Origin of the sequence: Micromonospora sp. DT227 (assembly GCF_049841835.1) — a bacterium.
In the GTDB taxonomy this organism is placed as follows: Bacteria; Actinomycetota; Actinomycetes; order Mycobacteriales; family Micromonosporaceae; genus Micromonospora.
Window position 1 is genome coordinate 1,485,431 of the sequence record NZ_JBNCLA010000001.1, and the last position, 56,300, is coordinate 1,541,730.

The 56,300-nt window shown below is 73.6% G+C and carries 51 protein-coding genes and 1 tRNA gene (2 of these 52 running past the window's edge); 35 read left to right on the top strand and 17 right to left on the bottom strand.

What is annotated here, in order from left to right:
• The 5 genes from mfd to ACLQ2W_RS07695 form a co-directional block, all read left to right on the top strand.
• A protein-coding gene (gene mfd / locus ACLQ2W_RS07675; RefSeq protein WP_425785791.1) for a transcription-repair coupling factor crosses the window boundary here: on the top strand, positions 1–1,404 show its 3' portion. The gene continues 2,232 nt to the left of window position 1, outside the view; the window shows 1,404 of its 3,636 coding nt (coding positions 2,233–3,636); its start codon lies off the left edge, out of view; the stop codon is at positions 1,402–1,404.
• Positions 1,405–1,451: 47 nt separating this feature from the next.
• The gene (locus tag ACLQ2W_RS07680; protein WP_425785792.1) at positions 1,452–2,207 is read left to right on the top strand and encodes a hypothetical protein; all 756 of its coding nucleotides are present in this window, start codon (positions 1,452–1,454) and stop codon (positions 2,205–2,207) included.
• Positions 2,204–3,175 carry a nucleoside triphosphate pyrophosphohydrolase gene (locus ACLQ2W_RS07685; protein WP_425785793.1) on the top strand — a complete coding sequence of 324 codons (972 nt, stop codon included), beginning with the start codon at positions 2,204–2,206 and terminating at the stop codon, positions 3,173–3,175. Before ACLQ2W_RS07680 ends, ACLQ2W_RS07685 begins: the two co-directional genes overlap by 4 nt.
• 117 nt (positions 3,176–3,292) lie before the next feature.
• Positions 3,293–4,912: a DUF885 domain-containing protein gene (locus ACLQ2W_RS07690; RefSeq protein WP_425785794.1), complete on the top strand. Its 1,620-nt coding sequence runs from the start codon at positions 3,293–3,295 to the stop codon at positions 4,910–4,912.
• Positions 4,913–5,078: 166 nt separating this feature from the next.
• Positions 5,079–6,620 (top strand): RICIN domain-containing protein, encoded by a 1,542-nt coding sequence (locus ACLQ2W_RS07695; RefSeq protein ID WP_425785795.1) that lies wholly within the window; start codon positions 5,079–5,081, stop codon positions 6,618–6,620.
• A gap of 55 nt (positions 6,621–6,675) precedes the next feature.
• Here the strand turns inward: ACLQ2W_RS07695 and ACLQ2W_RS07700 are convergent, their stop codons facing one another.
• On the bottom strand, positions 6,676–7,368 hold the full coding sequence (locus ACLQ2W_RS07700; protein ID WP_107162352.1) for a hypothetical protein: 693 nt from the start codon (positions 7,366–7,368) through the stop codon (positions 6,676–6,678).
• A 212-nt stretch (positions 7,369–7,580) separates the two neighbouring features.
• Between ACLQ2W_RS07700 and eno the strand changes: the two genes are divergently transcribed.
• The 15 genes from eno to ACLQ2W_RS07775 all read left to right on the top strand — a co-directional run bounded on the left by eno (position 7,581) and on the right by ACLQ2W_RS07775 (position 20,550).
• Positions 7,581–8,864 (top strand): phosphopyruvate hydratase, encoded by a 1,284-nt coding sequence (gene eno, locus ACLQ2W_RS07705; protein WP_107162353.1) that lies wholly within the window; start codon positions 7,581–7,583, stop codon positions 8,862–8,864.
• Between the two features lie 29 nt (positions 8,865–8,893).
• Positions 8,894–9,526 (top strand): FtsB family cell division protein, encoded by a 633-nt coding sequence (locus ACLQ2W_RS07710; RefSeq protein WP_425785796.1) that lies wholly within the window; start codon positions 8,894–8,896, stop codon positions 9,524–9,526.
• Positions 9,527–9,548: 22 nt separating this feature from the next.
• Complete coding sequence (locus ACLQ2W_RS07715) at positions 9,549–10,106, top strand: DUF501 domain-containing protein (protein WP_425785797.1); 558 nt, start codon at positions 9,549–9,551, stop codon at positions 10,104–10,106.
• A 1-nt stretch (position 10,107) separates the two neighbouring features.
• Positions 10,108–10,620 carry an amino-acid N-acetyltransferase gene (locus ACLQ2W_RS07720; RefSeq protein WP_405092441.1) on the top strand — a complete coding sequence of 171 codons (513 nt, stop codon included), beginning with the start codon at positions 10,108–10,110 and terminating at the stop codon, positions 10,618–10,620.
• Positions 10,621–10,662: 42 nt separating this feature from the next.
• A complete protein-coding gene (locus ACLQ2W_RS07725; RefSeq protein ID WP_425786029.1) occupies positions 10,663–11,592 on the top strand; it encodes an exopolyphosphatase in 930 nt (309 codons plus the stop codon).
• Positions 11,593–11,918: 326 nt separating this feature from the next.
• Positions 11,919–12,251 carry a PadR family transcriptional regulator gene (locus ACLQ2W_RS07730; protein WP_396861218.1) on the top strand — a complete coding sequence of 111 codons (333 nt, stop codon included), beginning with the start codon at positions 11,919–11,921 and terminating at the stop codon, positions 12,249–12,251.
• Complete coding sequence (locus ACLQ2W_RS07735; protein ID WP_425785798.1) at positions 12,248–13,279, top strand: HAAS signaling domain-containing protein; 1,032 nt, start codon at positions 12,248–12,250, stop codon at positions 13,277–13,279. Before ACLQ2W_RS07730 ends, ACLQ2W_RS07735 begins: the two co-directional genes overlap by 4 nt.
• A gap of 148 nt (positions 13,280–13,427) precedes the next feature.
• Entirely contained in the window at positions 13,428–14,114 is a 687-nt protein-coding gene (locus ACLQ2W_RS07740; RefSeq protein ID WP_425785799.1) for a dienelactone hydrolase family protein, read from the top strand.
• Positions 14,115–14,133: 19 nt separating this feature from the next.
• Entirely contained in the window at positions 14,134–14,847 is a 714-nt protein-coding gene (locus ACLQ2W_RS07745; RefSeq protein ID WP_425786030.1) for a uracil-DNA glycosylase, read from the top strand.
• Between the two features lie 22 nt (positions 14,848–14,869).
• Positions 14,870–15,604, top strand: a complete 735-nt coding sequence (locus ACLQ2W_RS07750; RefSeq protein ID WP_425785800.1) for a DUF4129 domain-containing protein — start codon at positions 14,870–14,872, stop codon at positions 15,602–15,604.
• Entirely contained in the window at positions 15,601–16,185 is a 585-nt protein-coding gene (locus tag ACLQ2W_RS07755) for a hypothetical protein (RefSeq protein ID WP_425785801.1), read from the top strand. Before ACLQ2W_RS07750 ends, ACLQ2W_RS07755 begins: the two co-directional genes overlap by 4 nt.
• A complete protein-coding gene (locus ACLQ2W_RS07760) occupies positions 16,185–17,180 on the top strand; it encodes an AAA family ATPase (protein WP_405092448.1) in 996 nt (331 codons plus the stop codon). Before ACLQ2W_RS07755 ends, ACLQ2W_RS07760 begins: the two co-directional genes overlap by 1 nt.
• On the top strand, positions 17,180–18,544 hold the full coding sequence (locus ACLQ2W_RS07765; protein WP_425785802.1) for a DUF58 domain-containing protein: 1,365 nt from the start codon (positions 17,180–17,182) through the stop codon (positions 18,542–18,544). The genes ACLQ2W_RS07760 and ACLQ2W_RS07765 overlap by 1 nt, the downstream gene beginning before the upstream one ends.
• Positions 18,545–18,549: 5 nt before the next feature.
• Complete coding sequence (locus ACLQ2W_RS07770; RefSeq protein WP_425786031.1) at positions 18,550–19,113, top strand: hypothetical protein; 564 nt, start codon at positions 18,550–18,552, stop codon at positions 19,111–19,113.
• Positions 19,114–19,215: 102 nt separating this feature from the next.
• The gene (locus ACLQ2W_RS07775) at positions 19,216–20,550 is read left to right on the top strand and encodes an NAD(P)/FAD-dependent oxidoreductase (protein ID WP_425785803.1); all 1,335 of its coding nucleotides are present in this window, start codon (positions 19,216–19,218) and stop codon (positions 20,548–20,550) included.
• A 72-nt stretch (positions 20,551–20,622) separates the two neighbouring features.
• Here ACLQ2W_RS07775 and ACLQ2W_RS07780 read toward each other — a convergent pair whose 3' ends face one another.
• Positions 20,623–22,452, bottom strand: a complete 1,830-nt coding sequence (locus ACLQ2W_RS07780; protein ID WP_425785804.1) for a hypothetical protein — start codon at positions 22,450–22,452, stop codon at positions 20,623–20,625.
• Between the two features lie 101 nt (positions 22,453–22,553).
• On the opposite strand from ACLQ2W_RS07780, the gene ACLQ2W_RS07785 reads away from it, so the two are divergent.
• From ACLQ2W_RS07785 to ACLQ2W_RS07795, 3 genes are all read left to right on the top strand, one after another.
• Positions 22,554–22,634 (top strand) — tRNA-Leu (locus tag ACLQ2W_RS07785).
• A gap of 110 nt (positions 22,635–22,744) precedes the next feature.
• Positions 22,745–23,578, top strand: a complete 834-nt coding sequence (locus tag ACLQ2W_RS07790; RefSeq protein ID WP_425785805.1) for a Bax inhibitor-1/YccA family protein — start codon at positions 22,745–22,747, stop codon at positions 23,576–23,578.
• A 73-nt stretch (positions 23,579–23,651) separates the two neighbouring features.
• Complete coding sequence (locus tag ACLQ2W_RS07795) at positions 23,652–23,972, top strand: hypothetical protein (RefSeq protein ID WP_425785806.1); 321 nt, start codon at positions 23,652–23,654, stop codon at positions 23,970–23,972.
• A gap of 327 nt (positions 23,973–24,299) precedes the next feature.
• Here the strand turns inward: ACLQ2W_RS07795 and ACLQ2W_RS07800 are convergent, their stop codons facing one another.
• The 4 genes from ACLQ2W_RS07800 to ACLQ2W_RS07815 form a co-directional block, all read right to left on the bottom strand.
• Positions 24,300–25,784 (bottom strand): CHAD domain-containing protein, encoded by a 1,485-nt coding sequence (locus tag ACLQ2W_RS07800; RefSeq protein ID WP_425785807.1) that lies wholly within the window; start codon positions 25,782–25,784, stop codon positions 24,300–24,302.
• Between the two features lie 40 nt (positions 25,785–25,824).
• Entirely contained in the window at positions 25,825–27,087 is a 1,263-nt protein-coding gene (locus tag ACLQ2W_RS07805) for an acetyl-CoA C-acetyltransferase (RefSeq protein WP_425785808.1), read from the bottom strand.
• 58 nt (positions 27,088–27,145) lie between these two features.
• Positions 27,146–27,961 (bottom strand): SGNH/GDSL hydrolase family protein, encoded by an 816-nt coding sequence (locus ACLQ2W_RS07810; protein WP_425785809.1) that lies wholly within the window; start codon positions 27,959–27,961, stop codon positions 27,146–27,148.
• Positions 27,962–28,063: 102 nt separating this feature from the next.
• Positions 28,064–29,110 carry an SGNH/GDSL hydrolase family protein gene (locus tag ACLQ2W_RS07815; RefSeq protein WP_425785810.1) on the bottom strand — a complete coding sequence of 349 codons (1,047 nt, stop codon included), beginning with the start codon at positions 29,108–29,110 and terminating at the stop codon, positions 28,064–28,066.
• 132 nt (positions 29,111–29,242) lie between these two features.
• On the opposite strand from ACLQ2W_RS07815, the gene ACLQ2W_RS07820 reads away from it, so the two are divergent.
• Both ACLQ2W_RS07820 and ACLQ2W_RS07825 read left to right on the top strand, forming a co-directional pair.
• Positions 29,243–29,599, top strand: coding sequence for a YkvA family protein (locus ACLQ2W_RS07820; protein ID WP_281944153.1), 357 nt, complete (start codon positions 29,243–29,245; stop codon positions 29,597–29,599).
• 73 nt (positions 29,600–29,672) lie between these two features.
• Complete coding sequence (locus ACLQ2W_RS07825) at positions 29,673–31,043, top strand: cystathionine beta-synthase (RefSeq protein WP_107162303.1); 1,371 nt, start codon at positions 29,673–29,675, stop codon at positions 31,041–31,043.
• A gap of 31 nt (positions 31,044–31,074) precedes the next feature.
• On the opposite strand, the gene ACLQ2W_RS07830 is transcribed toward ACLQ2W_RS07825, so the two are convergent.
• The 5 genes from ACLQ2W_RS07830 to ACLQ2W_RS07850 form a co-directional block, all read right to left on the bottom strand.
• A complete protein-coding gene (locus ACLQ2W_RS07830; RefSeq protein ID WP_425785811.1) occupies positions 31,075–31,584 on the bottom strand; it encodes a GNAT family N-acetyltransferase in 510 nt (169 codons plus the stop codon).
• Positions 31,581–32,510 (bottom strand): ribonuclease Z, encoded by a 930-nt coding sequence (locus tag ACLQ2W_RS07835; RefSeq protein WP_281944147.1) that lies wholly within the window; start codon positions 32,508–32,510, stop codon positions 31,581–31,583. Before ACLQ2W_RS07835 ends, ACLQ2W_RS07830 begins: the two co-directional genes overlap by 4 nt.
• A 305-nt stretch (positions 32,511–32,815) precedes the next feature.
• Positions 32,816–34,000: an osmoprotectant NAGGN system M42 family peptidase gene (locus ACLQ2W_RS07840; RefSeq protein WP_425785812.1), complete on the bottom strand. Its 1,185-nt coding sequence runs from the start codon at positions 33,998–34,000 to the stop codon at positions 32,816–32,818.
• A complete protein-coding gene (ngg, locus tag ACLQ2W_RS07845; RefSeq protein WP_425785813.1) occupies positions 33,997–35,838 on the bottom strand; it encodes an N-acetylglutaminylglutamine synthetase in 1,842 nt (613 codons plus the stop codon). Before ngg ends, ACLQ2W_RS07840 begins: the two co-directional genes overlap by 4 nt.
• Before the next feature lie 2 nt (positions 35,839–35,840).
• Complete coding sequence (locus tag ACLQ2W_RS07850) at positions 35,841–37,631, bottom strand: N-acetylglutaminylglutamine amidotransferase (protein ID WP_425785814.1); 1,791 nt, start codon at positions 37,629–37,631, stop codon at positions 35,841–35,843.
• A gap of 372 nt (positions 37,632–38,003) precedes the next feature.
• On the opposite strand from ACLQ2W_RS07850, the gene ACLQ2W_RS07855 reads away from it, so the two are divergent.
• Entirely contained in the window at positions 38,004–40,133 is a 2,130-nt protein-coding gene (locus ACLQ2W_RS07855; protein WP_425785815.1) for a HelD family protein, read from the top strand.
• 75 nt (positions 40,134–40,208) lie between these two features.
• Here the strand turns inward: ACLQ2W_RS07855 and msrA are convergent, their stop codons facing one another.
• From msrA to ACLQ2W_RS07870, 3 genes are all read right to left on the bottom strand, one after another.
• The gene (gene msrA / locus ACLQ2W_RS07860; protein ID WP_425785816.1) at positions 40,209–40,871 is read right to left on the bottom strand and encodes a peptide-methionine (S)-S-oxide reductase MsrA; all 663 of its coding nucleotides are present in this window, start codon (positions 40,869–40,871) and stop codon (positions 40,209–40,211) included.
• A 74-nt stretch (positions 40,872–40,945) separates the two neighbouring features.
• Positions 40,946–41,722 (bottom strand): Fic family protein, encoded by a 777-nt coding sequence (locus ACLQ2W_RS07865; protein ID WP_425785817.1) that lies wholly within the window; start codon positions 41,720–41,722, stop codon positions 40,946–40,948.
• Positions 41,723–41,871: 149 nt separating this feature from the next.
• Complete coding sequence (locus ACLQ2W_RS07870; protein ID WP_396777211.1) at positions 41,872–42,288, bottom strand: HIT family protein; 417 nt, start codon at positions 42,286–42,288, stop codon at positions 41,872–41,874.
• 169 nt (positions 42,289–42,457) lie between these two features.
• Here ACLQ2W_RS07870 and ACLQ2W_RS07875 point away from each other — a divergent pair, with 169 nt between their 5' ends.
• From ACLQ2W_RS07875 to ilvA, 4 genes are read left to right on the top strand one after another with little or no spacing between them, the layout of a single operon-like run.
• Positions 42,458–43,600: a cystathionine gamma-synthase gene (locus ACLQ2W_RS07875; protein ID WP_405092467.1), complete on the top strand. Its 1,143-nt coding sequence runs from the start codon at positions 42,458–42,460 to the stop codon at positions 43,598–43,600.
• A gap of 15 nt (positions 43,601–43,615) precedes the next feature.
• Entirely contained in the window at positions 43,616–45,028 is a 1,413-nt protein-coding gene (locus ACLQ2W_RS07880) for an amidase (RefSeq protein ID WP_425785818.1), read from the top strand.
• 52 nt (positions 45,029–45,080) lie between these two features.
• Positions 45,081–46,040: a DUF4328 domain-containing protein gene (locus ACLQ2W_RS07885; RefSeq protein ID WP_425785819.1), complete on the top strand. Its 960-nt coding sequence runs from the start codon at positions 45,081–45,083 to the stop codon at positions 46,038–46,040.
• The gene (gene ilvA / locus ACLQ2W_RS07890; protein WP_405092470.1) at positions 46,037–47,257 is read left to right on the top strand and encodes a threonine ammonia-lyase; all 1,221 of its coding nucleotides are present in this window, start codon (positions 46,037–46,039) and stop codon (positions 47,255–47,257) included. The genes ACLQ2W_RS07885 and ilvA overlap by 4 nt, the downstream gene beginning before the upstream one ends.
• 125 nt (positions 47,258–47,382) lie before the next feature.
• On the opposite strand, the gene greA is transcribed toward ilvA, so the two are convergent.
• The gene (gene greA, locus ACLQ2W_RS07895) at positions 47,383–47,883 is read right to left on the bottom strand and encodes a transcription elongation factor GreA (protein WP_405092471.1); all 501 of its coding nucleotides are present in this window, start codon (positions 47,881–47,883) and stop codon (positions 47,383–47,385) included.
• 148 nt (positions 47,884–48,031) lie between these two features.
• A complete protein-coding gene (locus ACLQ2W_RS07900) occupies positions 48,032–48,463 on the bottom strand; it encodes a DUF4307 domain-containing protein (protein WP_405092472.1) in 432 nt (143 codons plus the stop codon).
• 244 nt (positions 48,464–48,707) lie between these two features.
• Here ACLQ2W_RS07900 and mca point away from each other — a divergent pair, with 244 nt between their 5' ends.
• The 3 genes from mca (at position 48,708) to ACLQ2W_RS07915 (ending at position 52,634) form a co-directional block, all read left to right on the top strand.
• Positions 48,708–49,589 carry a mycothiol conjugate amidase Mca gene (gene mca, locus ACLQ2W_RS07905; RefSeq protein ID WP_425785820.1) on the top strand — a complete coding sequence of 294 codons (882 nt, stop codon included), beginning with the start codon at positions 48,708–48,710 and terminating at the stop codon, positions 49,587–49,589.
• Between the two features lie 48 nt (positions 49,590–49,637).
• A complete protein-coding gene (locus ACLQ2W_RS07910; RefSeq protein ID WP_405092474.1) occupies positions 49,638–49,922 on the top strand; it encodes a hypothetical protein in 285 nt (94 codons plus the stop codon).
• Between the two features lie 222 nt (positions 49,923–50,144).
• On the top strand, positions 50,145–52,634 hold the full coding sequence (locus ACLQ2W_RS07915) for a putative bifunctional diguanylate cyclase/phosphodiesterase (protein WP_425786032.1): 2,490 nt from the start codon (positions 50,145–50,147) through the stop codon (positions 52,632–52,634).
• Between the two features lie 107 nt (positions 52,635–52,741).
• Here the strand turns inward: ACLQ2W_RS07915 and ACLQ2W_RS07920 are convergent, their stop codons facing one another.
• Entirely contained in the window at positions 52,742–53,776 is a 1,035-nt protein-coding gene (locus tag ACLQ2W_RS07920) for a phosphatidylinositol-specific phospholipase C domain-containing protein (RefSeq protein WP_425785821.1), read from the bottom strand.
• A gap of 217 nt (positions 53,777–53,993) precedes the next feature.
• Here ACLQ2W_RS07920 and ACLQ2W_RS07925 point away from each other — a divergent pair, with 217 nt between their 5' ends.
• Positions 53,994–54,884 (top strand): hypothetical protein, encoded by an 891-nt coding sequence (locus ACLQ2W_RS07925; RefSeq protein ID WP_425785822.1) that lies wholly within the window; start codon positions 53,994–53,996, stop codon positions 54,882–54,884.
• Between the two features lie 100 nt (positions 54,885–54,984).
• On the top strand, positions 54,985–56,300 hold the 5' portion of the coding sequence (locus tag ACLQ2W_RS07930) for a thioredoxin domain-containing protein (RefSeq protein WP_425785823.1). The gene runs 721 nt beyond the window's last position; only the first 1,316 of its 2,037 coding nucleotides appear in the window; the start codon lies at positions 54,985–54,987; its stop codon lies off the right edge, out of view.

Sequence of the window (56,300 nt, forward strand, 5' to 3'; positions counted from 1 at the left end):
GAGTCCGAGCGGACGTTGGAGATGGTCGCCGAGGGCACCGTCGACATCGTCATCGGCACCCACCGGCTGCTCCAGGCCGCCACCCGGTTCAAGCAACTCGGGCTGGTCATCATCGACGAGGAGCAGCGCTTCGGCGTCGAGCACAAGGAGCACCTGAAGACGCTGCGCGCCTCGGTCGACGTGCTCGCCATGTCGGCCACCCCGATCCCGCGGACGCTGGAGATGGCGATCACCGGCATCCGGGAGATGTCCACCATCGCCACCCCGCCGGAGGAGCGGCACCCGGTGCTCACGTTCGTCGGGGCGTACGACGACCGGCAGGTGGCCGCGTCGGTCCACCGCGAGCTGCTCCGCGACGGGCAGGTGTTCTACCTGCACAACCGCGTCGAGTCGATCGACAAGGCGGCCCGCCGGATCCGTGAGCTGGTGCCCGAGGCCCGGGTCGCGGTGGCGCACGGGCAGATGGGCGAGGAGGCGCTGGAGAAGGTGATGGTCGGCTTCTGGGAGAAGGAGTTCGACGTCCTGGTCTGCACCACGATCGTGGAGTCCGGCATCGACATCCCGAACGCCAACACGCTGATCGTCGAGCGCGCCGACCTGCTCGGCCTGGCCCAGCTCCACCAGATCCGCGGTCGGGTCGGCCGGGGCCGGGAGCGCGCGTACGCGTATTTCCTCTACCCGCCGGAGAAGCCGCTCACCGAGAACGCGCACGAGCGGCTGGCCACCATCGCGCAGCACACCGAGCTGGGCGCCGGCATGTACGTGGCGATGAAGGACCTGGAGATCCGTGGCGCCGGCAACCTGCTCGGCGGCGAGCAGTCCGGCCACATCGAGGGCGTCGGCTTCGACCTGTACGTACGGATGGTCGGCGAGGCGGTGTCCGCGTTCAAGGGCGAGCACGCCGAGGAGGAGGTGGACGTCAAGATCGACCTGCCGATCGACGCGCACCTGCCGCACGACTACGTCGGCGTGGAACGGCTGCGGCTGGAGATGTACCGCAAGCTCGCCGAGGCCCGCGACGCCGAGCGGCTGCGCGAGGTGGTGGCCGAGATGACCGACCGGTACGGCGAGCCGCCCGCCCCGGTGCAGAACCTGGTCGCGGTGGCGAACTTCCGGCTGCTGGCCCGCCGCTACGGCCTGACCGACGTGTCGATGCAGGGCAAGCACATCCGGTTCGGCCCGCTGCCGCTGCCCGACTCGAAGCAGATGCGGCTCAAGCGCTACCACCCCGACTCGGTCTACAAGCAGGCGCTCGACCAGGTCAGCGTGCCCCGGCCGAGCACCCGACGGATCGGTGGCGAGCCGCTGCGCGACCAGGCGCTGTTGGAGTGGTGCGCGCAGCTTCTCAAGGACGTGTTGGGGGAACCGGCGGCGGCGCAGCCGGCCGGGGCGGGGGCGCGGTGAGGTGGGCGGCGTCACAGCCGGATACGGGGCGTGAGAGAGTGACCGTCATGCGTGCTCGCCGTCTTGTCGCCGTCGCCAGCGTGGCGGTCGGCCTCGTCGCCCTCTCCGGTTGCCGTACCGAGCCCGGGGTCGCCGCCTACGTCGGCGACACCCGCGTCACCGAGGATCGGGTCACCTCGATCCTCGACGAGGTCCGGGACGGCCTGTCCAGCCAGCCGGCCACCGCCGGTCAGGCCGACGCGTTGCTGCCGGCCCGGGACCAGGTGGTCGCCACCCTCGTGCTGTCGGACGTGTGCCGGGAACTCTCCGCCGACAAGGGCTACCAGCCGCAGGGCCAGGTGACGCCGGAGCAGGTCGCACAGCAGACCGGGCTGCCCGCCGGCGCGACGTACGCGAAGAAGGTGGCCGAGTTCTACACCTGCATGTCCGGCCTGCCGGCCGGCGAGCCGGCCGCCCCCACGGCCGAGGACCTGGCCACCGTGATCGCGGCCGGCCGGGCCGCCGGCGCCATCCCGCCGGACGTGAAGGACGCCGACGCGGCCAGCCAGCTCGACGGGCAGCAGCTCCGGTCCGCGCTGGCCACCCGCAAGGTCCTCGCCGACGCCATCGGCGGGTACGACGTCTCGGTCAACCCGCGCTACCGCCCGCTGGCGTTCCCGCTGCTCAGCTTCAAGGGCGACGTGCCGGCGGTGGCCGTGCCGCTGGGCGAGCCGGGCTCGTCGGTCACCGACGTCTCCACCCCGGAGCCGGAGACCGGTGAGTCGGTGCCGGTGATCGACCCGTCGGCGGCGCCCGGCGCATGACCGCGCGCATCATCCTGCTGGTCACCTCGCCCCGGCTGCCGGCCGGTCTGCTGACGTCGGCCGCCTGGGACGCCGTACGCTCCGCGCCGGTCCTCACCGGCGCGGAGAGCGAGCTGACCCGGGCGGTCCGGACGGCCGGCGCCGAGGTGCGCGTGGTGACCGAGGGCGCGACGCAGGCGCTGCTGGACGCCGCCGCGACCCAGGGCGGGGCGGTCTGGCTGGCCGGCCCGGCCGGCGACGAGGCGCTCGCCCGCGAGCTGGGGCTGCGGCTGGCCCGGCAGCCCGGCCTGGCCGAGTTGGAGCTGATGTACGGCTCGTGGGATCCACCGGGTGCCCGGCTGCTGGACGCGGTCGAGGTGATGGACCGGCTGGCCTCCCCGGGCGGTGACCCGTGGAAGCGGGCGCAGACGCACCGCAGCCTGGCCCCGTTCCTGCTGGAGGAGTGCTACGAGGCGTACGACGCGATCGGCGCCGACGACACCGACGCGCTGCGCGAGGAACTGGGTGACGTGCTGCTCCAGGTGCTGCTGCACGCCCGGCTCGCGGAGGACCTGCCGGAGGGGGAGAGCTGGACCGTCGACGACGTGGCCGGCGGCCTGGTCGACAAGATGGTGCGGCGCAACCCGCACGTGTTCGCCGGCGAGCAGGCCGGCTCGATCGAGGAGATCGAGGCGAACTGGGAGCGGATCAAACGGGCCGAGAAGACCCGTGACTCGGTGCTGGACGGCATCGCGCTGAGCCAGCCCGCGCTGGCCCTGGCCGCGAAGATCCTGGACCGCGCCGGCCGGGTGGGGCTGGCGGTGCCGCCGCCGCTGGCCGAGTCCCAGGTGGACGCGGAGGCGCGGCTCGGCGCGAGCCTGCTGGCCACCGTCGCGGCCGCCCGGCAGGCCGGCATCGACCCGGAGGCCGCGCTCCGCCGCGCCACCCTGGCGTACGCCGACGCGGTCCGCGCCGCCGAACGCCGGTGACCCCGCCGCCGATCTTGCACTTTCCGCCCCGACAAATCGGCTGAATCCGGCATCGGAGGGGCCGCAACTGCAAGATCGCGGGGGATGGGCGTCGGGGGTGATCGGTAGGGTGCGGGGATGGAAGCGTTTGGGGTGCTTGCGGAGCGGATCGTGGAGGCCGTGCTGGAGAGTCGGCCCGGGTTGGCGACCTCGGTCGGGGACCACCGCTACGACGACCGCCTGCCCGACCTCTCCGCCGACGCGCTCGCCGCCGACCGGGCAATGCTCCGGGACGCGGCCGACGCGCTCTCCGAGATCGACCCCGATGTGCTCGACACCGACGAGAGCGTCGACCACGCGCTGCTCAGCGCACTGGTCGACCGCGGGCTGTTCGAGGACTCCGAGATCCGCAGCCACGAGTGGGACCCACTGCGGCACAACCCGGGCCCGCTGCTGCACGCGTTGCTGGCCCGGCCGTACGCCCCGGTCGAGGAGCGGCTGACCCACCTGGCCGGGCGCCTCTCCGCCGTACCGGATGCGCTGGCCACCGCGCGCGCGACGCTGCGGGACATGCCGCGGGTCCACGCCGAGACGGCGGTCGGGCAGTTCACCGGCGCGGCGGCGCTGGTCCGCGACGAGGTGCCGGCACTGCTCGCCCAGGCGCCGGCGCTGCGCGACCGGGTGGGGCCGGCCGCCACCGCGGCGATCGCCGCGCTCGACGAGTTCGTGGCGTGGCTTCGGGCCGGGCTGGCGGCCGACGCCGGGCCGGGGCGCGACCCCCGGCTGGGCCGGCGGCGCTGGGAGGCGCGGCTGTGGCACACGCTCGACACCGAGCTGGGCGCCGCCGAGGTGCAGCGCCGCGCGTGGGCCAACCTCGACCGGGTCACCGACGAGATCCGCGCGGCGGCCGTCGAGCTGGTCGGCGGTCCGGCCGACGACGAGACGGTACGCCGCGCGCTGGACCTGCTGGCCGCCGAGCACCCGGACGACGCCACCATCGTCGGCCTCGCCGCCGGCACGCTCGACGACGCCACCGACTTCGTCCGCCACCACGACCTGGTCAGCCTCGTCGACGACCCGTGCGTGATCCAGGAGATGCCGCAGTTCGCGCGCGGCGTCGCGGTGGCCTACTGCGACTCGCCGGGCCCGCTGGAGACGGCCGACGTGCCGACGTTCTACTGCATCGCGCCCACCCCGGCGGACTGGCCGGCGCACCGGGTCGAGTCGTTCTACCGGGAGTACAACGACCACATGATCCGCAACCTGACCGTGCACGAGGCGATGCCCGGTCACTTCCTCCAGCTCGCGCACGCCCGCCGGTACGCCGGCCCGACCCGGGTGCGCGCGCTCACCGAGTCCGGCGTGTTCATCGAGGGCTGGGCGGTCTACACCGAGGAGCTGATGGCCGGGCTCGGCTTCGGCGGGCTGCCGGTGCGGTTGCAGCAGCTCAAGATGCAGCTCCGGATGACCATCAACGCGCTGCTCGACCAGCTTGTGCACTGCGACGACCTGCCCGAGGCCGAGGCGATGGCGTTGATGACCGGGCGCGGCTTCCAGGAGGAGGGCGAGGCGGCCGGCAAGTGGCGGCGGGCGCTGCTGACCTCCACCCAGCTCTCCACCTACTTCGTCGGCTACAGCGAGATGGCGGACATCGCCGCCGCCCGGCCGGCCGGCGTGCCGGCGCGCGACTGGCACGACGCGATGCTGTCGCACGACTGCCCGCCGCCGCGTCACCTGCGCACGCTGCTCGGCATCTGACACCCGCCCGCCGGTCGCGGGGGCCATATTCACCGCCGTCGTCCTCTAGGGTCGGCCGTGGCCGCTGATGGCCGGCAGTCGCGGCGGACAGCCGCGGGAAACGGGGGTTGTGGTGAGGCATGTCAACAGGAGACATCCGACCGGGTCGGGGGCGCGTGCCGGTCGGGTGACGACGCGGGGCCGGTCCTCGCGGCTGGTCGCGCTCGCCGGCCTGCTCGGCGCGGGAGTCCTGCTGCCGATGCCGGCGTCGGCGGTCAGCGGGGGCACCCCGGCGGACGCGTCGTACGGCTTCGTCGCCAAGGTGGACGTCGGGGCGCGGGCCTGCTCCGGCGTGCTGGTCGACCCGCACTGGGTGGCCACGGTGAGTGCGTGCTTCGCCGAGGACGGGCAGCCGGTGGCCGCCGGGCCGCCGCTGCGGGCCACGTCGGTGACGGTCGGCCGGATCGACCTGAGCACGACCGCCGGGCAGAGCCGGGCGGTGACCGAGCTGGTGCCGCATCCGGAGCGCAACCTGGTGCTGGCCCGGCTCGCCGCGGCGGTCACCGACGTCACCCCGGTGAAGCTCGGCGCGACCGTGCCGACCGTCGGTGAGACGCTCCAGGTGGCCGGGTTCGGCCGCACCGCCACCGAGTGGGTGCCGGACAAGCTCCACGCGGCGCCGTTCACGGTGCAGTCGGTGGGCGCGGCGACCACGCAGATCCTGGGGCAGAACCCGCAGCAGACGAGCACCTGCCGGGGCGACTCGGGCGGCCCGGCGCTGCGGCCGACGGCCGGCGGGCCGGAGCTGGTCGGGTTGCACAGCACGTCCTGGCAGAGCGGCTGTCTGGGGGAGACCGAGACCCGGCAGGGCTCGACCGAGACCCGGACCGACGACGTGGTGAGCTGGTTCAGCGCCTCGATCGTCGCCGCGCCGGACTGGCAGGCCGGTCGGGCGTTGCAGATCGCCAACGCGAACAACGGGAAGTGTCTCGCGGTCCCATCCGCCCGGACGGACCATGCCGCGTCGTACTGGAGCTGCGACACCCCGTACGCCGACCAGTTGTGGACGATGATCCCGCTCGACAGTGGCTACTTCCAGCTGAAGAACGCCAACAACGGCGAGTGTCTGGTGGCGCCCACCTGGGGCGGCGGCAACATCGTCTCCTACCCCTGCGGCAACTTCCCGGACCAGCAGTGGCGGATCACCACCGGCGCGTTGCAGAGCCAGCTCCAGAACCGCCGCGCCGGGCAGTGCCTCGTCGCCCCGTCCTGGGCGCCGAACGACGTGGTGCTCTACAACTGCGGCACCCCGGCGGACCAGTTCTGGATCCAGCGCGGCGTCGGTGGCGGCGGCACCGGTCAGGTCAAGGGACTGGCCGGCAAGTGCCTGGACATTCCCGGCGCCGCACCTGTCGACGGCACCCAGATGCAGCTCATGACCTGCGGCACGAGCCGGGGTCAGGTCTGGACCCAGAGCGGCGTCGCGCTGGCCGCCCTGGGCAAGTGCCTGGAGGTGCGGGGCAGCGGCACCGTGGACGGCACCGCCGTGCAGATCGCGCCCTGCACGGGCAAGGCGGCGCAGACCTGGGTCACCGCCGCCAACGGCGCGCTGCGCAACCCGAACGCGGACAAGTGCCTCGCCGTGCCGAACAACAACTCGGGCGACGGAACCAAGGTGATCATCTGGACCTGCCTGGGTAGCGCCGACCAGCGGTGGACGCTGCCCTGACGATCGGCCGGGGTCGTCGCCCGACCGGGGTCACCCCGGGCGGCGACCCCGGTGGTCAGGACGCCTTCGGGCGGCGGTCCACCACACCGGCGCCGGCCGGCACCGCGAACGCGCCGGCCTCGACCGTCTCGGTGTAGCGGCTCATGGTGAGCTCGGCCGGTTTGCCGTCGAGTGTGCCGGTGAAGCTGCCGAGCACCCCCTCGGTGGTGACGCAGGCGGTGAAGCGCTCCCCGGCGTCGGTGACGTCGATGCAGGTGGCGTGGTGCCCGGCCAGCGTGGTGTCGGTCTGTTTGATGACCGCCTGGGGCTCCAGCGCGGCGGCGGTGAGCAGCCGGATCACCGCCGGCGGGGTGACCAGCCCCTGCTTGCGCGCCTCGTCGTAGACGATCACCGACGGCTTGCCGGCGGTCAGCACCGGCGGGGACATGGTGCAGGAGGTGCGGGCGGTGGTGCTCGCGCACCGGGTCACCGCCTCCTGGGTCACCGTGATCTTGCCGCCGGGCCAGGCGTAGGTGGAGCGGAGCGGCTTCGCGGTCTGCGCGATCGAGGCGGTCCCGCCGCCGGTGAGCTGGTATTCCGCGGCCCAGGTCCGCTCCAGCGCCCGGTCCATCCGCGCGGCGAGGTCGTTGACCAGGTCGGCCCGTCCGAGCGCGACGTCCGCGTCGTCCAGGGCCTGACAGCCGGTGACCGAGAGCGACGCGATGACCGAGGCGGCGAGCACGCGGAGGGTCGTCGAAGCGGCAGGCATGATGCCCAGCCTTGTCGATCGACGCAACCTCTCGCAAACTCGTTGCCGGTTGACGACCGGTAAACCGGGAATGTCCGTCTCATTCGCTGCCCCGGGGTGCGCCCCGAGCGCCGTACCGGAGGGCGGGGACCGATACGCTGCGTTCAACACCTGCCTCAGCCGCACCGTCGCGGCCCACACCGGACCGGAACACACAAACGAGGAGCGACTCAGTGGCAACCATCGAGGGAATTGTCGCCCGAGAGATCCTGGACTCGCGGGGCAACCCGACGGTCGAGGTCGAGGTCGGGCTCGACGACGGCACGATCGCCCGCGCCGCGGTGCCGTCCGGCGCCTCCACCGGCGCCTTCGAGGCGGTCGAGCTGCGCGACGGCGACAAGGACCGCTACCTGGGCAAGGGTGTCGAGAAGGCGGTCGCGAACATCGAGGACCGGATCGTCGACCAGCTCATCGGCTACGAGGCCAGCGAGCAGCGGCTGATCGACCAGAAGATGATCGACATCGACGGCTCGGACAACAAGGGCGAGCTGGGCGCCAACGCCATCCTCGGCGTCTCCCTGGCCGTGGCGAAGGCCGCCGCCGGCAGCGCCGAGCTGAGCCTCTTCCGCTACCTGGGCGGCCCCAACGCGCACCTGCTCCCGGTGCCGATGATGAACATCCTCAACGGTGGCGCGCACGCCGACTCGAACGTCGACGTCCAGGAGTTCATGATCGCGCCGATCGGCGCGCCGACGTTCCGGGACGCGGTCCGCTCCGGCGCCGAGGTCTACCACGCGCTGAAGTCGGTGCTGAAGAAGAAGGGCCTGTCGACCGGCCTCGGCGACGAGGGCGGCTTCGCCCCGAACCTGCCCACCAACGCCGCCGCGCTGGACCTGATCGCCGAGGCGGTGGAGAAGGCCGGCTACCGGCTCGGCACCGACATCGTCTTCGCGCTCGACGTGGCCGCCACCGAGTTCTTCGACAACGGCTCCTACACGTTCGAGGGCAGCACCAAGAGCGCCGAGGAGATGAGCAACTACTACACCAAGCTCGCCGGCGACTACCCGATCGTCTCCATCGAGGACCCGCTCGCCGAGGACGACTGGAGCGGCTGGGCCACGCTCACCGCCGCGCTGGGCGACCGGATCCAGATCGTCGGTGACGACCTGTTCGTGACCAACCCGCAGCGCATCGCCCGGGGCATCGCCGAGCGGGCCGCCAACGCGGTGCTGGTCAAGGTCAACCAGATCGGCTCGCTCACCGAGACGCTGGACGCCGTGGACCTGGCCCACCGGGCCGGCTTCCGGTGCATGATGAGCCACCGCTCCGGCGAGACCGAGGACACTACCATCGCCGACCTGGCGGTCGCCACCGGCTGCGGTCAGATCAAGACCGGCGCGCCGGCCCGCTCCGACCGGGTCGCCAAGTACAACCAGCTCCTGCGGATCGAGGAGGAGCTGGCCGACGCGGCGCGGTACGCCGGCGCCGGCGCGTTCCCGCGTTACCGTTCGGCCTGAGGTCGACGCTCCGGGGGAGGGGTGTGACGATGCAGCAGCGCCGCACACCGGGTGGCCAGCGGCCCGCCCGTCGGCCGAGTCAGGCCGGCCGGGCGGGCGGGGGCCGGACCCGGTCCACGGCCCGCGACGGCGTCCGCGCGGAGGCGCGCACCGCCGGCCGGTCGCCCGGCGCGTCCCGCGTCACCGAGGGCGTACGCTCCGCGAACCGTCCGGGCGCGGCCCGGCGTACCGCGGCCGGCGGCACGGTCAAGCGGCTCACCGCACCCCAACCCCGGCGCTTCACCGGGCGCGCCACCGTGCTGTTCGCGGTGCTGATCGCGCTCGCCCTGGCGTACACCTATCCGGTCCGGGTCTACCTGGACCAGCAGACCGACATCGAGCGGATGGAGGGGTCCCAGGCGGCGCAGCGGGCGGAGATCGACCGGCTCACCGCCGAGGCGGCCAAGTGGAAGGACCCGGAGTACGTCAAGACGCAGGCCCGGGAACGGTTCTTCATGGGCAAGCCGGGGGAGACGCTGCTGGTGGTGCTCTCCGACCCGGACGGGGCCGCCAAGGACGCCGGCAAGGGCGCGAAGCCGGGGGCGCCGAGACCGCCCGACCCCTGGTACGACACGCTGTGGTCGAGCGTGCAGGCGGCGAACGCCGAGCGTCCCGACAAGTGAGCTACCTCGAAAGGCGCAACCCGTGAGCGTCGTACCACCGCAGGAGCCGGCGGCGGACTCCGTACCCCCGCCGGAACGCCGACCGGCCACCGAGGCCGACCTGGCCGTGGTGGCCGCGCAGCTCGGACGCCCGCCGCGCGGCACCCGGGCGGTGGCCCACCGGTGCCCGTGCGGCCTGCCCGACGTGGTGGAGACGACGCCCCGGCTGGCCGACGGCACGCCGTTCCCGACGCTGTTCTACCTGACCTGCCCGCGGGCCACCGCGGCGTGCAGCCGGCTGGAGTCGGCCGGGCTGATGAAGGAGATGGCCGACCGGCTCGCCGAGGACCCGGAGCTGGCGGCCCGTTACCGGGCCGCGCACGCCGACTACCTGGCCCGCCGCGACGCGATCGCCGAGGTGCCGGAGATCGCCGGCATCTCGGCCGGCGGGATGCCCGGGCGGGTGAAGTGCCTGCACGTGCACCTCGGCCACGCGTTGGCCGCCGGCCCCGGGGTGAACCCGTTCGGCGACGAGACGCTGGCGCTGGTGGAGAAGTGGTGGGCCGCCGGCCCCTGCGTGGACGTGCCCGCCGGGGAGTGAGATGACCACCGTCGACCAGGTCACGGTCCGCCGGGCCCGCACCGCCGACGTGCGCGGCATCCGCCGGCTGGTGGACACGTACACCGACGACCGGCGGCTGCTCAGCAAGGCCACCGTGACGCTCTACGAGGACGTGCAGGAGTTCCGGGTGGCGGTGACGCCGGACGGCACGGTGGTCGGCTGCGGCGCGCTGCACGTCATGTGGGAGGACCTGGCCGAGATCCGTACGGTCGCGGTCGACCCGTCCTGCCGGGGGCACCGGATCGGCCACCGGATCGTCGGTGAGCTGATCGACGCGGCCCGCGAGCTGGGCATCGCCCGGATCTTCGTGCTCACGTTCGAGACCGGCTTCTTCGGCGGGTTCGGCTTCTACGAGATCGACGGCGCCCCGGTGCCGCAGCCGGTCTACGAGCAGCTCCTGCGCTCCTACGACGAGGGTGTGGCCGAGTTCCTCGACCTGGAACGGGTCAAACCCAACACCCTGGGCAACACCCGCATGCTGCTGCGCCTCTGAGTCGCGTCGGGCTGCCGTAGGGTGGGCGCCGTGAGCGTGCGCGTGGGGGCCATCGACTGCGGGACCAACTCGATCCGACTGCTGATCGCGGACCTGCCCGATCCCTCCGCCGGGGCGGCGGCGCCGCTGACCGACGTCAGCCGGCGGATGGAGATCGTGCGGTTGGGGCAGGGCGTCGACCGGACGGGCACGCTGGCGCCGGAGGCGATCGAGCGGACCCGGGTGGCGCTCGCCGACTACGCGGCGGAGATCGAGAAGACAGGCGTCGAGCGGGTGCGCATGTGCGCCACCTCGGCGTCGCGCGACGCCTCCAACGCCGATGACTTCCGCGCGATGGTCGAGCGGACGCTCGGCGTACCGCCGGAGGTGGTGACCGGCGACGAGGAGGCCCGGCTGTCGTTCACCGGCGCGGTGCGCGGGCTGCCCGCCGACGCCGAACCGCCGTACCTGGTGGTCGACATCGGCGGTGGCTCGACCGAGTTCGTGGTCGGCACCCGCGCCGACGGCGTGCGCGGGGCGATCTCGGTGGACATCGGCTGCGTCCGGATGACCGAGCGGCACCTGCACGGCGATCCGCCCACGCCGGCCGAGATCGCCGCCGCCGAGGCGGACATCGCGGCGGCGGTGGACCGGGCGCTGGCCGCCGTCCCCGGCCGGGAGGCCGCCACGCTGGTCGGGCTCGCCGGTTCGGTCACCACCGTGGTCGCCCTGGCCGAAGGGCTCCGGGGGTACGACCCGAGCCGCATCCACCACGCCCGGGTCCCGTACGCGCGGGTCGCCGAGGTGACCGCCTACCTGCTCGGCGCCACCCGGGAACAGCGGCTGGCCGAGCCGGTGATGCACCCGGGCCGGGCGGACGTGATCGGCGCCGGCGCGCTGGTGCTGCGCGTGATCATGGAGCGGGCCGGCATGCCCTCGGTGGTCGCCTCCGAACACGACATCCTCGACGGCATCGCCTGGAGCCTCGCCTAGCCCCACCCTTCCGGGCCCCACCCTTCCGGGCCCCACCCGGCCTCCCCTCGCCGATCATGAAGCTAGCGGCGACAAATCGGACTCCCGGCCCCGCTAGCTTCATGATCGCCGGCCTGCTCCCACGTGACGGGCAAGCTCTCTCGCATCTCGGGAGCCGGGGAGATCTTGGAAGAAGAAGGCCCCTCCAGGGGTCGGTTCGCTCCAAGATTCGGACCGTGGAGTTGTCTGACCGCTTCGCCGGCTGGACCGCGCGCGGTCAGCGGCGATGACGCGAGCCGGTACGGCGTTGTTGACGGTATTACGTTATGCGCACTAGTGTGCGGAGCGTGGATACGACGCAGCTTCTCAAGGGTGTGCTCGATCTGGCGGTGCTGGCCGTGCTCAAGGACTCCGACGGCTACGGCTACGACATCCTCCGCCGGCTGCGCGAGGCCGGCCTCACCGAGGTCGGCGACGCCTCGGTCTACGGCACGTTGCGCCGGCTCTTCGCGGGCGGCCTGTTGACCACCTACGTGGTGCCCAGCGAATCCGGGCCGCACCGCAAGTACTACGCGCTGAACGCCGCCGGGCGGGACCAGCTCACCCGCTCCGGCAAGACCTGGCGCTCGTTCGCCACCACCATGGACGCACTGCTCGACGATCGGGGGATGGCGGCATGACCGTCACTGGGCAGGAGATCACGGACTACGTCGACCGGGTGCGGGCCGCGCTCGCCGACCTGCCGCCGACGCTCCGCGACGAGTTGACCGAGGACCTTCCGGAGCACCTCGCCGAGGTGGCCGCCGAGGGCGACGGCACGCTCGTCGACCGGCTCGGCGCGCCGGAGGCGTACGCGTTGGAGTTGCGCGCCGCGGCCGGCGCGGAGCCGGGCGGCCGACCGGCCCGCCTGCGTCGGCTGGCGTCCGCGCGGGACCGGGCCGCCACCCAGGTACGCCTGCTCGACCGTCAACTCGGCCCGCTGCTCGGGCACACCCGGGTGGCGGACTTCCTGCGCTCGCTGCGCCCGGCCTGGTGGCTGGTGCGCGGCTATCTGGCCGCGCTGCTCATCGGCGAGATGACGCGCAGCGGTCGGGCCGGCCTGCTACCCCGGCTCGACGACAGCCTGCTGGGCGGCCTGCTGCTGCTCACCGGCGCGGTCCTCGCGTCGCTGTGGCTCGGCCGTCGCTCCGGCGGCTTCACCGGGTGGCCGCGCCGGCTGCACCTGGTGGGCACCGCCGTGCTGGTGGTCTTCTCGTTCGCGGTGCTCGCCGACGTCGATCGCAACGCCGGCGAGGACGGTTACACCTCCTACCAGGAGGTCGCGGTCGACCGGCGGTACGACCGGATCGAGGACGTCTTCGTCTACGACCAGCAGGGGCGGCTCATCCGCGACGCCCAGCTCTTCGACCAGAACGGTGTGCCGATCCGGCTCGGCTGGCCGACCTGCCTCGACGCGTCCGGTGCCGTGCCGGCACCGCGCAACGCCTACCCGTACTGCCCGGAACTGGCCCCGTTCGGCCCGCCGGCCGTGACGCCGGCACCCGCCGCCCCGCCGGCCGTGACGCCGGCACCCGCCGCCCCGCCGGCCGTGACGCCGGCACCCGCCGCCCCGCCCACGGCCACCGACACGGCCTCGCCCTCCGGCCTCCCACCCGCGCCGGCGGCGACCGCCGCACCCGGCACACCAACGCCGACACCGACGCCCTGACTCCGGCCGCGTCCGGATGAACCGACAGGAGGTGAATGCCACTGTTCTTCCGTCTTCCCCGGGCCGGTGACGGCGTGGCACGCTACCGGCACGTAACAGCCAACTGTGCGACCAGCCAACGGTGACTGACCGCTAGGAGGACGGGCCCATGGGCGAGATGGTGAGCTTCACCGGCAACGGGGGGACGAGCGAGGGGTATCTCGCGATACCCTCCGGCGGTGCGGCCAGCCCGGCGGTCATCGTCATCCAGGACTGGTGGGGCCTGGTGCCCCACGTCCGGGCCGTGGTCGACCGCTTCGCCGAGGCCGGCTTCGTCGCCCTCGCGCCCGACTTCCGGCACGGCGGTCCCGCCGTCAAGCCGACCGAGCCCCGGCAGATGCTGAACAGCAGCCAGATGGACGAGGCGGCCAGCGACATCTCGGCCGCCGCCGAATACCTGGCGAGCCGCCCCGAGGTGGCCGGCAAGGTGGGCTGCGCCGGGTTCTGCGCGGGCGCCAGCCTCGCCCTGTGGGCCGGTACGACCTCCGAGCGGATCGTCGCCACCACCGCGTTCTACCCGCGCCTGCCCTGGGAGGGCATGGCCGCCGACTGGTCCGGCTACGCCGGCAAGGCCGCGCTCGTCCACTGTTCCGAGGCGGACGGTCTCTCCGCCGCCGACGGGGTGCAGGGCGTACGCCGGTCCATCGAGGCCGCTGGCGGCACCTGCCAGACGTTCGACTACCCGGGCACCGCGCACGCGTTCTTCAACGAGGACCGGCCGGAGCAGTTCGACCAGCGGGCCGCCGCCACCGCCTGGGCCCGCACCCTGGAACTGTTCCGGGCGAAGCTTGGCTGAGTCGCGTACCCCGGGGGAGGTGGTCGCCCGCGCGGCGCGGGCGACCGACCTGACCGACCTCGACGGCGCGGTCAGTGACTGCTTCGCCTGCCCGCGGCTGGTGGCGTGGCGCGAGGAGGTGGCCCGGGTCAAGCGGGCCGCGTTCCGCGACCAGGACTACTGGGGGCGGCCGGTGCCGGGCCTCGGGCCGCCGGACGCGCGGATCGCGATCCTCGGCCTGGCGCCCGCCGCGCACGGCGGCAACCGCACCGGCCGGATCTTCACCGGGGACCGCTCCGGTGACGTGCTCTTCGCCGCGCTGCACCGGGCCGGGCTGGCCAACCAGCCGACGAGCGTCTCCGCCGACGACGGCCTCACGCTCCGGGAGACCCGCATCTTCTCGGCGGTGCGCTGCGCCCCGCCGGACAACAAGCCCACCCCGGCCGAGCGGGACACCTGCGCGCCGTGGGTGCACCGCGAGGTCGAACTGATCCGCCCCACGCTGCGCGTGGTGGTCGCGCTGGGCGCGTTCGCCTGGGCCGCGTGGTGGCCGGTGCTCCGCCAGGTGTACGGACAGCGCCCGCCCACACCGCGACCCGTGTTCGGCCATGGGGCACACTGGTCCGGCGAGTCCGTGCCGGCGTTGCTCGGCTGCTATCACGTCAGCCAGCAGAACACGTTCACCGGCCGGCTCACGCCGGCGATGTTGGACGACGTGTTCACCCGGGCCAAGCAACTGTCCGGGGTGGACTGAGGAACACACCTGAGGCGGGGGAATGGACTTCGGCGTGCTGCGCAGGTGGTGGCCGGTCACGGCGGTCGCGGTGCTGCTCGCGGTCGCCGCCTTCGCCGCCGGGCACTCCGCGATCGGGACCAGCCGGATCCCGCCCGTGGACAACGTCCCGTACGTCCCGGACTATCCGTCCGAGGCGCCGCCGTCGATCCCGGCCGAGCCCCGGGAGTTGGGCATCCCCTCCGAGGGTGGGGTGCCCGACTGGCTGGGCACCGCCGCGGTGGCACTGCTCTTCACGATCGTGCTCGCCGTCGTCGGCTACCTGCTCTGGAGCGTGCTCCGCGGCGCGCTGCGCCGGACCACCCGCGCGGTGCCGGTGCGGCGCACCCGGCGTACCGCCGAGGGCACCGCCCGCGAGGTGGTGGCCGCCCTGGACGCCGGGCTGGAGGAGTTGGACGACCGCGCCACCGACCCGCGGACCGCGGTGATCGCCTGCTGGGTCCGGCTGGAGGAGGCCGCCGAGGACACCGGGGTGCCCCGGAGGACCGGCGACACGCCCACCGACCTGGTCAGCCGGCTGCTGCGCGGCGACCCCGAGGCCGGCATCCCGGCGATCGCCAGCGCCGACGTGCTGGACGGGTTCGCGCACGTCTACCGCGAGGCCCGCTACGCCACCCACCCGGTCGACGAACGCACCCGCGACCAGGCCCGGGCGGCGCTGCGCCGGCTGCGCGGCGAGCTGACCGGGGTGGCGGCGGGGGAGGTCGGCTCGGCATGAGCACCAGCATCGACGACCTGCTCGGCTCCGGCGAGGAGCCCACCGGCTCCGCCGCCGAACGACCGTCCGGTGGCCGGGCCCGGTGGTTGCTGCGGATCGTGCTGGTCACCGCCGCCGCCGTCGTGGTGATCGTGGTCGGCCTCCGCGCGGTCGGCCTGCGGGTGCCGCTCTGGATCATCGTGGCGGGCGTGCTCGCGGTGCTCGCCGTGCGCCGGGTCACCGCCGCGCTCTCGCCCCCGCCGCCGCCGCGCGCCGGGCTGCGGTCCTCCGGCGGTGAGGAGTCCGGCACCTGGAACTGGTCCGCCCGGGACGCGCTGCGCACCGCCATCAACGGCTGGGAACGACCGCTGGACTGGTGCGTCGACAACCGGGAGCGGTTCACCGAGCGGGTGCTGCCGCGCCTCGGTGAGCTGGCCGACGAGCGGCTGCGCCAGCGGCACGGCGTCACCCGCGAGTCCGACCCGGCGCGCGCCCGCGCCCTGCTGGGCGAGCCGCTGTGGACGTTCCTCGGCACCCCCGCCCGCCGCCCCCCGACGCCGCGCGACCTCGCGGCGATCGTCGCCGAACTGGAGAAGATCTGATGAACGAGGACCGGAGCATGCCTCCCGCCGAGGTGGGCCGGCTCGCCCGGACCGTCCTGGACGCGGTCGGCACCGTCGTGGTCGGCAAGCGCGAGGCGCTGGAGCTGGTGCTGGCCGGCATCCTGGCCGGCGGCCACGTGCTGCTGGAAGACCTGCCCGGCCTGGGCAAGACGCTCACCGCGCGGTGCTTCGCGCAGGCGCTCGGGCTGGACTTCCGCCGGCTCCAGTTCACCCCGGACCTGCTCCCCGCCGACGTCACCGGCTCGTTCCTGTACGACCAGAGCAGCGGCGACTTCTCGTTCCGGGCCGGGCCGCTCTTCACCAACCTGCTGCTCGCCGACGAGATCAACCGGACGCCGCCGAAGACCCAGTCGGCGCTGCTGGAGGCGATGCAGGAGAAGCAGGTCTCGGTGGAGGGCGTGACCTACCGGCTGGACGAGCCGTTCCACGTGCTGGCCACCGCCAACCCGATCGAGTACGAGGGCACCTACCCGCTGCCCGAGGCGCAACTCGACCGGTTCCTGCTGCGCGTCTCGTTCGGCTACCCGAACCACGACGAGGAGTGGGACGTGCTGCGCCGCCGTATCGCCCGCCGCCGCGAGGAGGCCGAGATCACGCCGGTGGTGGACGCCGCCACGCTGCGCGCCATGCAGGCCGCGCTGGAGGACGTGGTGGTCGAGGACTCGATCGGCCGGTACATCGTGGCGCTCACCGCGGCCACCCGCGAGCACCCGTCCGTGCTGGTCGGCGCGTCGCCGCGCGGCTCGCTGGCGTTGCTGCTGCTGTCCCGGGTGCGGGCCGTGCTCGCCAACCGGGACTACGTGGTGCCGGAGGACGTCAAGGCGGTGGCGGCGCCCGCGCTGGCGCACCGCATCACGCTGCGTCCGGAGATGTGGTTGCGCCGGGTCGACCCGGCGTTCGTGGTCGGCGAGGTGCTCGAGTCGACGCCCGCCCCGGCCAGCGGCGCGCTGCCCAGCTACGCCGCCGGGCGCTGATGGACGAGCGGGCCGAGCCGGCGAACGGCTGGGCGCCCACCTGGGCGCTCGGCCGGGCCGTGCTGCTCACCGGCGTGCTGCTCGTCGCGGCCGTGCTGCTCGGCCGGATCGACCTGGTGGTGCTGGCCACGCCGTTCGCGCTGGGCACCGCGTACGGGTTGCGCCGCCGCCCGGCCACCCAGCCCGAGCTGGAGCTGAGCGTCGCGGACACGCACCTGGTCGAAGGGTCGCCGATGGCCACCACGGTGGCGGTGGCCAACCCGGACCTGATCGGCTACGACCTGGCGGTGGTCCGGACCCGGATGTCGCCCTGGCTGCGGGTGGAGAAGGTCGGCTTCGGCGGTGCCGAGATGGACGTGAGCCGCTCCGGCGGCGCGGACCGACCGTTCGTCACGTCGGTGCCCCGGGGCAGCGCCGTCGACCTGGAGCTGAGCGGCACCGCGCTGCGGTGGGGCCGGCACCCGTTCGGCCCGGCCGGCGTCCGGGTCGCCGCCGCCGACGGGCTGCTGGTCTCCCGGGCGGTGATCACCGCCCCGATCCGCGCCCGGGTCTACCCGCGCACCGAGCCGTTCGACGCGGTCGAGGCGATGCCCCGGGCCGCCGGGCTGGTCGGCGCGCACCGGTCACGGCGGCCGGGGGAGGGCGGCGAACTGGCCGGCGTACGCGTCTTCGCGCCCGGGGACCGGCTGCGCCGCATCGACTGGCGGGTGTCGCTGCGGGCCCGCCAACTGCACGTCGCGGCCACCCTCTCCGACCGGGACGCCGAGGTGGTGGTGCTGCTGGACGTGCTCGCCGAGGCGGGCCGCTCCGGCGGCGTACGCGGGCCGGCGTCGGTGCTCGACACCACGGTCCGGGCCGCCGCCGCGATCGCCGAGCACTACCTGCACCGGGGCGACCGGGTGGCGCTGCTGGAGTACGGTCCGGCCGCCCGGCGACTGCGCCCGGCGACCGGGCGTCGGCAGTACCTGACCGTGCTGGAGTGGCTGCTCGACGTGCAGGCCGAGTCGTCCCCGCACGAGCCGTACGACCAAGTGTTCGGCCCGCAGGTGCTCTCCTCGGACGCGCTCGTGGTGGTGCTCACCCCGCTGCTGGACGAGCGGTCGGCGCAGATGTTGGCCCGGCTGGCCCGGGGCGGGCGGTTCGTGGTGGCGGTGGACACGCTGCCGGCGGAGCTGCCGGTGCCGAAGGAACGGGGCTGGGCCGAGGTGGCGTACCGGCTGTGGCGGCTGGACCGGGACACGATGATCGGGCAGCTCCGCGAGCACGGCGTGCCGGTGGTGCGCTGGGCCGGCGCGGGCAGCCTGGACGAGGTGCTGCGCGACGTGTCCCGCCTGGCCATGGCGCCGAGGGTGGGGCTGCGGTGAGTGACCTGGCGGGCGGGCTCGTGGAACGGGTGCGGGCGGTGCGGTACAAGGTGGCCCGGGTCAGCCCGCTGCCGCTGCTGGTGCGCGTCGGCATCTTCCTCGTCGTGTTCGCCGGCTTCCTGCTGGCGTACCCGGTGCAGATGCTGGCCCCGCGGTCGCTGCTGGCCCTGACGGTGGCCGCGGTGCTGCCGGCGGTCGCGCCGCGCCGGCTCTGGCCGACGTTCGCCGCGCTGGTGACGGTCGGCGGCTGGCTGCTGGCCATGCTCGGCTACGACCGGCCGCCGGCGCTGTGGCGGCTGCTCGCCGTGGCCACGCTGCTCTACCTGGCGCACACGCTCTGCGCGCTGGCCGCGCTGCTGCCCTACGACGGGTTGATCGACCCGGACCTGGTGCTGCGGTGGCTGGCCCGGGCCGGTGGCGTGGTGCTGGGCAGCGCCGTGCTCGGCGTCGTGCTGGCCTGGCTCGGTGGGGTCGGCGGGACCGCCGGGACGCAGGTGGCGACCGTGGTGGGACTGCTGGTCGCGGTGGGGCTGAGCGCGTTGCTGGGGTGGCTGCTGCGTCGCAGATGACGGGACGCGGCGGGACGTTGTGCAGGTCACACCGGTTGTGCTCCGTCACAGAAGGGGGTCTCGCGCGGTATTACCGGAGCCCCCCGGGGAAAGATGGATGACGTGAATCCGAAGCGGATCCTTGTCGTGGGTGCCGGGCACGTTGGCCTGTACGCCGCTCTGCGCCTGTCCAAGAAGCTGAGCTCCCGTGAGGCCGAGGTGGTCGTCGTCGACCCCCAGCCGCACATGACGTACCAGCCGTTCCTCCCGGAGGCTTCGGCCGGCAACATCTCCCCGCGACACGCTGTGGTGCCGCTGCGGCGGGAGTTGCGCAAGTGCACGGTGGTGGCCGGCACGGTCACCCGGATCGACCACGGCCGGAAGACCGCCGTGGTGCAGCCGATCAGCGGCCCGACCCGGGAGATCCCGTACGACCACGTGGTGGTCGCCCCCGGCTCGGTCTCCCGCACCCTGCCGATCCCGGGCCTGCACGAGAATGGCATCGGGTTCAAGACCATCGGCGAGGCCATCTTCCTGCGCAACCACGTGCTGGACCGGCTGGACGTGGCGGCCGCCACGACCGACCCGGAGGTCCGTCGCCGGGCGCTGACGTTCACGTTCGTGGGCGGCGGTTACGCCGGCATCGAGGCGCTCGCCGAGATGGAGGACATGGCCCGCGACGCGCTGCGCTACTACCCGGAGCTGAAGCCGGAGGAGATGCGCTGGGTGCTGGTCGAGGCGACCCAGCGGGTGCTGCCCGAGGTCGACCGGGACATGGGCGCCTACACGGTGCAGCAGCTCCTGAAGCGGAACATGGACATCCGGCTGGACACCCGACTGGAGTCCTGCGTCGACGGGGTGGTCAAGCTCTCCGACGGCGACAGCTTCCCGTCCGACACCATCGTGTGGACGGCCGGCGTGAAGCCGTCGCCGATGCTGGACGCCACCGACCTCCCGCGCGACGAGCGTCGCCGGGTGACCTGCCGGCCGACGCTCCAGGTCGTGGACGGCGACCGGGTGGTCGAGGGCGCGTGGAGCGCCGGCGACTGCGCCGCCGTGCCGGACCTGACCAAGGAGCCGGGCAACTTCTGCTCGCCGAGCGCGCAGCACGCGGTGCGGCAGGCCGCCCGGATGGCCGACAACATCGCGAACGTGATCCGCGGGCGCGAACCGGTCGACTACAAGCACAAGCACGTCGGCAGCGTGGCCAGCCTCGGCCTGCACAAGGGCGTGGCGCAGGTCTACGGCGTGAAGATGACCGGCTGGCCGGCGTGGTTCATGCACCGGACGTACCACATGTCGCGGATCCCGTCGTTCAACCGCAAGGTCCGGGTGGTGGTGGACTGGTCGCTGGCGTTCTTCCTCAAGCGTGAGGTGGTCGCGCTGGGCCAGCTGCACGACCCGCGTGAGGAGTTCGCGGAGGCGTCCGCCCCGCCGCCCGCCGCGGCGCGCGTCTGACGCTCGCAGCGTTGGGCCCTTCCCGCACGGGAGGGGCCCTTCGCCGTACCCGGGGTCGGAGCAGGGCCGGGGTCAGAACCGCCAGGTCCAGGCGTCGGCGACCCGGGCACCCGGCCCGAAGAGCGCCTCCAGCGTCCGGCGCAGCAGCTCCGCGTGCGGGGCGTCGTCGGTGAGCGCCACGCAGGACGCGCCCCAGGCGTCGACGTCCCGGGCCGCCTGGCGGCGCTGCCGGTCACCGATCGGCGGGGCGACGCCCCGCCGGGCCACGTCGGCCAGCAGCGCCGAGGTGGGACGCTGCCAGGTGCCCATGGTGGCCGAGCCGCCGGGACCGTACGGGCCGATGAAGAACCCCTCCGGCATGCCGAACCCGACGCCGGCGGCGGTGGCCCACCGCATCGGCCCGGGATGCTGCGGGGTGGCCGTGGGCACCGGCACCAGCACCCCGCCCGGGCGTACGCACTGTCGCCAGTGGCCGCCGGTTACGAACGTGGGCAGCGGCGGCCGGTCGATCGTGGGCAGCGGCGTCGGGAAGACGCTGAGCAGGGCCGCGCCGACCGCCAGCGGCACCAGCCGGCGCGCCGGACCCGGCTCGTGCAGTGCCCGGTGCACGGCGAGCGTGAGCACGGCGCCGACCAGCGGCAGCACCGCCAGCGCGAACCGGCTGGGCAGCGCGCCGTCCACCACCGGCAGGCCGGCCAGCAGCGCGTACGGGCCGGGCACGCCGGTCCGCTCGCCGCCGGCGACCACCTCGGGGCCGAGCGAGAACGCGGCCATGACCAGCGCCGCGGCGACCAGGGCGCGCACCAGCGCGCGCCGGCCCAGCCAGACCGCGCAGCCGGCCGTCACCAGCAGCAGCGGCCAGCCCAGGAACGTGGTGAACTCCGCCGGGCCGGTGGTCAGCCGGACCGCCTCCGGGCTGCCGAGCACGGTCAGCGCGGAGAGCCGGGTCCAGCCGGTCAGGTCGGCGGAGAAGTAGGCGGGCGGGAAGATCCCGTCGGCGACGCCCTGCGGGCCGGCGAACTGGAGCCGGAGCGGGTACGCCAGCACCACCAGCGCGAGCCCGGCGGCGCCGAGCAGCCCGCCGGCGAAGCCGGGCAGTGCCCGACGCGACAGCTCCCGGTCGGCCAGCCCGTACGCGACGGCCAGCACCGCCAGCGTGAGCGCGGTGAGGAAGAGCACCTCCTCGCCGACGAAGACCTGGACGACGGCGGTGCCGGCCAGCCCGACCGCTGAGGAGATCATCCGGCGGCGGTCCGGGCCGTCCCGGTGTCCGGCCGGGTCGGCGGCGCGCAGCAGCCGCACCACCAGCCAGACCAGCACCGGGACCAGCCACTGCGCGGTCATGTGCAGGTGGCCGTTGCTCTGCGAGACCATGCCCGGCCCGAAGCCGCAGAGCGCCGCGCCGAGCCCGGCGGCGAGCCGGTGGGCCCGCAGCGTCCGGGTGAACAGCAGATACCAGGCGACCGCCGTGCCGGCCAGGTTGCCGGCGACGAGCAGGGCGAACGTGACCGGCGCGCCGAACGCCCACGTGACCGGCGCGAGCAGCACCCCGAGCGCGACGACCGAGGTGTTGGCCATCAGGTTGACCCCGTCCGGCGCGTTGAGCCGGTCGGTGACCAGGCTGAAGTCGCCGCCCAGGGCCCGCGCGTCGAGCGCCAGGAACCATTCGTAGAGCGTCTGGTCGGCCGGGTTGAGCGCGAGCATCCGGGTGCCCGGCGTCGGCCACAGGCCGTGGGTGAGGCCGCCGGCGAACGCCACGAACAGCAGCCCGACCAGCAGGTCCGCGCGGTGCCGGCGAGCGGCGGCCCGTACCCGGTCGACCCGCGCCGCGGCGGTCGCCGGTGCGGGTCGGACCGCCTGGTCGCGGTCGGGCCCGGGGGCCGCGCGGGCGGCGCTGGTCACGGCCCCGACCCTATCGGCCGCCCCCCACGGGGTACGCCGCGGCGCGGCGCAGCCGCTACGGTGAGATCTGCACCGCGCGTGTCGGCACGGCGGTGTCACCCGCCCGGGTGGTGGAACGGCAGACACGGCCGCCTTAAAAGCGGCTGCCGAAAGGCGTGCGGGTTCGACCCCCGCCCCGGGCACGGAACTCTCAGCTTTCCCACAGCTTGACGCCGCGCACGGTGTTGTCGCCGCGTCTACGCTGGGAGGTGCACGTCTACGTGCGAACGACCCCCTGAGGGAGGCCTGAGAAGTGAAGACCTCGAACCCGGTGCTCGCCCGGCTCGGCCAGGCGGCCGAGCGTGAGCGGGCGACCGGGTACGCCCAGCCCGGGCCGTACGGTCAGCCCGGATACCCCCAGCAGTACCCGCCGCAGCAGCACTACCCGAGCGGCTACGGCCAGCCGGTGGCCCCGCCCGCGGTGACCCCGATGACCCTCGACGACGTGGTCGTCAAGACGGTCCTCATGCTCGCCATCCTGGGCGCCTCGGCCGCTGCGGCCTGGGTGCTCGTGCCGGACGCCCTGGTCGGCGTCGCCTGGATCGGCGCCGCCGTGGTCGGCCTGGTGCTCGGCCTGATCATCTCGTTCTCCCGGATGGCGAACCCGGCGCTCGTGGTGACGTACTCGATCGTCGAGGGCGTCTTCGTCGGCATGGTCAGCAAGGCGTTCGACTCGCTCTACGACGGCATCGTGCTCCAGGCGGTGGCGGCCAGCTTCGGCGTCTTCTTCCTGATGGCGATGATCTACAAGGCGCGGATCATCCGGGCCACCCCGAAGTTCGCCCGGATCATGGTGGCGATCATCGCCGGCCTGTTCGGGGTGATGCTTGTCAACCTGGTGCTGTCGCTGTTCGGCGTCAACACGCACCTGCGGGACGGCAGCCCGCTCGCCATCGGCTTCAGCCTGGTCTGCATCGTGGTGGCGTCGCTGAGCTTCGTGCTCAACTTCGCCCAGATCGAGGAGGGGGTCCGGATGGGGCTCCCGCAGCGCTACGCCTGGACGGCCGCGTTCGGCATCGTGGTCGGCCTGGTCTGGCTCTACATCGAGATCCTGCGGCTGCTCAGCTACTTCCAGGGCGACGACTGACCGTCCCGCCCGCCCGTCGACGCCCGCCTGCCGCATCCCGCGGCGGCGGGCGTCGTCCGTAGACTCGGCGGTGATGAGCGCAGCGGAACTGGACCGGGCGGTGGCCCTGCTGGTCCGACAGGTCGGGCACTGGCAGCAGCCGCGCTGGTCGGCGCCGGCCGCAGGCGGCAACGTGTCCCGGGCCGACCTGGTGCACAAGCTGGTCCAGGAGCTCGCCAACCTGGCCGCCGACGCCGCCGGTGAGCCGCGTCGCGAGGTGCCCCGGCTGCCCAGCGACCTGGCCCTGCCCGACCAGCTCCGGGTGGTCGCCGCCGACCTGGCCCTGGCCGCCCCACCGACCCCGGTCCTGACCGCCGCCGTCAACGCGATAACCCAAACCCGAGCCACCCTCTAACCCACCCCACCCCACCCCACCCCCACCCCCGCCCCACCCCACCCCACCCCCGTCGATCTTGCACTTGTTGCCCCGGCGAATCGGGTATAACGGGCGGACAGCGGGCCGGAAGTGCAAGATCGCGGGCGAGGTGCAGCACGTTTCCGTTCCGGTGGCGCGACGGGTCGCGCCGTGGTCTCTCGCGATGCGCTGTACCCGACCCGTCTGCGCCATCAAGTTCGTAGGCGTCGGGAAAGCCGGTGCGAGTGGCGACCGGAGCGTCTCCCTACCGGCGGCGGAGTCGGTGGCCGCCGGCCGGTCCGGTCGGGCCGGCGTGAGAGTCGGTGATCAGGGCTTCAGCCAGCGGCGCACCCCGGGTCGGCGGGCCCGGTCGAGTGCGCGCTGCACCGCCGGCAGGTCGTGCCCGGCGGCCTCGGCCTGCCGCGCGTGCAGCAGGCCGTAGGTGAACGTGTTCTCACCCTCGGCGTACGCCCGCAGCGCGTGCCGGCGCAGCGCCTCCCGGGTCACCACCGAGTCCTGGTGTGTCCCGAGCAGGTTCTGGAGCGTCTTGAGCCGCTTCACCAGGCGGGCGGCCGGCTTGCCGGCGTCGGGCACCCGGACCTCCACCGCGTACCGGGCCGCCTTGTACTTATTGCGCGCCTCGTGCAGGGCGGTGTCCCCGGCCGGTCCCCGGTCGGCCAGCGCCCGGTCCAGCCGCTCGTCGGCGCGGCGCACCGCGCGGCGTACCCGGCGGTCCACCCAGCGGCGGTTCACCTCGGCGGTCGGGCCGTCGAGCAGCCGGTCCAGGCGGGTCAGCAGGTCGGGATGACTGTCGTCGTCCAACGCCGCGCGCAGGGCGGTGGTCGACCCGGCCAGGTCGGCGGCGAACCGCTCCCCGACCCGCGCGGCGACCGGGCCGAGCACCAGCTCGTCGGGCAGTTCGTGCACCGCCGCGGCGAGTCGGGCGGTCAGCACCTGGACGTCGCGGACCCCGCCCAGGTCGCCGCCGAGCCGCCGCAGCTCGCCCCGGACCGCCTCGCTCTCCCGCCGGTCCCACAGGCCGCGGAACGTACGCAGCGTGGCCCGCAGCCGGCGGATCGCGACGCGCATGTCGTGCACCGCGTCCGCGTCGCCCTGGTACGCCGCCGCGTGGTTGCCGACGATCGCGTCCCGCTGCTTCCGGGCGTACCCCACGACCGGCCCGGCCGGGCCGGTGGGCGCCCGGTCGTCGAACCGGGCGAGCCGCCCGGCGACCGCGCGGTGGGACTTGCTGACCGACACCTCCCGGGCGCCGGCCCCGGCCAGCCGGGCGGAAACCGCGTCGAGCAGCTCCTCGTCGCCGTCGACCAGCTCGACCTCGATCTCGTGCCAGGTCCGGGCGGTGCCGTCGACCAGGTCCTCGGACCGGACGTCATCCTCGGCCACCTCGGCCAGCACACGACCGTCGGCGTCCAGCAGTCGTCGCTCCCGGCGGTGGTTGACGATCCGGGCCGCCGGGGCCACCGGCCGACCCCGGGACGCGCCCCGGATCAACGCGACCAGCTCGGCCGGTGGGCCGGCGTCGGCCGCCCCGGCCGGAAACTGGTGCTCGACCCGGGCTCCACCGACCGCGCCCACCTTGAGGTGCCAGCCCGCGTCGTGCCCGCCGGTACGCCGCCGCAGCGCGTGGGCGCTCCGCAGCAGCCGTAGGTCGTCGGTGTCCCAGTAGACGGCGTCCAGCTCCGAGGCGGTGGCGTCGGACATCGTCACGACGCCACCGCAGCCGGTCAGGTCGGGCAGCCGGAAACCCTCGTCGCCGGAGAATGTGCGCTCGCGTTCCACGACGGTCGCCATGCGGGTTCCGGTACCCGGCGCGTGCTGTGGTGAACCGAGTTCAGCTCAGTCGTTCGAGCACCATGGCCATGCCCTGGCCGCCGCCGACGCACATGGTCTCCAGGCCGATGGTCTTGTCGTGCCACTCCAGCGCGTTGAGCAGGGTGCCGGTGATCCGGGCGCCGGTCATGCCGAACGGGTGACCGACCGCGATCGCGCCGCCGGCCACGTTCAGCTTCTCCTCCGGGATGCCGAGCTGCCGGTACGACGGGATCACCTGGGCGGCGAACGCCTCGTTGATCTCCACCAGGTCGACGTCGTCGATGGTCATGCCGGCCCGCTTCAGCGCCTGCTTCGACGCCTCGACCGGGCCGAGGCCCATGATCTCCGGGGAGAGCGCGGTGACGCCGGTGGAGACGATCCGGGCCAGTGGGGTGAGCCCCAGCTCGGCCGCCCGCCCGGCACTCATGATCACCACGGCGGCGGCGCCGTCGTTCAGCGGGCAGCAGTTGCCGGCGGTGATCCGGCCGTCCGGGCGGAACACCGGCTTGAGGCCGGCCACGCCCTCCAGGGTCACCCCGGGACGCGGGCCGTCGTCGGCGTTGACCACGGTGCCGTCCGGCGTGGTGACCGGCGTGATCTCGCGGGCCCAGAAGCCGTCCGCGATCGCCTTCTCGGCCAGGTTCTGGCTACGGACGCCGAACGCGTCCATGTCCTCGCGGGTGACGTCGTACACCTGGGCCAGGTTCTCCGCGGTCTGCCCCATGGCGAGGTAGATGTCCGGCAGCCGGCCGGCCTCCCGCGGATCGGTCCACACCTCGGCGCCGGCCTGCGTGCGGGCCTGCGAGCGCTCGCGTGCCTCGGCGAAGCGCGGGTTCTCCCAACCGCCGCCGACCAGCGCCTGCGCCTCCGGCGGCAGGGTGTCCGAGTTGCCCCGGGCGTAACGGGAGACCATCTCCACACCGGCGGAGACGAACACGTCGCCCTCACCGGCCCGGATCGCGTGCATCGCCATCCGGGTGGTCTGGAGCGAGGAGGCGCAGTAGCGGGTCAGCGTGGCGCCGGGCAGCCCGTCCAGGCCCAGCAGCGTGGCGACCACCCGGGCCATGTTGAAGCCCTGCTCACCGCCGGGCAGACCGCACCCGAGGTAGAGGTCGTCGATGGTGGTGGGATCGAGCGCCGGCACCTTGTCGAGGGCGGCCTGGACGATGGTGGCGGCGAGGTCGTCCGGGCGGACCTCGCGCAGGGAACCCTTGAACGCGCGGCCGATGGGGGACCGGGCGGTGGCGACGATGACGGCGTCGCGGGGCGACTCAATCGGCATGAACCAACGTTAACCCGCGGGTAACTTGCGGTGGAAGCCGCGCCCCGGGCGGGAAATGTCACCCTGCCGGCGGCCGACGGTGGTGCCGGAACGCGACCGCGGCGGCGGCCTCGACGGCCGGGAGCAGCGCGTGCGCCCAGACCCGGTAGCCGTCCGCGGAGGGGTGGAAGCCGTCGTGGCAGAGCGTGCCGGCGTCGGCCCGGAACACCGGGCCGGTCTCGGTGCCCAGGTCGACGACGGTGCCGCCGGCATCCAGCACGGCCGCCGTCTGGGCCCGCGCCATCCGCCGCCCGGACCAGCCGAGCACCTGGCGCAGCGGAGCGGCGACGGCGCGTACCGCGCCGAGGTCGGGGCAGGTGCCGACGACGACCTCGATGTGGGCCTCGCGCAGCCGGCGGACCGCCGAGCCGAGGTACGCCGCCGCGTCGGCCGGACGGCCCATGGCGGTGGCGTCGTTCGCCCCGATCAGCACCACCGCCACGTCGGGCCGCTCGCCGAGCAGCGCGCGGGCCACCTGCGTGGCCAGGTCGGTGGCGCGGGACCCGGAGACCCCGACGCTGGACAGGTGCACCCGCCGGCCGGTCGGCCCCTCGGCGAGCAGGTGGGCGAGCTGGCCGCCGATGGTCTCCTCGAACCGGTCGACGCCCACCCCGATCGCCGACGAGTCGCCGAGCAGCACCAGCCGCAGCGGCGGGGCGTCGGCCCGGCCGACCGTGGCGCGCAGCACCAGACCCAGCTCGGGCTGGGCGTACTCCCGGGTGCGGGCGGCGATGGCCTGGCCGGCGAGGACCGCCGCGCCACCCACCGTGCCGGCCAGCAGCGACAGCGCCGCGGCCCGGCCCCACCGGGCCGCCGTCTCGTTCGATCCGCTCATGCCGGCACTCCGCTTCGCTCCGTGCCGCCATGAGGCACCATCGCCCTGAGCCTGCCGATTCGCTCGCTGCGCTCGCTCATGCCGGCACTCCGCTTCGCTCGCTCATGCCATTCCCTCCAGCGTGGCCGAGTCGGTGGCGGTGCCGCTGGGGGGCAGCGCGCCGACGCCGAAGAACGCTCGCCGGCGGAGCTGTGCCCACCGACCGCCCGGCCCGCGGTCGCGGCCCCGGAGCTGGGCGCCGCTGACCTCCGTGCCGGCGTGCCGGGCCGCCTCGTGGGCCGCCTCCGGGAGCGACCGTACGCCTTCCAGCCCGATGCGCGAAGGACGGCGTTCCGGCACCGCGCCCAACGCGGAGAGCACGGTGGGCAGCAGCGCCGCCGCGGCCATCGCGTACCCCTCCGCGGAGGGGTGGAACCGGTCCCAGGCGAACATCCGGCCGGGCTCGGCGGCGAACCGCGGCCCCAGCAGGTCACCGAGGGAGACCGTCCGGCCGCCCGCCTCCACCACGGCCACCGTCTGGGCGGCGGCGAGCTGGCGGCTCCAGCGTCGGGCCAGCCAACGCAGCGGCGGCTGGATCGGCCGGATCGTGCCCAGGTCGGGGCAGGTGCCGACGACCACCTCGCAACCGGCGGCGCGCAGCGTGCGGACCGCGTCGACCAGGTAGCGCACGGCCAACGCCGGCGGGGTGCGGTTGGTGACGTCGTTGCCGCCGACCAGCACCACGGCCACGTCCGGTGCGACCTCCAGGGCGGACTCGACCTGCGGCTTCAGCCCGGCCGACAGCGCGCCCACCACGGCGAACCGGTGCAGCCGGACCGGGCGGTGCAGCCGGCGGGACAGGCCGGTGGCCAGCAGCGAGCCGGGCGTCTCCCGGCGCCGGTGCACGCCGTAGCCGGCCGCGGAGGAGTCGCCGAGGACGACCATGGTGACCGGCTGGCCGGGGAACCTCGCGCCGTAGACGCCGTCGCAGCGTGGTGGTGGCGCCTCGGCCATCGGGATGGTGCGGCGGGCCTGCCGGGCCTGGCCGAGCAGCACGCCACCGGTGGCGGCCGTGGCCGCCACCGTGGCGCCCGTGCCGATCGCCGCGAGGCGGGCGATCTGCCGGGCGCGTCGCCGGCGGAGCGGCGCGACGGAACCGACGTCCCCCATGAACCGACAGTATCGCGCCGGTACGACGACCGCTGTCCTTGATCCTGCGGCTGGGAGCCGGCCGTTCTGGGTACCGGTGGGGTGGGGCTTGCCACGGGGCCGCACCCTGGTCCGGCGAAGAGAGGCGGAATCATGGGGAAGACGTTGAAGCGCAGCGCCGCGTTCGCCGCGTTGGCCCGGGCGTTGGCGGCCGGGGCGCGGGGCGGGCCGTCGCTGGGTGCCCGGCTGGCGGCGCTGCCGCGCATGATCCGGGCCACCGGGCGGGGGGAGTACGACGGCGGGCTGCGCCTGGCGTTGATGGCCGGCGCGGCGGCGTACGTCGTCTCCCCGATCGACCTGCTGCCGGAGATCCCGCTGGCGATCTTCGGGCTGGCCGACGACGCCGTCATGGTCACCTGGCTGGCCGGCAGCGTGCTCGCCGAGACCGAACGGTTCCTGGAGTGGGAGGCACGCCGCAGCTCCGTCATCCCGGGGCAGGTGGCCCCCTGACGGCACGTACGCTGGGCGGCGAACCGGCTGACCGGCCGCCCTCCGACGGCGGCGCTACGAAGGGCACAACGAGGTGCGGTACTACGACAACGTCGTCGAGCTGATCGGCAACACCCCGCTGGTTCGCCTGCGCAACGTCACCGAGGGCATCCAGGCGACCGTGCTGGCGAAGGTGGAATACGTCAACCCGGGCGGTTCGGTCAAGGACCGGATCGCGCTGCGCATGGTGGAGGACGCCGAGAAGGCGGGCATCCTCGGGCCGGGCGGCACGATCGTGGAGCCGACCAGCGGCAACACCGGCGTCGGGCTGGCCCTGGTGGCCCAGCTCCGGGGCTACCGCTGCGTGTTCGTCTGCCCGGACAAGGTCAGCCAGGACAAGCAGGACGTGCTGCGGGCGTACGGCGCCGAGGTGGTGGTCTGCCCGACCGCCGTCGCGCCGGAGGACCCGCGCTCCTACTACAACGTCTCCGACCGGCTGGCCCGGGAGATCCCCGGCGCGTGGAAGCCCAACCAGTACAGCAACCCGGCCAACCCGCGCTCGCACTACGAGACGACCGGCCCGGAGCTGTGGCGGCAGACCGACGGGAAGATCACCCACTTCGTCGCCGGTGTCGGCACCGGCGGCACCATCTCCGGCATCGGTCGCTACCTCAAGGAGGCGTCCGAGGGCCGGGTGAAGGTGATCGGCGCGGACCCGGAGGGCTCGGTCTACTCCGGCGGCACCGGCCGGCCCTACCTGGTCGAGGGCGTCGGCGAGGACTTCTGGCCGGAGACGTACGACCGGTCCGTCGCCGACGAGATCGTCGAGGTGTCCGACAAGCAGTCCTTCGAGATGACCCGCCGGCTGGCCCGTGAGGAGGGGCTGCTGGTCGGCGGCTCCTGCGGCATGGCCGTGGTGGGCGCGCTGGAGGTGGCCCGCAAGGCCGGCCCGGACGACGTGGTGGTGGTGCTGCTGCCGGACGGCGGCCGGGGCTACCTCTCGAAGATCTTCAACGACCGCTGGATGGCCCGGTACGGCTTCCTGGACGACGCCGGCGCCGAGCCGACCGTGGCCGACGCGCTCGGCGGCAAGCCGGGTGGCCTGCCCGAGCTGGTGCACGTGCACCCCACCGAGACGGTCCGCGACGCCATCGACTACATGCGCGAGTACGGCGTCTCCCAGCTTCCGGTGCTCAAGGCCGAGCCGCCGGTGGTGACCGGGGAGGTGGCCGGCTCGATCGCCGAGCGGGACCTGCTGGACGCGCTCTTCACCGGCCAGGCCCACCTGCACGACACGATCGAGCGGCACATGGGCGAGCCGCTGCCGATGATCGGCGGCGGGCAGCCTGTCAGCGAGGCGGTGACGCTGCTGGAGAAGGCCGACGCGGCGCTCGTGCTGGTCGACGGCAAGCCCAAGGGTGTGCTGACCCGGCAGGACCTGCTGGCCCACCTCGGCGCGCGCTGAGCGGGGTGCGGGGCCCCGGCGACGGGGCCCCTCACACCTCCCGCGCGTAGCGGAGCCGGGCGACCCGCCGGGGACCGATCCGGTCGGTGCTCCGGGTGCCGGTGGCGTGCCAGCCGCCGCGCTCGTAGAAGCGGCGCGCGGACGCGTTGTCGGCCAGCACCCACAGCGCCGCCCGGGCCCACCCACGGGCGCGCGCCGCGTCCAGCGCGTCCAGCATCAGCGCCCGGCCGGTGCCCCGGCCCCGCTCGTCCGGGTCGAGATGCAGGGCGTGGAGCAGCCCGGTCGCCGGGTCACCCTCGTCGTCCGGCCCGAGATAGCTGAAGCCCACCAGCCGTCCGTCCCGCTCGGCCACGGTCATCCGGTGGTCCGCGCCCTCCCAGGTCAACCGTTCCACCCAGTAGTGGCCCATCGCCTCGGCGGTGGGCTCGGCCAGCGCCTCGGGGGGCAGGAACGACGAGTACGCCGCCACCCGGGAGCGCTGGTGCAGGGCGCCGACCGCCAGCAGGTCGGTCTCGGTCGCGGGGCGTAGGGAGACGGTCACCCGGGCGACGGTACCCGCCGGGGCGGCACCGGCACCGTCTGGAGGTCCTCGGCGATCACCAGGTCGCCGGCGAAGTGCTCGCGGGCCTCGTCGTGGAAGCGGCGCGGGTCGGCGTACCGCTGGGAGAAGTGGGTGAGCACGAGCGTGCGTACCCCCGACTCGGTGGCCACCCGCGCGGCCTGGCCGGCGGTGAGGTGGCCGACCTCGGCGGCGAGCGCGGCCTCCGACGCCAGGAACGTCGACTCGATGACCAGCAGGTCGGCGTGCTCGGCCAGCGCGTACACGCCGTCGCAGAGCCCGGTGTCCATGACGAACGCGAACCGCTGCCCCGGTCGGGTGACGCTCACCTCGTCGGAGGTGACGCGGCGTCCGTCGACGTCCAGGTGGCCCTCGCGGAGCAGCCTGCCCACCGCCGGACCGACGATGCCGTACGCGGACAGCCGCTCCGGCAGCATCCGGCAGCCGTCCGGCTCGACGAGCCGGTAGCCGTACGTCTCGACGGGGTGGCGCAGCCGGCGGGCCTCCAGCGTGCCGACGCCCAGCGTGATCCGCTGCCCGTCGGCGTCGATCGGCTCGACGGCCAGCTCGGCGGTCTCGTGGAAGCTGGACGCGTGCCGCAGCCGGGCGAAGTAGTCGGCGCCGCCGGCCGGGAAGTGCACGGCCACCGGGTGCGGGACGCGGTCCAGGGAGAGGCGCTGGATCATGCCGGGCAGCCCGAGGCAGTGGTCGCCGTGGAAGTGGGTGACGCAGATCCGGGTCAGGTCGGTGGCGGTCACGCCGGTGTGCAGCATCTGGCGTTGGCTGCCCTCGCCCGGGTCGAAGAGGATCACCTCGTCGTCCCAGCGCAGCAGGTAACCGTTGTGGTTGCGTGCCCGGGTGGGGGCCTGACTGGCCGTGCCGAGCACCACCAGTTCCCGCATCGACACCGAATCCTCCGGCTGACATGGAACGACCCCCGGGGCTTCCGCGCTCGCGCGCGGGCCGGCTGGACTGGGCCGGCACCCCGGGGGTCGGGTGGCTGTCGTGGTTTCGCCGCACCGCTGCCACACGGTCTCGACGATCGTGCTGTGCCCGCCTCGCGGCGGACGATGTTCACTGTCGAGGACAGCGGCTAGCGGACAGCCACCTCACGAGTCCGATTGCTATACAAGTCTGGACCACCTCCTTTCCCGTGTACCGCCACGCTATCCACTTCCCGGCGGCCTCGGCAACGGATTTCGATCACAGACGTTCACTCCACGCCGATCGGGCCCTCGCGCGGGCCGTCCTCGTGCGCCGGCTGCACCGCCAGCGACGGGAAGTCGGCCAGGTCGCCCTCCGGCTCGGCGTCCCACTCCGGGAAGACCAGCGGGCTCTGGAGGTAGAGGCAGAGCAGTTGGGTGAGCTGGTGGAGGCCGTCGAGGTGGGTCCGCTCGTGGCCGTGGGTGGCGTCCACGCCGAAGCCCAGCAACGCCACCCGCGCGTGCGCGCCGGCCTCGACCGCGGACGCCGCGTCCGAGCGGTAGTAGTCGAAGACGTCGCGGACCAGGTCGACGCCGTGCTCCTTGGCGATGGCGGCCAGGTTGCGGGTCAGGTGGTAGTCGAACGGCCCGACCCCGTCGCCCATGGCCAACGTGGCGGCGGTCTCCCGGGACTGCTGGCCGGGCGCGACCACCGCCGCGTCCACCGAGACGATCTCCGCCACGTCCGGGTCGAGCCCGTGGCTGGCGCCGTGGCCGATCTCCTCGGTGACGGTGACCAGCAGGTGCGCGGTGACCGCCGGGGTGACGCCGGCGTCGACCATCGCCTTGAACGCGGTCAGCACCGCCGCCACCCCGGCCTTGTCGTCCAGGTGCCGGGACTTGACGTACCCGGTGGGGGTGATGGTCGGGTTGGGCAGCAGCGCGACGAAGTCCCCGGCGTCGATGCCGAGCGCCCGCAGGCCGGCCTCGTCGTGCACCGGCTCGTCGACCCGGACCTCGACCAGTTCCCAGCCGACGCCCTGGAGGTCGACCGCCTCGTTGTAGCGGTGCCCGCTCGCCTTCAGCGGCAGCACCTGGCCGGTGACCACCCGCTCCAGGTCGTCGGTGAAGATCCGCACGTGGGCGCCCTCGGCGAAGCGGGCGCTGTGCGTGCCGATCGGGTTGATCTCCAGCCGCCCGTTCTCCTTGAGCCGCTTCACCATGCCGCCGATGGTGTCGGTGTGCACCACGACGGCCCGGTCCGCGCCGGTCGGCCGGGGCCCGGGCAGGCAGGCGCTCAGCGCCCCGCGCCGGGTCAGCGTGGAGCTGATCCCGAGCGCGGAGAGCCGCTCGCCGACGTACTGCTGGATGTGGTCGGTGCGCCCGGACGGGCTGGGGATCTCCAGCAGTTCCACCAGCACCTGGCGCAGGTATTCGAGGTCGAGGTCGAGCGGTTGGGGTTTGCGTGCGGTCATGCCCCTGAGCCTGCCGCACCGGCCGGCGACCAGAGTCGCTGCGGTGCCCGCGTGCCCGGGAAGAGGAGGTCGACGAAGCGTTCGGCGGTCGGCTGCGGCTCGTGGTTGGCCAGCCCCGGCCGTTCGTTGGCCTCGATGAACACGTGCTCCGGGGCGTCCGGGGCGGGCGCCAGCAGGTCCAGCCCGGTGACCGGGATGTCCAGCGCCCGGCTGGCCGTCACGCACGCCTCGGCGATCGCCGGGTGCAGCTCGGCGGTCACGTCGTGGATGGTGCCGCCGGTGTGCAGGTTGGCCGTCCGGCGGACCGCCAGCACCTGACCCTCCGGCAGCACGTCGTGCATCTGGTGGCCGGCCTCGGCCACCACCTCGCGGGTCATGTCGTCGATCGGGATCCGGGACTCGCCACCGGTGGCGGCGGCCCGACGGCGGCTCTGCCGCCCGATCAGCTCGGTGACGTCGTGCACGCCGTCGCCGGTGATCTGCGCCGGCCGGCGGACCGCGGCGGCCACCACCTCGTGGTCGATCACCACCACCCGCAGGTCCTCGCCCGCGCGCAGCTCCTCGATCAACACGTCCGGGCAGAACCGCCGGGCCAGCTCGACGGCCGCGGTCAGCGCCTCCGGCGTCCGTACGCCGACGGTGATCCCGTTGCCCTGCTCGCCGCGCGCCGGCTTGACCACCACCGGGCCGACGTCGGCCAGGAACGCCAGGTCGTCGGGCTCGCCGGTGGCGGTGCGCCCACGCGGCACGGACAGGCCCGCCTCGGTGAGGATGCGCCGGGTCACCCGCTTGTCGTCGCAGCGGCTCATCGCCACCGCCGAGGTCAGCTCCGACAGCGACTCACGGGTGTGGATGGTCCGGCCGCCGCTGGTCAGCTTCAGCTCACCCCAGTGCGGGTCGGTCACCTCCACCCGGATGCCGCGCCGCATCGCCTCGTCCGCGACGATCTTCGCGTACGGGTTCAGCTCGTCGTAACCCGCGGGCATGGCCGGCAGGAACAGCCGCTCGTTGATCGGGTTCTTCCGCTTCACGCAGAGCGTGCCGGTGCGGTGGAAGCCGAGCCGCTCGTAGAGCCGGATCGCGCCCGAGTTCTCCGCCAGCACGGACAGGTCCACGTACGCCCGGCCGCGCGCGTCGAGCTGGTCGGCGAGCGCGGTGAGCAGCGCCTGGCCGGTGCCGGGCGGCGCGGTGTTGAAGTCCACCGTCAGGCACCAGAGGCTGGCGCCCTGCTCCGGGTCGGCGAAGACCGCGACATGGTCCACGCCGGTGATGGTGCCGACCACCTCACCGGCCGCGTTCTCGGCGACCAGGTGCAGGAACCGGTCGGTGGCGGCGTTGTCCACCAGCACCTCGACCGGGGCGGTGACCATGCCGTTGCGGGCGTAGATCCGGTTCACCGCGTCCGCGTCGTCGGCGTCGCGCAGCGGCCGGACGGTCAACCCGGGGATGTCCTCGCCCTCGGTGGCGGCCGGCCGGTGCTCGCCCAGCGGTAGCCGGTAGGTCAGCGACGGGTCGATGAACAGCTCGTCCGGCAGCCGGGAGACCAGCACGTGCGGGTCGCGCAGGTAGATGCAGATGTCCCGGGCGCCGTTGGCCTCGGAGCGCAGCACGTCGGCGACGTGCACCTGGTCGGTGAAGGTCTGGCCGAAGACCAGCCGGCCCCAGCCGCAGTCCAGCACCACGCCGGAGGCGTCGGTGGCCACGGCGGTGGACGGCAGCGCCGGCTCCGGCGTACCGGGGGCGACCGGGTCGCCGCCCGGGCCGGTGCGTTCCCGACGCCGGCCCAGCACCCGTTCCCGGTCGGTGCGAGCCGTGCCGGTGGCGAGGGTGTCGGTCATGGTCAGTCGATTCCGTGGCTCTGGAGCCACATTTCCAGGAGTCCCAGTTGCCACAGCTTGTTTCCGTTCAACGGGGTCAGTTCGGCATTCGGGTCGGCGAGCAGCGCGTCGACGTAGTCGGCGCGGAACAGGTCACGGCGGCGCGCCTCGGGGGCGCTGAGCGCGTCGCGTACCCGGTCGAGGAGCTTGCCCTCCAGGTGGGTGAGGCCCGGCACCGGGAAGTAGCCCTTCGGCCGGTCGATGACCTCGTGCGGCAGCACCCGGCGGCCGATCTCCTTGAGCACGCCCTTGCCGCCCTGGGCCAGCTTCAACTCCGGCGGGCAGCTCGCGGCCAGCTCGACGAACTCGTGGTCGAGGAACGGCACCCGGGCCTCCAGCCCGTGCGCCATGGTCATGTTGTCGACCCGCTTCACCGGGTCGTCGGTCAGCATGACCTGCGTGTCGATCCGCAGGCCGGCGTCGACCGCGGTCTGCGCGCCCGGCCGGCCCAGGTGCGCGGCGACGAACTCGCGCGCCGGGTCGCCGTCGGCCAGCCAGTCCGGGTTGAGCACCCGGGCCAGTCCGGCCGCGTCGCGGTCGAAGAACGCCTTCGCGTACGTGTCGAGCGCCGCCTCCCGGTCCACCCCGGCCAGCGGCGGGTACCAGTGGTAGCCGCCCAGGATCTCGTCCGCGCCCTGGCCCGACTGGACCACCTTGACGTGCCGCGCGACCTCCTGGCTGAGCAGCCAGAACGCCACGCAGTCGTGGCTGACCATGGGTTCGCTCATGGCCGCCACGGCGGCCTCCAGCGGCGGCAGCAGGTCGCCGGTGGGGACCCGGATCTGGTGGTGGTCGGTGCCGAACGTCTTCGCCACCAGATCGGAGTAGACGAACTCGTCGCCCTCCCGGCCGCCCACCGCGTCGAAGCCGATGGAGAACGTGGCCAGGCCGGAGCGGGCCTGCCCCTCGCCGGCCAGCAGCGCGACCACCAGGCTGGAGTCGAGGCCGCCGGAGAGCAGCACACCCACCGGCACGTCGGCCACCATCCGGCGGCGTACCGCGGTGGTGAGCGAGTCGAGCAGCGCGTCCTGCCAGTCCCGCTCGGACCAGCCGGCCCGCTCGGTGGCCCGGCCGAACGTCGGGTCCCAGTAGACCCGCTCGCGGGTGGTGCCGTCCGCCTCGTACACCTTGACGGTGGCCGGCGGCAGCTTGGTGACGCCGGCGAGGATGGTCCGCGGCGGCGGCACGATGCTGTGGAAGCTCAGGTAGTGGGCGAGCGCCACGCGGTCGATGGTGGTGTCGACGCCGCCCCCGGCCAGCAGCGCCGGCAGCGTGGAGGCGAAGCGCACCACGCCGGGGCTCTCGGCCAGGTACAACGGCTTGATGCCGAGGCGGTCCCGGGCCAGCACCAGGCGGCCGGTGTCCCGTTCGCTGATCGCCACCGCGAACATGCCGATCAGGTGGTCGACGAAGTCGAGCCCCCACTCGGCGTACGCCTTGACCACGACCTCGCTGTCCCCGGCGGAGAAGAAGCGGTGCCCCTTGGCCTGCAACTCGGCGCGCAGCTCGCGGTAGTTGTAGATGCAGCCGTTGAAGACCCCGGTGAGGCCCGCGGCGGCGTCCACGATGGGTTGGCCGCTGGCCGCGGACAAGTCGATGATCTTCAGGCGCCGGTGTCCCAGCGCGGTCGGGCCCTGCGACCAGATGCCGCTGTCGTCGGGCCCTCGGTCACTCATCGTGGCCGCCATCCGTTCCACGGCCGAGACATCGGCCCGTGAACCGTCACGACGGAACTCTCCCGCAAGTCCGCACATACGAGCCAATGCTGCCAGAGCTTGTTGCAGTTCGCCTGTTGAGACGATGACGAACGTGTGACAGCTTGCTACGATGCGCCGTCACCGACGGTGGTTGCCTGTCACGGTTTCGGTTCCCGCCCGCGCGGGACGGATGCCGGAAATGCGCCGGGCCCACGGTGTGACGAACACCGCAGACCCGGTTCGGGCCGCCGCCGCCGGCCGGTCGCCTGTCGGGAGGCCACAAACGGTCCCTGGACGGCAAGGCATTGAGACTCCTGTCTCCGCGGATTGGTTTCCTGGGCGATGCGGAGAATCCGCCCCTATGCTTGCCGCCGGAATGCGCCGCGGCTCATCGGGGCCGCCGGAAAGCCTCAATACGGGGATTCGCGAATGCGCCAGAATTCTTCTTCGCACAACAGCACCCCCGGTGCCGCCGACGGTGTCGCGCGTCGATCCGCGATCGCTGAGGAACAGGCGTTTCTCGACCTGGCCACGGCCCGGCGGGACACGCTCGCCGACCGTCTGCGGACCGAACTGTCGTCGGACCCCGCGGATGCGGTGGAACGGGCGCGGCAGCGCATGCTCCGCCAGCAGTACGAGGAGCTGGGGCGAGCACGGGAAGGGCTGGTCTTCGGCCGGCTCGACGGTCATGACGGCACCGTCAGACACGTCGGCCGCGTCGGCCTCCGTAACGACGGCGAGGACGGTGAGCCGCTGTTGCTGGATTGGCGGGCTCCCGCGGCTCGACCGTTCTACACCGCGACGGCCGTCGACCCGCAGGGTCAGGCACGGCGTCGGCACATCCGCACGACGGAATCGACAGTTGTCGGCGTGGACGACGAGCCGCTGGACGGGACCACAACGGCGGAACTCGTCGGTGAGGGCGCGTTGCTGGCCGCCCTGGACGAGCGACGTACGGGCCGCATGTCGACGGCGATCGCCACGCTGCAGCGCGAACAGGACGACATCATCCGGGCCGAGCCCACCGGCCCGCTGATCGTTCAGGGCGGTCCCGGCACCGGCAAGACCGTTGTCGCTCTGCACCGCGTCGCCTACCTGCTGTTCGCCCACCCGGCGATGGCCGACCAGGCGGTTCTGGTCCTCGGACCCTCGCCGCGGTTCCTCCGCTACATCGCCCAGGTGCTGCCCGCGCTCGGTGAGACCGCCGTCGTCTCGGCGACCTGCGACACGCTGCTGCCCGGGATCCGGGTGGGCCGCGACGAGAGCCGAACGCTCGCCGAGATCAAGGGGCGCGCCCTGTGGCAACCCGCGCTGGAGAACTACGTCACGTCGCTGCTTCCCCGGCCCCGTGAGCTGAAGCTGCGCTGGGAGGGCGAGTTCCACGTCATCCCCGCCGCGACCGTGGCACAGGCGCTCGCCTCGGCGGTGCCGGGCCGCCCGTACCACCGCGCCCGCGCGGCGTTCGCCGAGCAGCTGCACCACATCCTCGCCGACGCCGTCGTCGCGCAGCGCGAGGCGCTGATGGCCGAGATGGAGGAGGGCTTCGAGGACATCCTTGCCCGCGTCGACAGGAGCATGCGGCACGACGCCGTCGGCAGCAGAGCCACCGGCAGCGACGTGGACGGATTGTTCTCGACGGAAGAGGTGGAGAGTCTTCCCGGTCGGATCGCCGCCAACGCCGCCATCGCCCGGTTCGTCGAGGCGTGGTGGCCCGGCCTCGACGCCGAGACCCTCCTGCGTGATCTCCTGGCCGACCGCGCCCTGCTGGCCCGGTTCGCCCCCCAGCTCACCACGGACGAGATCATCGCCGTCTCGGCCGAGCCGGCGCCGTGGGCGTCGAGCGACATTCCCCTGCTCGACGCCCTCGCCGACCTGCTGGGCGAGGTCGAGACCCCGCAGCCCCAGGGCGAGTTTGTCGCCGACCACGCCCGCCGGCGACGCGACTGGGTGTACGGCCACGTCGTCGTCGACGAGGCGCAGGAGCTGTCCGAGATGCAGTGGCAGATGGTCCTTCGGCGCTGTCCCGGTCGCTCCGTCACCGCGGTCGGCGACATCGACCAGGCGGCGGCCGCGCACCGGCACACCAGCTGGGCCCAGGCGGTGCAGGCCGTCTTCCGGGACCGCTGGACCGCCGCGGAACTGACCATCTGCTACCGGACCCCACGTGAGGTCATGAGCCTCACCGCACCCGTGCTGCGAGAAGCCGGGAGCCACAACGCGCCGCCCCGGGCGGTGCGCTCCTCCGGCCGTACCCCCTGGGTGCGCACGGCCACGCCCGCCGAGCTGGCCGGCGTCGCCGTCGAAGCGGTACGAGAGCTGCGGCAACGGTGGCAAGGCGGGACGGTCGGCGTCATCGCTCCCGCCGGCCGCATCGCCGAACTCCTGGCCGTGCTGACTGATGTGCCGGTGCTCACCGCGACCCAGTCGAAGGGACTGGAATGGGACGCGACGCTTCTCGTCGACCCCGAGGGCATCGCCGCCGAGCCGCGCGGCTGGAACGGCCTCTACGTCGCGCTCACCCGGTGCACCCAGGAACTCGGTCAGGTGGCGCTCACGTAGCGGTCGCCTGTCGGGCACGACGACCGGTGTGGCGTACCCGCCGCGCCGCTCATCGTGCCCGCCGCGCCGCCGGCCTCAGCTCCCGGTGCGGGCCACGCCGACCGGGCAGCTCAGCCCGTTGGGCCCGTGGTTGCAGTAGCCGTTCGGGTTCTTCGTCGGCGCCAAATACTGCTGGTGGTAGTCCTCGGCGAAGAAGTAGTCGCCCAGCGGCGTGATCTCCGTGGTGATCTCACCCTTGCCGGCGCGCGCCACGATCGGCGCGAACGCGTCCCGCGACGCCTTGGCGGCGGCGAGCTGCTCGTCGGTGGTGGTGTAGATCGCGGAGCGGTACTGGGTGCCCACGTCGTTGCCCTGGCGCATGCCCTGGGTCGGGTCGTGGTTCTCCCAGAAGACCTTGAGCAGGTCCTCGTAGCTGATCGTCGACGGGTCGTAGACCACCTGGACCACCTCGGCGTGCCCGGTCATGCCCGAGCAGACCTCCTCGTACGTCGGGTTGGTGGTGTACCCGCCCGCGTAGCCGGCCGACGTGGTGAGCACGCCGGGCAGCGTCCAGAACAGGCGCTCGGCGCCCCAGAAGCAGCCCATGCCGAAGACGGCGACCTGCGCGCCCTCCGGGAACGGGCCCTTCAGCGAGGACGGCAGCACCTCGTGCCGGTCGGCGATCGGCATGGCGATCGGGCGGCCCGGCAGGGCCTGGTCGGGAGTGATCATCTCGGCCTTCATGCGGCGGAGGAACACGGTGGGACTCCTCTCGTGGCTTTCCCAGCGTGTAACAGCGCCGGTCCCCGGTTCCTTACCCGTTCGGGCGACCGTCAGGCGGGACGGCCGCGCCGGTAACGGCTCTTCGTGTAGTCGTTCACCCACTTCTGGCTGCTTCGCCACGTGCCGTCGTCCGCCTTGACGGCTCTCAGTCGACCTCTCATGGCGGCAACGCGAAGGGCGTTCTCGGTCAGGTCGGCCGTGGCCAACGCGGGAAGCGGCAGCAACTTCACCGGACCGGCCACCGCGGGCATGACGAAGCGGTAGAGGTTCGCGGTGACGCTGCGGGCGATCAGCTCTCCCAACAGCCCGGGGTCGCCGACGTCGGCCCGGCGCATGGCGCGTAGATAGGCATCCCGGTCCCGCTTGTAGATGATGGCGGGCGGATAACCCAGCCTGCCGAGAAGGAGGCTCAGCACCAGGCGGCCTGTTCGGCCGTTTCCGTCGAGGAACGGATGAATGGCTTCAAAGTCGTTGTGAAGCACCGCCAGCCGTTCGGCAAGGGGCGTATCCGTCTTCGCTTGCAGTTCCGCGACACGGTCGAGCCAACTCCGGATCCGCGCATCGACCTCCGGCCAGGACGGCGGCTTCATCCCGCCGGGGAAGCGTGCGATCTCGTGCCGTCGGAAGTTGCCGGGCCCTTCGAGGTCGGTGGCGTGCGGGTGCGGGTCCACCGTCTTCTCGACTTCCTGAAGAACGAGGGTGTTCCCCTCGATGGCGGTGCTGTTGTGCGCCTCTTGGTGCCAGATCTCGGCCCAGATGTCCTCTGCCTCGGCGGGTGTCGGTAGCCCGCCCAGCCGGTCTCGCAGTTCGCGGACTGCCTCCTCCATGCGCTGGTACACGGCGGCGCGGGAAGGGCGCCCAGGGCCGGACATGACCTGCTCCAATTTTGTTCGTTTCAGGGAATCAAAACGTACCGAACAAATTTGTCGACTCCGGGGAGACGCGCCGAGCGCCTGCTCCCCGGGCTGGCAGCCTCTCAGCCGCCCAGCGCGGCCGAGATCCGCCCGGCGAAGCCGGTCGCCTCGGCGTCGTCGGCGTAGCGGGTCCGGGGCCAGAAGAAGCCACGCAGCCCGTCGCCCTTGGTCCGGGGCACCACGTGGGTGTGCAGGTGCGGGACGGACTGGGACACCTTGTTGTTCATCGCCACGAACGTCCCACCGGAGCCCAGACCGGTCTCCACCGCCGCCGCGATCCGCTGCACCAGCCGGAAGTAGCCGGGCAGCGCGTCGCCCGGCAGGTCGGTCAGCGCCACCAGGTGGGTTCGCGGCACCACCAGCACGTGGCCCTTGAACACCGGCCGGGTGTCGAGGAACGCCACCCCGTCCGGCTCGTCCGTCACCACGAAGCCCGGCACCTCACCGGCCACGATCCCGCAGAACACGCACCCAGCCATCCGCCCAGGCTAGGCCCACCCCACCGGTCCCGCCGGGCGCGCCCCACCCCCGACCGGCGGTGTCGATCATGAAGTTGGCGGCGACATTTCGGACCGTGGGCACCGTCAACTTCATGATCGACGCGGGTTCCCGGAACCGGGGTGAACCGGCGGGACTAACGTCTCGGGCATGAGTCACGGCTTCGAGACGCTCGCCATCCACGCGGGCCAGGACCCGGAGGCCCGCACCGGCGCGGTGATCCCTCCGATCTACCAGACCAGCACGTACGCCCAGGACGCGGTCGGCGCGCCCCGCGAGGGCTACGAGTACAGCCGCTCCGGCAACCCCACCCGGGACGCGTTGCAGGAGTGCCTGGCCGCGCTGGAGGGCGGCCCGGTGGGGCTCGCCTTCGCCAGCGGCCTGGCCGCCGAGGACACGCTGCTGCGGACCGTCTGCAAGCCGGGCGACCACGTGGTGATCCCGGACGACGCGTACGGCGGCACCTACCGGCTGTTCGCGAAGGTGGCCGAGCGCTGGGGCCTGGACTACACCCCGGCGAAGGTCTCCGACCCGGCCGCGGTCCGGGCCGCGATCCGGCCCGGCGCGACCCGGATCGTCTGGGTGGAGACGCCGACGAACCCGCTGCTCGGCATCGCCGACATCGCCGCCCTGGCCGCCGTGGCGCACGACGCCGACGCGCTGCTGGTGGTCGACAACACGTTCGCCTCGCCGTACCTGCAACAGCCGATCGCGTTCGGCGCGGACGTGGTGGTGCACTCCACCACGAAGTACGTCGGCGGGCACTCCGACGTGGTCGGCGGCGCGCTGGTCGCGGCGGACCGCGGGCTCGGCGAGGAGCTGCGCTACCACCAGAACGCGATGGGCGCGGTCAACGGCCCGTTCGACGCCTGGCTCACGCTGCGCGGCATCAAGACCCTCGGGGTACGGATGGACCGGCACTGCGACAACGCCGAGCGGATCGCCGCCTTCCTGGACGGCAACGCGAAGGTCGCCCAGGTGCTCTACCCGGGCCTGCCGTCGCACCCGGGTCACGAGGTGGCCGCCAAGCAGATGCGCCGGTTCGGTGGCATGATCTCGTTCCGCGCGGCGGGCGGTGAGGAGCACGCCGTGGAGATCTGCAACCGGGCCCGGCTGTTCGTGCTCGCCGAGTCGCTCGGCGGGGTGGAGTCCCTGATCGAGCACCCCGGCCGGATGACACACGCCAGCGCTGCCGGCTCGCCGCTTGAAGTTCCCGGCGATCTCGTGCGACTGTCTGTCGGCATCGAGACGGTCGACGACCTGCTCGCCGATCTGGAGCAGGCACTGGGCTGACCGCTGGACGGGAGGGTGGCAGTGCCGGACATCTTGCCGACGACCTGGGTCGGGGCGACCGCGAAGCAGATCGCCCGCGCGGTACGCCGCGGCGACGTCTCCGCCACCCAGGTGGTGGCCGACCACCTCGACCACGTGTCACGGGTCGACGCCGAACTGGCCGCGTTCCGCACGGTCCGTGGCGGCGAGGCGATCACCGAGGCGGAGAAGGTCGACGAGCAGGAGGAACTGGCCGACCTGCCGCTGGCCGGGGTGCCGGTGGCGGTCAAGGAGAACACGCCGGTGGCCGGCCTGCCCACCTGGAACGGGTCGGCCGCGATGCGTACCCCGGTGGCGGAGGCCGACCACGAGGTGGTCCGGCGGCTGCGCGGCGCGGGCGCGGTGATCCTCGGGGTGACCCGGATGCCGGAACTCGGCCTCTGGGCCCTCACCGACGACGACACCGGCGTGACCCGCAACCCCTGGGACCGGACGCGTACCCCCGGCGGCTCCTCCGGCGGTGCCGCCGCCGCGGTGGCCGCCGGGTTGGTGCCGATGGCCCACGGCAACGACGGCCTCGGCTCGATCCGCATCCCGGCGGCCTGCTGCGGTCTGGTCGGGCTCAAGCCCGGCCGGGGCGTGGTGCCCTGCCAGCTCGGCGCGGACGACTGGTTCGGTCTCACCGAACACGGCATGCTGACCGGGACGGTGGCGGACGCGGTGGTCGGCTTCTCGGTGCTGGCCGGCCGCCGGCCGGACAAGCTGGTCCCGCCGCCGCGGCTGCGGGTGGGCGTCTCGCTGCGCTCCCCGGTCCGGGGCGTCTCGCCGGACGCGCCGAACCGGGACGCGGTGGCCGCCGCCGGCCGGCTGCTGGCCGCCGCCGGGCACGACACCGTCCCGGCCGACCCGGTCTACCCGACCCGGCTGGGCCTCCAGGGCATCGCCACCTGGTTCGCGGCCGCCGCCGCCGACGTGCGGGCCGCCGGGGTGGCGCCGCGCCAGCTCCAGCGGCGCAGCCGCCGGCACGTCGCGCTCGGCGAGTGGGCGCAGCGCCGGGGGTACGTCAAGGAGGCCGACCGGACCGCCTGGCGCGAACGGTCGGTGCACTTCTTCGACGACCAGTCGGTCGACCTGCTGCTCACCCCGGCGCTGGCCGGGCCGCCGCCGGAGGCCGCCGGCTGGTCCGGCCGCTCCTGGCTGGCGAACATGTCGACGAACATCCGGTACGCCCCGTACGCCGCGCCGTGGAACATCGCCGGCCTGCCGTCGATCGTGGTGCCGGTCGGGCGTCGCCCGGACGGGCTGCCGGTCGGGGTGCAGTTCGTCGGCCCGCCCGGCTCCGAGCTGCTGCTGCTCGGGGTGGCCGGCCAGTTCGAGATGCAGGCGCCGTGGCAGCGGCACGCCCCCGGCTATCCCCGCGTCGGAACGGGGTCACCGGCCGTCGCATGATCGTCTAACGTGTGCGCGTCCCTGTCGCGCGCACACCTCCGGACGGTCCCCGATGCACTGCCAGACCTGCGGGGACGCCACCTCGCCCGCCTTCGACGAGTGCCAGCGTTGCGGCACCCGCCACGGCCAGCCCCCGGTGCTCCCCGGCGTGTCCACGTACCCGGTCCGGGGCCTGGGGACGGCCGTCTGCGTCGCGGTCGGCGCGACCGCCGCGCTGTTCACGCTCTCCGCACTCTTCCCGCTGCTCGGCGTCCGCCTGGCCCGCTCGGCCGCCGAGCAGCTCGACCGGGACGTGCTGCTCGGCGCGGTGCTCGCCGAGGTCCTGCTCACCCTGCCGTTCATCCTGGCCGTGCTGGCGGCCGCCACGCTGGTGGTGATCTGGACCTGGCGGGTGCGCAAGAACCTGGACGCGTTCTCCGGCGCCGCGCCGACGCAGAGCCCCGCCTGGGCGATCGCCGGCTGGCTGGTGCCGTTCGCCAACTTCGTCGTGCCGGCCCGGGTGGTGGCCGAGGTGGCGCGGTTCAGCCTGTGGCGCCGCCGCACGCCCGGGCTGGTGCCGCTCTGGTGGGCGGCCTGGCTGGTCTTCTCCATCGGGGAGCGGGTGGTGGCGCAGCTGGAGGAGCAGCGGTACGAGCGGCTGACCGAGTGGCCGCGCAGCGAGGCCGAGTTCGCCACGTACGTCACGTTCTACCGGGAGGCGCTCGCGCCCCGCCTGGTGCCGGTGCTCGCCTGCCTGGTCGCCGCGATCTCTTTCGTCGTGCTGGTTCGCCGGATCTCCGTCGCCCAGCAGGACCGGATCGCGCGGGCCCGACCCGCGTTCCCGGGCTGGCCCGGTCACCCCGGCTGGCCGGGACATTCCGGCTGGTCAGGCCAGCCCGGTCAGGGCGGCGGGCCCGGTTGGCAGGCGGCCGGCGCGGCCCGCCCCGCGCCTGTCGTGGGGCCCCCGCCCGCCGGACCCGTGGCGACGTCGCCGCAGCTTCCGCCCGGTGCGGGTGGCACGATCGGGGCATGACGGAACTGGTCGGTCTCGCCGACGTACAGGCCGCGCGGGAGCTGCTCGCCGGCGTCACCCGGACCACCCCGCTGGAGCCGTTCCGGCCGCTCAGCGCCGCGTTTGGTGGGCCGGTCATGCTCAAGTGCGAGAACATGCAGCGCGCCGGGTCGTACAAGGTGCGCGGCGCGTACGTGCGGATCTCCCGGCTCTCGGCGCAGGACCGGGCCCGGGGCGTGGTGGCGGCCAGCGCCGGCAACCACGCCCAGGGCGTGGCGCTCGCCGCCGGCCTGCTCGGCGCGGAGGCCACCGTCTTCATGCCGGTGAACGCGCCGCTGCCGAAGGTCTCCGCGACCAAGGGGTACGGCGCCCGCATCGAACTGGTCGGCACCACGGTCGACGAGGCGCTGGTCGCGGCGCAGACGTTCGCGGAGCAGACCGGCGCGGTGTTCATCCACCCGTTCGACCATCCGGACGTCATCGCCGGTCAGGGCACGGTGGCGTTGGAGATCCTCGAACAGTGTCCGGACGTGCGCACCATCGTGACCGGGGTGGGTGGCGGCGGCCTCGTCTCCGGGATCGCGGTGGTGGCCAAGGCGCTGCGCCCGGACATCCGGGTGATCGGGGTGCAGGCGGCGAGCGCCGCCGCCTTCCCGCCCTCGCTGCGGGCCGGCGAGCCGGTGCGGCTGCCCGCCTTCTCGACGATCGCCGACGGCATCGCCGTGGGGCGTCCCGGCGAACTGACGTTCACCCACGTCCAGCGGCTGGTCGACGACGTGGTCACGGTCTCCGAGGAGGACATCTCGCGGGCGTTGCTGACGCTGATGGAGCGCGGCAAGCAGGTGGTGGAGCCGGCCGGCGCGGTCGGCGTGGCGGCGCTGCTGGCGGCCGTCGTGGAGGTGGAGTCGCCGGTGGTGGCGGTGCTCTCCGGCGGCAACATCGACCCGTTGCTGATGCTCCGGATGATCGAACACGGGCTGGCGGCGACCGGGCGTTTCCTGCGCATCACGGTGCGCTGCACAGACCGGCCCGGGCAGCTCGCCTCGCTGCTCGGCGAGATCGCCGGGCACCGGGCCAACGTGGTGGACGTGGTGCACCAGCGGGCGAACCCGCACCTGCGGCTCGGCGAGGTGGAGGTGGCGCTCTCGGTGGAGACCCGCGGGGTGACGCACTCGGACAAGCTGATCAGCGCGTTGCGGGCCAGCGGCTACCAGGTGGATCTGGTCGGCGCCGTGTGAGATCGCGAACGCCCCGGCCGGATGATCCGGTCGGGGCGTTCGAGTGGTGTGGCTCGGGTCCGAGGAAGCCTGTCAGCCTCGGTCGGGTCGGACCCGAGCCGGCCGGCGCGGGTCCGCCAGCGGGATCAGCCGGTGTACGGCTCGAAGGACACCACGGTCACCTTGATGTCGGCGCCGCTCGGCGCCGTGTAGGTGCAGGTCTGGCCGGCCTTGCCACCGAGGATCGCCTTGCCGAGCGCGGACTCGGGGCTGTAGACGGTCAGCTCGGTGGTGGAGGCGATCTCGCGGGAGCCGAGCAGGAAGGTCTCGGTGTCGTCGGCGTCGTCGTCGAAGTAGATCGTCACGACCATGCCGGGCGACACCGCGTCGGCATCCGGCGCCCCACCGACCTTGGCGGTGCGGAGCAGCTCCTTGAGGTAGAGGATGCGTCCCTCGGCCTTGCCCTGCTCCTCGCGGGCGGCGTGGTAGCCACCGTTCTCCCGCAGGTCGCCCTCCTCGCGCCGGGCGTTGATCTCGGCGGCGATGACCGGCCGGTTGGCGATCAGCTCGTCGAGCTCGCCCTGCAGGCGGTCGTACGCGTCCTGGGACAGCCAGGTGGCGGGCGCCTCGTTTCCGTTGGTGGACACAGGCGATCTCCTCGGTTGGTGCGGACTGGCTGACAGGTGAACTACCAAGCTACCAGTGCCGTGCCCGTCCGGGTGCGCTCGATCACCCGGGGTGCCGGCGGCGGGACCCACCCGGGTGCGAGGTCCGGCGGCTCGCCGGCGCTCCGGCTCAGGCCGGTCGGCAGCGCAACACCTCACCGATGAACGGCCGGGCGCTGGTCGGCACCTCCTGGCTGGCCCGGACGTGCCGCTGGCCGGGCCCGGCGGTCACCGTGGCCTCGACGTGGCCCACCTCGGCGCCGTCGTGCGAGCGGGCCCGCAGCAGGCAGGTGGCCGAGCCGCCCGGCGGCACGGTGACCCGGAAGTCGACCACCACCCGGGAGTCGGTGATCCCGGTGTAACTGATCATCTCGCCCCGGTACTCCGGGTCGCCGTACTGGGTGTAGAGCTTCGCGGCACCCAGCCCGAGCACGGCCAGCACGACCGCCACGGTCAGCGCGAGCAGAAGCGGCCGGCGGCGACCCGGCTCCCGGCGGCGGCCGTAGCGGCCGGGCGGGAAGACCGGCGTACCCGGTACGACTGTGGCGTGCGTCTCGCTCACCGGCGGGTATCTCCTGGCGTTGTTGTCGGCGGCATCGGCAAGAATGGCAGGGTCCATCTTCCCAGCCCGGCGCTGAGCCAAGGATGGCAGGTCGGCCCCGACCGGCCCGAGTGGTCCCGGCCACTCCGACGGGGTGCCGGCCGGCCAGCACGGGGGCTTTCGCGGGCGCGGGGGGAGATTCCGGCAGGTCAGCCGGTCGGCCCGGGTGGGGTCGGCCGGTGGGCACAGACGAGGAGCGCCCACGGTGGCAGAGCAGCTGCGTCTCATGGCGGTGCACGCCCATCCCGACGACGAGTCGAGCAAGGGTGCCGCCACCATGGCGAAATACGTCGCCGAGGGGGTGGAGGTGCTGGTCGTCACGTGCACCGGCGGCGAGCGGGGCAGCGTGCTGAACCCCAAGATGGACCGGCCGGACGTGTGGGCCAACATCGGCGACATCCGCCGGGCCGAGATGGACGCCGCCCGCGCGGTCCTCGGCGTCGAGCAGGCGTGGCTCGGCTTCGTCGACTCCGGGCTGCCCGAGGGCGACCCGTTGCCGCCGTTGCCGGAGGGCTGCTTCGCCCTCCAGGAGGTGGAGGTCGCCGCCGCGCCACTGGTGCGGCTGATGCGGCAGTTCCGCCCGCACGTGGTCACCACGTACGACGAGGAGGGCGGCTACCCGCACCCGGACCACATCATGACCCACAAGGTCACCGTGGCCGCGTTCGAGGCGGCCGGTGACCCGGAGCGCCACCCGGAGCTGGGCGAGCCGTGGCAGCCGCTCAAGCTCTACTACGACGTGGGCTTCTCCCGGGCCAAGATCATGAGCCTGCACGAGGCGATGCTCGCCGCCGGCCGCGAGTCGCCGTACGGGGAGTGGATGAAGCGCTGGGAGGACCGCCCCGACAAGGGCGACCGGATCACCACCCGGGTCGACTGCGCCGCCTACTTCCCGGTCCGCGACGACGCGCTGCGCGCCCACGCCACCCAGATCGACCCGGACGGGTTCTGGTTCCAGGTGCCGATGGACCTCCAACAGCGCGCCTGGCCCACGGAGGACTTCCAACTCGCCCGTTCACTGGTGGACAGCCCGCTCCCCGAGTCCGACCTCTTCGCCGGCGTGCGCGAGACGTGCCGTGCCCACTGACATCGGCGCGGGCTACCCTGGTCGTCAGCCGCACATCGGAGGAACACCATGCTGACCACCGCCCAGGTGCTCGCGGAGAACAACTTCGGTGACACCCGCACGGGTGGTCTGGCCGGTCCGATGGGCCTCTTCCTCATCGTCGCGCTGGGCACCGTCACCGTCCTGCTGATCCGCAACATGAACGCCCGGCTGCGCCGGCTGCCGGACCGGTTCCCGCACCAGGGCGAGCCGGGGCGGGTCGACGCGGCGGTCGTCGATCCGACAGAGGGGACTGTCGAGCAGGATTCACCGACGAATACTCCCAACGGCTCCCAGCAGCGCCGCAACAGCTGAACACCACGTGAATCACGCCCAAGTCGGTCGTCGACCCCTGTTGCGACCACCGGCTTTGGCTTAGCCTTCCGCCGGGGGGACCGTCAGGCCCCGGACCCTGCGCGGAAGGGGGGCGTCGATGTCGAGGACAGCCACGGGCCCCCACCGTGCCCCGATCCCGGGCCCTCCCGAGGCGGGGCCGTGACCTCCGAACCGGCCGACCGTCCCCCCGACCGGCTCGGCCTGCGCGGCACCCCGTTGAGCGTCGTGCTGCTGACCGTCGCGGTCGCGGTCACCGCGCTGCTGGCCGCGGTGCTCGGTCTCGCCGTACCGGCGCACCTGCCGGTCGACGACTCGCTGCCCGGGCCGGCGCGGTTCGGCCTCGCCGCGGTCACGTTCGCCGTCGCCCAGCTCGCCCGCCTGCGCTTCCGCACCGCGGCCGGCATGGTCAGCATCACCTGGGGCGAGGCCGCGCTCGTGGTCTGCCTCTGGCTGGTGCCCGCCGGCTGGCTCCCGGGCGCGGCGCTGCTCGGCGCCGGCGCCGCCTGGACCACCATGTCGCTGGTCGCCGACCGCCGTCCGGTGCTGGAACTGGTCCGCATCGCCGGCTCGCTCACCGCCGCCACGGCGTTGGCCGGGGCCGTCGCGAGCGCACTCGGCCGGCCGCTGCTCGCCGCGCCGACCCCCGAGCTGGCCCTGGCGCTGGGCGCCGGCGCGGTCACCTACCTGCTCACCACCGCCTGGCTGGGCGCCGCCACGATCGCCCTGCGGCACGGCATCCCGATCGGGCCGCCGCTGCTGGCCGCGCTCCGCGGCAAGCTGCCCATGTTCGTCGGCAACGTCGCGGTCGGCCTGGTGGTGGTCGCGCTGCTCGAACTCGACGCACGCTGGCTGCTGCTCCTGCCGCCCCCGCTGTGGCTGCTGCAACAGACCTATCGGCACCGGCTCCGGGCCGACCAGGAACGGCGGACCTGGCGGGCGTTCGCCGAGGCCACCGCCGCGCTCAACCAGCTCGACGAACGCGGCGTCGCGAGCGCCGCGGTGACCGGTGCGCTCACCCTGTTCGGGGCCGAGCTGGTCGAGGTGGACGTGGCGCGCGGGGAGGGGCACTGGCGCCGCTACCGGGCCGACCTCGGCGGTCAGGTGCGGGACGTCGAGGTGGACCCGACCGCGGAAGCCGGCACCGGCGAGCACGAGCTGGTCCGGCGGCTCGCCGTCGGCACCGTCGAGGTGGGCCGGCTGCGGGTGCGCTTCGCCCGGTCCGCCCCGCCCAGCCCCGCCGAACGTGACGGGGTGGCCGCGTTCTCCGACGCCCTGGCCGCCGCGCTGCACGACGCCGCGACCCATCGCGAGCTGCGGCTGGTCACCGCCCGGTCGTCGTACGAGGCGGTGCACGACCAGCTCACCGGGCTGCTCAACCGGGCGGCCCTGCTGGCCCGGGGCGACCAGGCGCTGCGGCAGCGTCCACACGACCACCCGGTGGCCCTGCTCCTGCTGGACGTGAACCAGTTCAAGGAGGTCAACGACACGCTGGGGCACGCCGCCGGCGACGAGCTGCTGCGGCTGACCGCCAACCGGCTGGCCGCGCTGACCCGGCCCGGCGACCTGCTCGGGCGGCTCGGCGGCGACGAGTTCGCGCTGCTGCTGACCTCGGTCCCGGTGATCGACGACCGGACCGCCCCGCTGACGTACGCGCTGCGTCAGGCCCGGGAGGTGGCCGAGCGGCTCGCCGCCCCGACCGAGGTGGCCGGCGTGCGGATGTCGGTCGAGGTGGCGGTCGGCGTGGTGGCGGCCGACGCGGGCGCCGCCGACCTGACCGAGCTGCTGCGGCGTGCCGACATCGCGATGTACCAGGCCAAGGAGGGCGGCGGCAGCGTCGCCGCGTACGACAGCTCGCGGGACGCGGCGAGCACCGACCACCTGGCGTTGCTCGCGGAGCTGCGCGAGGCGCTGGCCGCCGACGACCAGTTGGTGCTCGCGTTGCAACCGGCGGTCGACCTGGCCACCGGCGCGCCGACCGGGGTGGAGGCGTTGATCCGGTGGCGGCATCCGCGCCGGGGCTGGCTGGGACCGTCCGACTTCATCCGGCCGGTGGAGAACAGCGAGCAACTCGGCAGCTTCACCCGCTACGTGCTGGACAAGGCGCTGGCGGTGGCCGCCGGGTGGGCGCGGGAGGGACTGGACGTCCCGATCTCGGTGAACCTGTCGGCGCGCAGCCTGCTCGACCCGCGGTTGCCCGCCGAGATCGAGGAGGCGCTGCGCCGGCACCAGGTTCCACCGCGCCGGCTGGTCCTGGAGATCACCGAGACGGTGGTGATGAGCGAGCTGGAGGTCATCGACGAGGTGCTGGCCACGCTGCGGGCGATGGGCGTGCAGCTCGCGGTGGACGACTTCGGCACCGGCTTCTCGTCGTTGACGTTCCTGACCCGGATCGCGGTCGACGAGTTGAAGGTGGACCGCTCCTTCGTGATCCGGATGGCGGACTCGCCGGAGGCGGCGGCGATCGTGCGTACCACCGTCGGGCTCGCCCACGAGCTGGGCCTGCGGGTGGTGGCCGAGGGCGTGGAGACCGCCGAGCAGCGCACCGCGCTGGCGGAGCTGGGCTGCACCGCCGCCCAGGGCTACCACTTCTTCAAGCCGATGCCGGCGGACAAGATCGGCGCGGTGCTCGGCTCGCTGCGCGACACGGCCCGCGGCAACGTCTTCCCCCTACGCGCCGACGGCGCCTCCTAACCCCCACCCCCCACCCCTCTCTGCCGCAGATTCACGGAAAGCGTGGCCATCCGAGCCCGAACAGCCACGCTTTCCGTGAAACAGGGGCGTCACTCAGGGGTGGGTGGTCAGCCTCGGGGGAGGACGTCGTCGAGGACGGTGGGGAGGCTGGACCAGTCGGCGGAGGCGATGGTGGCGTGCGCGCGGGCGAGCTGGGCTACCCGGGCCGCCGCCGCGTCGGCGTCACCGGCGCCGACGGCCGGCGGGACGTTCTGCGCGTCGGTCATCACCAGCAGGTAGTGGTTCGTGTCGTACCAGGCGGTGTCGATGCCGCCGGTGACGTACGCCGAGGCGTCGCCGTCGAAGACGACGAACCACTGGCGCAGGGCCGGGTCCGCGTACCGGGCGCGGGGGTCGCCGGCCTGGGCGCGGTGCACGGCCGGGAACGCGCGGGCGGTGTCCAGTGTGCCGGCCGCCGCCAGGCCGGCCAGGTGGCGCGCGTACTCCACGTCGGTCCAGAGGGTGTCGGTCGGGTTGCCCTCCTCGACGGTGCCGGGGATCAGTTCCACGATCACCTTGCCGGCGAGCTGCCCCCGGGTGGGCCAGGCGTCGGCGCGGGCGGCGGCGTCCAGTCCGGGGTGGCCGCCGAGCAGGTCGGCGGGGCGGAACACCCGGTCGCCGAGGCGGGCGGCGAGCACCGCGTCGAGCTGGGCCGGCCCCTGCCCGGTACGGCTGCTGAAGCCGGTCTTGAGTTCCAGCTTGAGGATCACCGGGCCGGCGTCGGGGTGGGCGCCCAGCCAGAGCCGGATGTCGTCCAGGCAGTGTTCCAGGTTCTTGTTCCGGGTGCCGGTGTAGAGCTGGGCCGCGCTGGTGGCGGCCACGCAGTTGTTGTCGTTGCCGAGCGGGTTGCTGTGGCTGACCCGCCACTGCCGGGTGAGCACGTCCGGCCAGACGTCCAGTTCGATCAGCCCGGGTCGGGCGTCGAGCGCCTGGGCCAGGTAGGTGTAGGTGCCGCGCTCGTACGTGTTGTGGATCCCGACGGCGGTGGTGGCGGACCACCGGGTCTCCGGTGGCACCGCGGCGGACGCGGCGGCGGGGGTCAGCGCGGCGCCGGCGAGGGCGGCGAGGGCGAGCGGGGCGAGCAGGACGGGGGGTCTGCGCATGGACCGTCTCCTTCGGACGTGCCGGCGGTGGGCGACGCCGGCCATGCGCCGATTCAAATAGACCAGGATGAATAACGGAAGGACGTTCCGTGGCGGGCCGTCGGGCTGCCGACATCCCGCCGGTGCGGGGCAGCGCGGACCCGCTGGTCGGCCCTAGTCTGCTGGCACGGTGGACGCGACCGGCGTCCCCGTCGACGTCCACACGGGGGAGACGATGATGAGACGTTCCTGGCGACCGGTTCTGCTCGCCGCGACCATGGCGCTGACCGCCGGCGCCGCCGGCCTGGTCGGCGCCGCGCCGGCGCAGGCCCGGCCGGTGCAGTCCTGGTCGTTCAGCGTCACCGGCGAGCCCGGTGACCCGATCACCGCCGGCAACTCCTACTCCTACAGCTCCGCCTCGACGACCCCGGGCGACGAGATGAGCGCGTCCGGCTGGAACGCGCAGCAGTTCCACATGATTTCCTCGAACTACCCCGACGGCATCTGGGATCTCGCTCTGACGGCCCCGGTCGCGTTGAAGGCCGGCGACACCTACCAGAACGTCGGGCAGCCGGACAACGAGAACCACCAGGCGGGCATCCGGCTCTCCAACGACGGCTGGGGCCGCTCCTGCGCGCAGAGCACCGGTTCGTTCACCGTCCTCGACGCCGCCTGGGGCCCGTTCGACTACGTCGAGCGCTTCGACGCCACCTTCGAGATCCGCTGCGAGGGGGCGACCGGCGGTCTGCGCGGGGAGATCCACATCTCGAACCCGCCGCCGCTGCCGGCGCTCGACGTCACGCTGACCGTCAACCCGGTGGCCGCCGTGGACAGCAAGGGCATCGCCACCGTCCGTGGCACGATCACCTGCACCCGGGCGGATGCCTTCGACATCGCCGGCGAGCTGGTCCAGCAGCAGAAGAAGGCGGGCACCGTGCGGGCCTATTTCTCGCCGCACATCCCGTGCGTCCCGGGCCAGGAGGTGCCCTGGTCGGCGACCACCTACCCGACCGACGTCACGTTCCAGCGCGGCACCGCGCAGGCGGTCAGCGAGATCACGGTCCGCGACTTCGAATACTGGAACGAGTTCACCGTGACGGACACCTCGACGCTCACGCTGACCCGCTGACCCGCTGACCCGCTGACCCGGCGGCCGGGTCGGGGCCGTGGTCCCGACCCGGCCGGCCACTCGCGGCGCGCGGGCACCGCGCGCTCGCTATGGTCGGATGGTGAATCGACTCGCCGAGGCCACCTCGCCCTATCTGCTCCAGCACGCCGACAACCCGGTCGACTGGTGGCCCTGGTGTGACGAGGCGTTCGCCGAGGCGAAGCGGCGTGACGTGCCGGTGCTCATCTCGGTCGGCTACGCCGCCTGCCACTGGTGCCACGTGATGGCCCACGAGTCGTTCGAGAACGAGGCCGTGGCCCGGCTCATGAACGACGACTTCGTCTGCGTCAAGGTCGACCGCGAGGAACGCCCCGACGTCGACGCCGTCTACATGACCGCCACCCAGGCGATGACCGGCCAGGGCGGCTGGCCGATGACGGTCTTTGCCACCCCGGACGGCACCCCGTTCTTCTGCGGCACCTACTTCCCCCGGGCCAACTTCGTCCGGCTGCTCGGCTCGGTCGCCGCCGCCTGGCGGGACCAGCGCGAGGAGGTGCTGCGGCAGGGGGCCGCCGTGGTCGAGGCGATCGGCGGCGCCCAGGCCGTCGGCGGCGTGACCGCCCCGCTCACCGCCGAGCTGCTCGACGGCGCCGCCGCCCAGCTCGCGAAGGAGTACGACGAGACGAACGGCGGCTTCGGCGGCGCCCCGAAGTTCCCGCCGCACATGAACCTGCTCTTCCTGCTCCGGCACCACCGGCGGACCGGGTCGGCGCGCAGCCTGGAGATCGTCCGGCACACCGCCGAGGCGATGGCCCGCGGTGGCCTGAACGACCAGCTCGCCGGCGGCTTCGCCCGCTACTCGGTGGACGGCCACTGGACCGTGCCGCACTTCGAGAAGATGCTCTACGACAACGCGTTGCTGCTGCGCGTCTACACCCAGCTCTGGCGGGCCACCGGCGACAGGCTGGCCCGCCGGGTGGCCCGCGACACCGCCCGGTTCCTCGCCGACGAGCTGCACCGGGCCGGCGAGGGCTTCGCCTCGGCGCTGGACGCGGACACCGAGGGCGTCGAGGGGCTCACCTACGTCTGGACGCCGGACCAGCTCGTCGAGGTGCTGGGCGAGGAGGACGGCCGGTTCGCCGCCGACCTGTTCACCGTCACCGCCGACGGCACCTTCGAGGAGGGCGCCAGCGTGCTGCGGCTGGCCCGGGACGTGGACGACGCCGATCCGGCGGTCCGGGCCCGCTGGCGGGACGTGGCGGCCCGGCTGCTGCACGCCCGCGACACCCGCCCCCAACCGGCCCGCGACGACAAGGTGGTGGCTGCCTGGAACGGCTTGGCGATCACCGCCATCGCGGAGTTCCAGCAGGTCGCCGCGCTCTACGCGGCACCGGAGGACGAGGACGCGAACCTGATGGAGGGCGTGGTCATCGTCGC

What these genes read in the sequence shown, in the direction of transcription:
- ACLQ2W_RS07720 (WP_405092441.1), top strand. Translation starts at nt 10,108, where the DNA reads ATGACCACCGTCGACCAGGTCACGGTCCGCCGGGCCCGCACCGCCGAC.
- ACLQ2W_RS07690 (WP_425785794.1), top strand. Translation starts at nt 3,293, where the DNA reads ATGGAAGCGTTTGGGGTGCTTGCGGAGCGGATCGTGGAGGCCGTGCTG.
- ACLQ2W_RS07805 (WP_425785808.1), bottom strand. Translation starts at nt 27,087, where the DNA reads ATGCCGATTGAGTCGCCCCGCGACGCCGTCATCGTCGCCACCGCCCGG.
- ACLQ2W_RS07750 (WP_425785800.1), top strand. Translation starts at nt 14,870, where the DNA reads ATGGACTTCGGCGTGCTGCGCAGGTGGTGGCCGGTCACGGCGGTCGCG.
- ACLQ2W_RS07875 (WP_405092467.1), top strand. Translation starts at nt 42,458, where the DNA reads ATGAGTCACGGCTTCGAGACGCTCGCCATCCACGCGGGCCAGGACCCG.
- ACLQ2W_RS07685 (WP_425785793.1), top strand. Translation starts at nt 2,204, where the DNA reads ATGACCGCGCGCATCATCCTGCTGGTCACCTCGCCCCGGCTGCCGGCC.
- ACLQ2W_RS07815 (WP_425785810.1), bottom strand. Translation starts at nt 29,110, where the DNA reads ATGGGGGACGTCGGTTCCGTCGCGCCGCTCCGCCGGCGACGCGCCCGG.
- ngg (WP_425785813.1), bottom strand. Translation starts at nt 35,838, where the DNA reads ATGACCGACACCCTCGCCACCGGCACGGCTCGCACCGACCGGGAACGG.
- ACLQ2W_RS07755 (WP_425785801.1), top strand. Translation starts at nt 15,601, where the DNA reads ATGAGCACCAGCATCGACGACCTGCTCGGCTCCGGCGAGGAGCCCACC.
- ilvA (WP_405092470.1), top strand. Translation starts at nt 46,037, where the DNA reads ATGACGGAACTGGTCGGTCTCGCCGACGTACAGGCCGCGCGGGAGCTG.
- ACLQ2W_RS07910 (WP_405092474.1), top strand. Translation starts at nt 49,638, where the DNA reads ATGCTGACCACCGCCCAGGTGCTCGCGGAGAACAACTTCGGTGACACC.
- ACLQ2W_RS07765 (WP_425785802.1), top strand. Translation starts at nt 17,180, where the DNA reads ATGGACGAGCGGGCCGAGCCGGCGAACGGCTGGGCGCCCACCTGGGCG.
- ACLQ2W_RS07680 (WP_425785792.1), top strand. Translation starts at nt 1,452, where the DNA reads ATGCGTGCTCGCCGTCTTGTCGCCGTCGCCAGCGTGGCGGTCGGCCTC.
- ACLQ2W_RS07920 (WP_425785821.1), bottom strand. Translation starts at nt 53,776, where the DNA reads ATGCGCAGACCCCCCGTCCTGCTCGCCCCGCTCGCCCTCGCCGCCCTC.
- ACLQ2W_RS07735 (WP_425785798.1), top strand. Translation starts at nt 12,248, where the DNA reads ATGACCGTCACTGGGCAGGAGATCACGGACTACGTCGACCGGGTGCGG.
- ACLQ2W_RS07760 (WP_405092448.1), top strand. Translation starts at nt 16,185, where the DNA reads ATGAACGAGGACCGGAGCATGCCTCCCGCCGAGGTGGGCCGGCTCGCC.
- ACLQ2W_RS07800 (WP_425785807.1), bottom strand. Translation starts at nt 25,784, where the DNA reads ATGGCGACCGTCGTGGAACGCGAGCGCACATTCTCCGGCGACGAGGGT.
- ACLQ2W_RS07840 (WP_425785812.1), bottom strand. Translation starts at nt 34,000, where the DNA reads ATGACCGCACGCAAACCCCAACCGCTCGACCTCGACCTCGAATACCTG.
- ACLQ2W_RS07850 (WP_425785814.1), bottom strand. Translation starts at nt 37,631, where the DNA reads ATGTGCGGACTTGCGGGAGAGTTCCGTCGTGACGGTTCACGGGCCGAT.
- ACLQ2W_RS07710 (WP_425785796.1), top strand. Translation starts at nt 8,894, where the DNA reads ATGCAGCAGCGCCGCACACCGGGTGGCCAGCGGCCCGCCCGTCGGCCG.
- ACLQ2W_RS07870 (WP_396777211.1), bottom strand. Translation starts at nt 42,288, where the DNA reads ATGGCTGGGTGCGTGTTCTGCGGGATCGTGGCCGGTGAGGTGCCGGGC.
- ACLQ2W_RS07885 (WP_425785819.1), top strand. Translation starts at nt 45,081, where the DNA reads ATGCACTGCCAGACCTGCGGGGACGCCACCTCGCCCGCCTTCGACGAG.
- ACLQ2W_RS07740 (WP_425785799.1), top strand. Translation starts at nt 13,428, where the DNA reads ATGGGCGAGATGGTGAGCTTCACCGGCAACGGGGGGACGAGCGAGGGG.
- ACLQ2W_RS07855 (WP_425785815.1), top strand. Translation starts at nt 38,004, where the DNA reads ATGCGCCAGAATTCTTCTTCGCACAACAGCACCCCCGGTGCCGCCGAC.
- ACLQ2W_RS07700 (WP_107162352.1), bottom strand. Translation starts at nt 7,368, where the DNA reads ATGCCTGCCGCTTCGACGACCCTCCGCGTGCTCGCCGCCTCGGTCATC.
- ACLQ2W_RS07925 (WP_425785822.1), top strand. Translation starts at nt 53,994, where the DNA reads ATGAGACGTTCCTGGCGACCGGTTCTGCTCGCCGCGACCATGGCGCTG.
- ACLQ2W_RS07865 (WP_425785817.1), bottom strand. Translation starts at nt 41,722, where the DNA reads ATGGAGGAGGCAGTCCGCGAACTGCGAGACCGGCTGGGCGGGCTACCG.
- ACLQ2W_RS07810 (WP_425785809.1), bottom strand. Translation starts at nt 27,961, where the DNA reads ATGAGCGGATCGAACGAGACGGCGGCCCGGTGGGGCCGGGCCGCGGCG.
- ACLQ2W_RS07820 (WP_281944153.1), top strand. Translation starts at nt 29,243, where the DNA reads ATGGGGAAGACGTTGAAGCGCAGCGCCGCGTTCGCCGCGTTGGCCCGG.
- ACLQ2W_RS07795 (WP_425785806.1), top strand. Translation starts at nt 23,652, where the DNA reads ATGAGCGCAGCGGAACTGGACCGGGCGGTGGCCCTGCTGGTCCGACAG.